Consider the following 57,671-nt stretch of genomic DNA (forward strand, 5'->3'; position numbering starts at 1 on the left):
GATCACGATTGGCATTGCCCTGGCCTGTGTTGGTATTGGTGCGGCCATTGTCCAGGGCCTGCTGATCCGGGTGCTCATTCCGCGAATTGGCGAACGAAATGCGGTAATTATCGGGGCTGTGAGCATGGCTATCAGCACCGTTTTCTACGTGATCGCGGGGCCCGGTCAGGGATGGATGATATTTGTCGCCATTCCGATCGGGGCTTTGCAAGGACTATTCCAGCCTTCGATTAACGGCCTGATGAGTCAGGCAGTCTCTGACGATACGCAAGGCGAATTGCAGGGAGCCGTATCCAGTCTGCAAAGCATCGCATCGGTGATTGGGCCGCCATTGTTTACGGCGGTGTTTGCTGCATTCACGATACCCGGCGCCCTCGCCTACTTGCCGGGCGCGCCATTTGGCCTAGCAGGAATTATCGCGGCCATAGCTTTGGTCGTGTTCTTGCGCGGCTATGCCATGCATTGTCACAGCGATGATGTACCACCTCCTGCCGCTGAGCCGGTCGTTCCCTAAACAGCGCTATACCAGGCAGTACCGTCCTTGATCTCATGGACAGCCCGGCCGGTATATTCCAGATGGCGCAAAGTTGCCATCGCCTCTCCGGAGGCCATCCCGATCACATCTTCGCCAATCGGGCGGGAAAACAGCAATGGGAAACTGTCGACCACGCGCATCGGTTTTTGCGCCAGCGCTTCTGCCAGATCATCCAGCGCCTCATTATGCCGCGCCGCCAATGTGTCGAGCCGCTGATGCGCCCCTTTAAAGGGTCGTCCATGCGCCGGCAGAATGAGGAGATTGGGATCAATTTCTGCCCGGAACCGGTCAATGCTCTCCAGCCATTCTCCCAGAGGATCCGCTTCCGGCTCGCTTAGCATCACGGATATGTTGGACGTGATCCTGGGCAAAATCTGATCGCCTGAAATCATCACATGATTGGCGTCGTCGATCAGGCAGGCATGTTCCGGTGTATGGCCACGACCGATCATGATCCGCCAGTCATTGTCACCGATGCGTAGCTGATCATCTTCATCCATACGGATGTGGCCAATCGGCAGCCGGGACACTGCACTCGCAAACCGGCCCCAGCCTTTCTTTGCAAAATTGTCGATCAATCGGTCTTCCCAGCCCGCAAAGCGCCATTGATCAAGAGCTTCCTGGGGGACTTCCTCGCCATTGTCTGCCGTGAGCATCCGTGCCAGCAGCCATTCCGTGCGGTTCATGTGCACCGGAGCCTTGAAACGGTTCGCAAGCCAGCCTGCGCAACCGACATGGTCGGGATGATAGTGGGTAACAACGATTTTCGTCGCGGTCTTCCCGTTCAATCCGTTTTCAAACAGATGTTTCCAGGAATCGATAACAGCCGGCATGAACAGGCCGGTATCGACAATGGCAAAGCCGGGCTCGCCATTCTCGTGAACATCGTCGAGTACCCAGTTATTGATATGGCCCAATGGTCCGGGAACCGGCGTCCGCGTCCAGCCTATGCCGGGCATCAGCTCAAAATATTCGCCATATTTGGGTTCATAGTCGCCGAGCGGATAGGTCAGCCCCTCCGCTTCGATCGGATCGAAGCCATGATCAGCCAGCGTTGCATCATATGCCGGGGGTTTGCGCGGTGCGTCCATGACCTGACTCTAACCCGATCCGGCGCACAGGCGCAACTGAATTTAATCGACTGATTAAAAAGACAGTCGAGTGTTCGTTATCAAAATTGACGACGGCTTTTACAAACGCCGGAACCTGGCCGCTTAGCTGTCCTTGAACAGGTTATCTGCGGTCAATTCTTCCGTCGGAATTTCCCCTTCGCCTGCTTCGGCAGCCAAAGCAGCTTCTGCATCGCGTTCCGCTTGCGCCCGCTCTTCCTGCAATTCGGCGATCAGAGCTTCCTTGTCTCCGCCCAATTTCTTGTCTTCGGGAATTTCTGGCTCGATGCCGGCCTTTTTGGCAGCCTTGGCCACAACCGCATCCAGTTCGCGCTGTGAGCACAACCCCAAAGTCACGGGATCTTTCGGCACAATATTGGCAATGTTCCAGTGTTCGCGTTCGCGAATGGCGTTGATCGTCGTCCGGGTGGTACCGATCAGCTTGCCAACCTGAGCATCGGAAATTTCGGGATGATTGCGCAGCAGCCATGCGATACCATCTGGCTTGTCCTGACGCTTGGAGACCGGTGTGTAGCGCGGCCCCTTGGTCCGGCGTACCTGATCCGGGCCTTTTTGCAATACCATGCGATATTCCGGATCCGCCTCAGCCTTGGCAATTTCCTCGTTGGTCAGTTCATGCGCCTGAACAGGATCACGACCAGTATATTTCGAACCCGCCAGATCATCCGCCATCGCGTTGACTTCCAAAATGTGAATACCGCAGAACTCGGCAATCTGGTCAAAGCTCAATGCGGTGTTGTCAACCAGCCAGCTTGCGGTTGCATGCTGCATGAGCGGGGTGGAATTTTCGTTTGATGTTGCTGCGGCCACGGCCATTTCTCCATAAAATAAGGGCCGCCCCCTTGCGGAGACGGCCTTCGTATATGCTTATGTAAGCGATCTCTGGGCAATCGGCAAGATATTCATTGCGGCTGCTTACCGAAAATCGTGGCTTTCTGTTTCCATCCAGATCTGCACTCGCTGTTTCAAATGCGGCACGGCTTCTTCGCTCGCAACAAATTCTGACACAGGCATCAGGCTCCAGTGCTGCCCTTCATCGCCAAAATCGATAGCCTCCACCTGGGCGCTCGAAAGTGCGCCGACATAAAACAGGGCACCGGCTCCCGAACCGCGCCAGTTTTCATATTCTTCTGCAAGCTTCAGCGCGCCCGGCTCGAGGGTGATGCCAAACTCTTCGCGGGTTTCACGGATGACGCATTCCGTCCCGCTTTCACCGTTTTCTCTTCCGCCGCCGGGCAGATCAATCATGTTGGGAAACGGTATTTCCGGAATGTCATCGCGCCGGTAGACCAGCAAATCATCATCCGCGAAAAGGGCGACTTTGGCACCGTGAAAGTCGGTCAGCTTATCCATCAGCTATCGACAGTCAGAATGATCTTTCCAATATGGTCGCCAGATTCCATGTGGGCATGTGCTTTCGCAGCATCCGCCAGCGGAAAACTTTCGTCCATTACCGGCTTCAGACGCCCCGCTTCGACGTCCGGCCAGACATATCGATAAATTTCATCGCAGAGCAGCGCTTTACGTTCGGCAGACTGAGGCCGCAGGGTCGTACCGGTCAGGGTCAGGCGCTTCATCATGACCTGTGCCATGTTGATTTCCGCTTTCAGACCGCCTTGCACTGCAATGGTCACATGCCGGCCATCTTCCTTGAGACAATCTAGATTGCGCTGGACATAATCCCCGGCGACCATGTCGAGTATAATTTCAACCCCCTGCCCACCGGTGATCTTCTTGATTTCCTCAACAAAATCCTGCGTTTTATAGTTGATCGCATGATCGGCCCCGATCGTCTTTGCAGCCGTACATTTTTGATCGCTCCCGCACGTAACAATCACATTCAGGCCGACCAGCTTGCCGAGCATGATCGCCATGGTACCAATGCCGCTGGTGCCCCCATGGACAAGGACGGTCTCGTCTTCGCGCGCAAAGCCGCGGTTAAAAAGATTTCCCCACACCGTAAAAATAGTCTCGGGCAGCGCAGCCGCTTCTGCCATGGTCAGGCTGTCCGGTACGCTCAGGCACTGAGTTGCCGGAGCCACACAAAATTCCGCATAGCCCCCGCCATTGGTCAGCGCACAGACCTTGCGCCCCATCCATTCCGGCTCAACGCCCTGTCCCAGTGCAACCACAGTTCCCGATACTTCCAGTCCCGGTAGCGGTGATGCTCCTGGCGGAACAGGGTAGAAACCCATGCGCTGAATGACATCGGGTCGATTAACCCCAGCGGCCGCAACCTTGATCAAAACTTCTCCCGCTGCAGGTTCGGGTAAGGCCATAGTCTGTGGTTGGAGCACGTCCGGTCCGCCCGGTTCCGTAATCGCGATTGCGGTCATTTCAGATTGCAATACTTCAGATACCGTCATTTCATGCTCCCTCAACACTTGCGACCGTGTTGCTGCCATATTGACAGCATAAGCCAGTCGGTCAACATTGCATTCTCACGACTGACACAGCGAACAGGGAGAAACTGCATGGATATTGACGACGATTTGCCGAGAAGCGCCAATGATCCCTTGTCGGCGCTCGTAAAACAGGATCTCGATCCTTTTTCGGTGGATGAGCTGGAATCCCGTATTTCTCTGCTCAGAATTGAAATAGACCGCTGTGAAGCAAAGAAAAAGTTCGCCGTATCGCATCGTGCAAGTGCGGATGACCTGTTTAAAAAATGATATTGCTGGCAATCTGGTAAGGATTTGTTAACCCTGTTTCTTAATAGTCTGTTCCGATCTGACCCGAACCAGACCATTCAGGAGACGAGACACATCACTAAAGATAAACTTGGCCCGATCCTTGCTAATCCATCCCTTCCGGCCCTTGATGTTCACAACAAGGCGCATAAATAGAAGAGGAACAGATATGAAACACACGGTTCAGGCCGAAACGCCCGACAGCAACACGGCAAGATCAACGGGACACACAATCGTCCCAACAAGGAGTTAAATGCATGCCATCATTCGCAGAATCGCTGGAAAAGACCCTGCATCAGGCACTGAAGCATGCTGCCGACCGGTCCCATGAATATGCCACATTGGAGCATCTCCTCCTCGCTTTGATCGAAGATGGCGATGCATCTCAGGTGATGAACGCCTGCGGTGTCGATATTGGCGAACTGGAAGACGCGGTTGTCATCTATCTCGACAGCGAACTGGACTCTCTCAAGGTAGAAAAGTCCATCGATCCCTCTCCTACTTCCGGGTTTCAGCGCGTGGTTCAGCGCGCGATCCTTCATGTGCAATCTTCCGGCAAGGATGAAGTCACCGGCGCAAACGTTCTCGTCGCCCTGTTCTCGGAACGCGAAAGTTATGCGGTCTACTTCCTCCAGCAGCAGGACATGAGCCGTCTTGATGCCGTCAGCTTTATCAGTCACGGCGTCGGCAAGGGCGGACAGGCTGTTGATCCTGCCGAACTCTCCGGCAATGAGGAAGCTGAAGACAAGAAAGACGCCAAGGCGAAGAAAGAAACCGCACTGGACCAGTTCACGGTCAATCTCAATGAAAAGGCCAAGGATGGCCGCATTGATCCGCTAATTGGTCGTCAGGCCGAGGTCGATCGCACGGTTCAGATCCTTTGTCGCCGTTCCAAGAACAACCCGCTCTATGTCGGCGAACCTGGCGTGGGCAAAACCGCAATCGCGGAAGGCCTCGCGCTGCGCATAGTTGAAGAAACGGTACCTGACGTCTTGAAGCCAGCCATTATTTATTCACTCGACATGGGCTCGCTGCTGGCGGGCACCCGTTATCGCGGTGATTTTGAGGAACGCCTGAAACAGGTTGTTTCCGAACTGGAAAAAATGCCGGACGCCATCCTTTTCATCGATGAAATCCATACGGTCATCGGTGCCGGCGCCACCAGCGGCGGTGCGATGGATGCTTCGAACCTGCTAAAACCGGCTTTGTCGGGCGGTATCATTCGCTGCATCGGGTCAACAACTTACAAGGAATTCCGCAACCATTTCGAGAAAGACCGCGCCTTGCTGCGACGTTTTCAAAAAATTGATGTCAACGAGCCAAGTGTCGAAGACACCATCAAAATTCTCGCCGGTCTGCGTGGCGCATTCGAAGAACATCACAAGGTACGCTATGCACCCGACGCACTGAAATCCGCAGTTGAATTATCCACACGCTACATAAATGATCGCAAGTTACCGGACAAAGCCATTGATGTAATTGACGAAGTTGGGGCCATGCAGATGCTGCTGCCACCGTCACGTCGCAAAAAGATGATCACCACCAAGGATATTGAAGCGGTGATTGCAACCATGGCACGGATCCCGCCTAAATCGGTTTCGAAAGACGACAAGAAGACTCTTGAAAGTCTCGACAAGGACCTCAAGCGCGTTGTGTTCGGCCAGAATGCTGCAATCGAAAAGCTGTCCAGCGCGATCAAGCTTTCGCGTGCCGGGCTTCGCGAACCCAACAAGCCGATTGGCAATTATCTTTTCTCCGGGCCGACGGGTGTTGGTAAAACGGAGGTTGCTCGTCAACTGTCTTCGATCATGGGCATTCCGCTCAAACGGTTCGATATGTCGGAATATATGGAGCGTCACAGCGTTTCCCGCCTGATTGGCGCGCCTCCCGGCTATGTCGGCTATGATCAGGGCGGCCTGCTGACCGATGCCGTCGACCAGAACCCGCATTGCGTGTTGCTGCTCGACGAAATCGAGAAAGCCCACCCCGACCTGTTCAACATCCTGTTGCAGGTGATGGACAACGGAAAATTGACCGATCATCACGGAAAAACAGTGGATTTCCGCAATGTCATCCTGATCATGACGACCAATGCCGGTGCATCGGACATGGCGAAAGAAGGCATTGGTTTTGGCGATGTTTCCAAGGAAGATGCCAGCGACGAGGCAGTGAAAAGAATGTTCACTCCCGAGTTCCGCAACCGTCTGGACGCCATCGTGCCCTTCGCCTACCTGCCGCCAGAAGTCGTGGCGCGGGTTGTCGAGAAGTTCATTCTTGAACTGGAACTGCAACTTGCAGATCAAAATGTACACATCACGCTGGATGACGATGCCCAGGCATGGCTCACCGAACGCGGCTATGACAAACTCTATGGCGCCCGCCCGATGGGCCGCCTCATTCAAGAGAAAATCAAGCAGCCACTGGCGGAAGAATTGCTGTTTGGCAAACTGGTCAATGGCGGCGAGGTCAAAGTCCGTCTGAAGGACAAGGAGCTTACGTTCGAAGTGTCTCCCGCGGCGCCAAAGGCGAAGAAGAAAAAATCCCCGCCCAAAAAGAAAGCACCGTCCAAGACAAAGTAATTTTACCCTGAAGGTTTAGCGACCCTCGAAAAATCAAGCGGCGTGACTGGTCTCACGCCGCTTTTTTTGTGCTATGACCGCCTCAAAGAGGAGAGAGGATATGAGTTATGTTGACGGATTTGTGCTGGCGTGCCCGAAGGCGAACAAGGAGGCTTTTATCGAACATGCCAAGCTGATCGATCCGATGTTTCTGGAGTTTGGAGCAACCCGGGTCATGGAATGCTGGCAGGATGATTTATCAAAAGGCGAAACCACCGATTTCTACAGAGCGGTGCAGGCAAAGGACGATGAAGCCGTCTGCTTTTCCTGGATCGAATGGCCTGACAAACAGACCCGGGACACCGGCATGGCAAAACTGGAAGAAGTCATGGCCACAGATCCTCGCATGGATGCAGAGAAGAACCCCATGCCGTTTGACGGCAAAAGGATGATTTATGGCAGCTTCACTTCTGTCTTTTCTGCGGAACGCTAAGCTGTCACGCTTTCCTTCAGCCAATCCATCGCTTCGTCCTCTTCATCAAGGTCAAACGTGCGCATTTCAAACCGGAACAGGCCGCTGAGCGTTTCTGCGATATTTTCAATCCAGTCCGGCGCGCCGACCATGGCATAGCGATCCAGATGGTCCATTGCCTGGCGCTTGGCCTTGATCATTTCGCGATCTGCCATCAGCGCCATTTCAAAGCCCTGAAACTTTGTGAACTTTGCCATCAGACAGCGCGGCGGGTTGTCGTCGACAAACTTGCTCATGATCTGCCGGGCGACATCAAGATCGTCCTTGCGCATTTTTCCGCAAAGCTCAAAGGCCACGACATTGGGGTCATCCGTTTTCAATTCTTGCAATGACAGACCGTGGCGATCCTGCGTTTCTCCCTTGACCCAGGCGAAGGCATGGTCTGCTTCGCTCTCGTCATAAACCTGCATCTCCAGATCGTCCCTGCCAAAAAGCAGATCTTCCAGTTTCGCGATCCCCCGAATCCAGCTGACGTTTGACACGAACGCAACCCGCTCGAACTGTTTCAGCTTGCCCAATATTTCGTGAGCGCGTGTCAGGTCTCGCTTTATCGCATCGGTTTCCACCTTGAGCTCGTCACGAAGCTCAAAATAGGCACTGATCTGCTCACCGCTCTTCAGCTTTTCTTCAATTAAGTCATAGCTTTGGTCCACTTCTTCTGCAGTTATTCGACCTTCAAAAGACATTGCGATGACGTCGTCTTGCACGGGAATGATTTTCAACATGGGTGACACTCCTTTTGTCTCAAGCGCTCTGAATTGAACGCCTTTGATCAACGTTGTCCCAAACGATCACGCTGTCATTGACATGGATCATGTTGCTGGCATTTTTCAATCACTCCTGACAATATGCTGTCAGTAGGCCTGTGCCATAGCGAACTTGTCCCCAACAAAGAGAAGGAGCAAGTACATGACCGAAGCCAAACATAATCGTCTCGTATGGACCGAAATTCCGGCCACGGATTTACAGCGGGCGTCGCAGTTTTACGAAGCATTGCTGGAAGCACCGCTTGTCAAGAATGATGCCGGCCCCCAAACCATCATGATGCTGCCCTATGAAGGTGACACGTCCTCTTCCGGACATTTGTATGAAGGAAAACCGGCGACACAAGGAGATGGAATCACGGCCCATCTGGCTGTTGATGGTTATCTCGACGACGCCATGAAACGGGTGACAAATGCCGGTGGTGAAGTGGTGTCGGACGTGATCCAGATTCCGGCTGGTTCATTCTTCTACGCCAAGGATACCGAGGGCAATTCGCTCGGTATTTTCAAAAACTGACATGCGCAGAGCCGACCGCCTTTTCCAGATTGTGCAATATCTGCGGGGCGGTCGGCTTGTCACAGCGGCGATGCTGGCCGAACGGCTGGAAGTTTCGGAACGCACAATCTACCGCGACATTGCGGACCTCCAGTCCACCGGCGTACCGATTGATGGCGAAGCCGGCATTGGTTACATCATGCGCTCCGGATTTGACTTGCCCCCCTTGATGTTCAATCGCGAAGAAATCGTCGCACTGGTCACCGGCGCACGCATGGTGCGTGCCTGGGGCGGAACATCCATGAGTGCAGCTGCCGAGGAAGCGCTGGTCAAGATTGAAACAGTTCTTCCTGACAAAGAACGCAGTCAAGTCGGTGGAACCCGCATATTTGCTCCTGAAATGGGCTTGCCCCGGGCAACACGGAATCTGATCGACCGATGCGAGACCGCGGCCGAAGACAGGCATATCCTGACATTTTCCTATATCGACAAGGGCGAGATCAAAACCGATAGACGTGTGCAGCCACTCGGACTGTGGTTCTGGGGCAAGGTCTGGACGCTGGTGGCATGGTGCGAACTGCGCAATGACTTTCGCATGTTTCGCATTGATCGCATGGAAGATGTCACGGATAGCGGGCAGGTCTTTACCCATGTCCCAGAACGATCCCTCGCAGAATGCCTGCGCCAGCTCGAAGAAAAATACGGTCCCCAATAGGATCGGGCAACATGCTATTCTGCGAAAGTGGAATCCATTCGGAGCGACCGGGTCGCGTCGCTGATCAGAAAATTTGCTTCATCCGCTCGGATCTCGGCGATGATCGCGGGATCTGAAACCGCATCTCGAAACGCATCATATTCCGACTGTCCGGCAAAGTGTATTTCGGTGATGACATCAAAGCCGGGTTCCACCTGTCCGGATTCCAACTCACTATTGTCCCGATCGACATAATGGCGCTGATAATGGGCAAACATTGGCAGCAGCCGCTTGATCAACGGTGCATGACGGGTTTCGTAATAGTCGCGAAACGCGTTCGGACTGATATCCGGCTTTTTGGAAATGAGGAAAAAGTGTCTGATCATCGATCGAGCGTCCAGTCTGTCCAGTGGAGCTGACGAATGTAACCATTGCCGGGAACAAACCGAACTAACAAATATCACCTTGAAAGGCATATTCTGATGTTACTGCGCCTGTTGCTTGCTTTTGTCACCCTGACCGTATCGTCCAGTGCCTCGGCTGCGCATGACCATAGCGGCTGGGACAATTTGCTGAAACGCAATGTGGTCTCAGTTGGAGGCGGGTCATCAACGGCCGTCAATTACGGCAAGTTTCAAAAGGATCGGACCCGGCTAAAAACCTATCTGAATTCCCTGTCGTCGGTTACCCGAGCGCAGTTTAACGGCTGGTCCAGAGACGACCAACTCGCCTTTCTCATCAATGCATATAACGCCTGGACCGTGGAACTTGTCCTGACAAAATATCCTGATCTCAAGTCGATCAAGGACCTTGGATCGATCATTCGTTCACCCTGGAAAAAGTCATTCATTCCGCTATTTGGCAAAACTGTGTCACTCGACAATATCGAGCATGACATGATCCGGGGCAGCGGTAAATATAACGAGCCGCGCATTCACTTTGCCGTCAATTGCGCGAGCATTGGCTGCCCTGCCCTGGCCCGCTCCGCCTATCGTGGCGACAAGCTTTCAGCACAGTTGAACACTGCCACAAAATCTTTCTTGAGGGACCGTAGCCGCAACCGTTTGCGCGGCGGCCGGCTTGAGGTTTCGAGTATCTTTAAATGGTATCGCGGTGATTTTGGAAAAGGATGGCGCGGCGCGAACAATCTCAATCAGTTCCTCGCCATCTACGCCAATGCGCTGGGTTTGAACAAAGGACAGCAGGCGCAACTGAAGCAAGGGAAAATCAAAGTCAGCTTTCTCAGCTATGACTGGAAGCTCAATCGCACATGACACATGGAGCAACCCGGCACAAATTTTTGACTCTTGCAATAACGGGTATGTTCGCTGCCTTTCCCGCTGAAGCACAAACGGGCGCTATCCAGCGGATCAGCAATTTCGAAACCGGTACTGCGGGATGGCGCAGCATCCGGATTGACAAGAAAGTTCCCGCGACAACATTCCGCATCAGGCAGATTGAAGGTGTGACAAGCGTCGAAGCCCGCGCCAGAAACAGCATGGCGTTGTTCACTCGGCGTGTCATGGTGGATCTCAACAGGACACCGATCTTGTGTTGGCGCTGGCGGGTGAGCGATGTGGTGCGAACAGCCGACATATCGAAAAAGTCCGGCGATGATCAGGCCGCCCGTATATATATCGGACTGGACCTGCCCAATAGCAGTATTTCCCTGGGGACGCGTGCAAAACTGGCCATAGCCCGGGCACGCGGCGGCAATGATATTCCCGATGGTGCCATAAACTATGTCTGGGACAACCGATATCCGGTCGGAACTGCACGCAACAATGTCTACACCCGTCAGGCAAAGATCATCGTGGCGCAATCGGGCAGCAGCCAGGCACAGCAATGGATCACCGAACGACATGATCTGGCATCCGATATCCGAAAACAGTTTCGAACCAGAAAAGCCAAGGTCACGTCCGTCGCGATTTCCAGCGACACGGACAACAGCGGTGAAACCGTTCGTGCGGCCTTTGCGGACATCCATGCGGTTTCTGCAAGCGCCCCCTGTCGCTTCTGATCCGTTTCCGCCAAGAGCCCTGTCTCGCTCCATTGACAGCTCAAATTGTTCCCATTATGTTCTCATCCTTAAAGTGGATAGAGGGACTCAATCATGGCTTTGACTTTTTACACCAATCCAATGTCTCGCGGTCAGATTGTCCGCTGGGCCCTCCACGAAGCCGGAGCCGAATATGATCAGGTATTGCTGGATTACGATACTGAAATGAAAAGTGATGATTATCTAAAGATCAACCCGATGGGAAAGGTTCCGGCCATTGTGCATGACGGCAAGGTTGTGACAGAATGCGCGGCGATATCCGCCTATCTTGCAGACGCGTTTCCCGAAGCGAATCTGTCCCCCACAGCAGACGAGCGGGCCGATTACTATCGATGGCTTTTCTTCGCGTCCGGACCGGTCGAACAGGCCATCACGGATCGTAATCTGGGATTGACTCCGACAAAAGATCAGGAACGCTCGGCTGGCTACGGCAATTACGACAGAGTCATGGACGTGCTCGATGGCGTGTTGCAGGAACGCGAATATATATGCGGAGATCGCTTTACCATGGCTGATGTCTATGTCGGTTCACAGGTGGATTGGGGCTTGCTGTTTCAGACCTTTCCCGAGCGAGAAAGTTTTACGGCTTACGCAGAAAGACTCCGGGCCCGGGAAAACTATCAGGCATCCAAAGCCATCGACGCTGCGTTGATGCCCGAAAATCCGGGCGGATAGCGCTTTCAACAGCAAGAAAACCTGTCAGTAAGGCGCGATTGAACGACTTGCTCGATAATTTTATCTGCCCACTGTAACCAGAACCAACTTTCCTTCGAAGCTGCTTATGAGATCAGCAAGGTTCGCTAGCTGAACAGAAGGAAGGACGAAATCATGAAAAACCGGATTGCAACGACGGCCTCAATATTCAGCGCAACTGTGATGATGCTGACTGCATCCCCTGCGATTGCAGATGATTCTGCGGTGGACACGGAGAGCATGACTGAAGCCATGGCACCATCAGTTCCGGTCGCAGTTGACCTTCCTATTGCTGGTTTTGATCTGAAAGCTGTATCGGGTTCGCAAAATTTTGATTTCATGGCGACAGCAGCTAAGAAAAATCAACCGGGATACCGAATTGATAACCAGCCATCCCCTGCAATTACGCAGCCAACTTCAGGCCTGACCAGCTTGCTGGTACCGGAAGAATATTCCTATCGGTCTTCGGAACAGGACAGCGGCGTGTATCCCGTGATACCGGGCCGGTTTCTCTCCAGCTCCATCCGCGCTGACTATCTGACCGACACAGGACCTGCTGCGCGCGACAAGTCGTCCGTCGGCCTCCGCCTGCCCTTCTAGAAATACCCCCTCTCTTTCAGCACTCCCTCATCCTCAAATGCTGAAAGAAAAGGCCAGATGGTGCGAACCATCTGGCCTTTTTACATTCGGGTAGAAACACGCAGACTGTGACTAGTTCTGTCCTGTCGGCGTTGCCCCGCTATACTGCACGCGCCACGCTTCGAGATCTTTCTCATATTGCTCATATGCTGCGTAAAAGTCTGTAAATGGTCCTTCCAGCTGAGGCAGGGCTGATGCTGCAAAATCATTCAAACCAGTCGAAGGAGTAACGATGGCGCGCTGGCTAACTTCAACTGCCTGGTCACAAAAAGGCCGACGCAAGGGAGAGAAGGACCAGTAATTATACAGACTGGTTTGATGCCGGTCATGCGCAGATTTGTAGCCGCTTCCGATATCCCTGCGAAATTTCTGGATAATCGCATTGTTGGCTTTCCGTAGATGGCTTTTGTTGTTGGTGATGAACGCATTATAATCATCGACAAGACGCGCATATTGCGGAGCCGTACAACTGAGCGCAGCGACATTCAGCGCCGCACGAACATGCCAAAGGGTTTCCAGCGGGCCAAGATCACGGTTGATGGTCTGGCGCAAGCCATCCGCCCGAAGGGTAGGTACAATTGTGTTCGTGCTTGCACCAAAAGGAGTAGTCGGCGCACGCGGTGTATATTGAGGCTGGACAACAGGGGCTGCAGGCGGTGGCGGCGGTGCAACCTGCTGACAGGCAGCCAGAACAGCGACCGAGCCAGCGGCTACGGTCAGCCGCAATTTACGGAAACGGGGCAACATATACTTCTCCCAAAACAACATGATTATTTCCTATGAGTCAGGAATCCCGTTGTCCAGCGATTACAAGGCCGAAACGATCAAGCGGACAAAAGAAAAGCCCGGTGGTTTCCCGCCGGGCTTTTCCGAAACTTGTCAGAATGCCGTTTCCGGCGATATGAGCCTATTCTTGGCTGCCCATGAAGGTCAGCAGGAACTGGAACATGTTGATAAAGTCCAGATACAGGCTCAGTGCGCTCAGCACCACGGTCTTGCCGACCATGTCCGTCCCGGCGACATAAGCGTACATGCTCTTGATCCGCTGTGTATCGTATGCTGTCAGTCCCGCAAAAACCAGGACACCGATGGCACTGATAACAAGATGCATCATGGAAGACTTAAGGAAGATGTTGATCACCATCGCGACCAGTAGTCCGATCACACCCATTATCAGGAAGCTGCCCCAACCGGACAAATCCTTCTTGGTGGTGTAGCCGTACAGGCTAAGGCCCAGGAAAGCCGCTGAAGTTGCAAAGAATGTCTGCGCGATCGAAGTCCCGGTATAGACCAGAAAAATCGTCGACATTGACAGTCCCATCAATGTTGCAAAGCCCCAGAACATCGCCTGCAATGCTGGAGTCGAGAATTTGTTTTGTCCGAAACTCATCATCAATACGATCGCGAGAGGCGACAAAATAATCAGCCATTTCAGCGGTCCGCCGCCAAACATGATTTCCGCTGCCATGCCGGAACTTGCAAACAACATTGCAACAATACCGGTGAGCAATACACCGCTTGCCATGTAGTTATAGACTTTGAGCATGTAGGAACGCAGGCCTGCGTCATAGGCAACATCGGATTGTGATGCGGTGCCAACAGGCGTGCCTTGCATTGTGGTTCGTGGGTCTGGCCAGTTAGCCATAACAGTCATACTCCTCAGTTGATCGGCCGATACCCGGCCCGGTTAGCTATAATATCGGTTGATTTCGTGCAAAATTCAAGGGAAACCGCACCAGATTGAAAGAAAATCTCATCCGCACTTGATAGATGTGGTCTATCAACTTTTACAGAAATCATTTGTTAACCAGCTTGGAACTCCGAATGCCTGCACCAGCGCCCAGCATCACACTCTACGAATATGGCCCTTCCCGCTCCGCGCGCTGTCGCTGGACGTTACTGGAAGCCGGCTTGCAATTTACCTCGATTGACGAAGGTCCCGCGCTAGTCGGCAGTGACCGGCTCAAGCCCTTTCACCCGCTGAAGAAAGTTCCGGCTGCAGAAATTAATGGCAGACCGCTATTCGAATCTGCGGCCATTTGTACGGCTGTCGCAGATCTGGTACCGGATCAGCAGCTCGTCGGGCCTTCGGGTAGCTGGCAGCGCGCCGAGCATGATCAGTGGGTCAGTTTTACACTTTCCGAGATGGAATGCTGGATCTGGAACACTGACATGAACACGCGCGTTTTACCTGAGGAAAAGCGTATCAGCGCCCATTTACGCCAAAATGGCGCGCTTTTCCGCCGCGGTGCGCGGGCTATGAACACTTATCTTGAAACGTCCGACTATCTTGTCGACAACCGGTTTTCCGTGACCGACATCATTGCCAGCTTCACCGTGCAATGGGGACGCAGCCAGGGCCTGATTGATGATTTCGGGAGTCTGCACGCATATCTGGACCGTCTATCTGGACGTCCGCACAGCACGTTAAAAGCGGTCGGACAAATTTGAACGACTGTCGGTCAGAGAATCAAGTCGAGAATTTCCGAACCAGAGTCCGTGCCGCAGCCGTTACTTGCAGCCACGTTTCATCGAAAGACGCGTCATTGCCATAATAGGGATCCGCCACATCCTGACCCGTCTGCCCCTCGACATGATCCAGTAGCAACGACAGTTGCGCAGTTGCGTCTTTGGGTTGAACCTTGCGCAAATCCTGCAAGTTCTGCTGGTCGAGGGCAATAATATGATCAAAATCGCGAAAATCCGCAGCCCGGACCTGTCGTGCTCTCAAATGGCCTGCTTCGACTCCGTTTCTTGCGGCTACTGCCACTGTCCGATCATCCGGTGCATTTCCGGCATGCCAGTCCGCCGTTCCAGCAGAATCGACGATACACGACACGTCGGCCTGCGCACATTCGTGACGCAGAGCCGCTTCGGCCAGTGGAGATCGACATATATTGCCGAGACAAACGAAAAGAACTGAAATGGTCATATACTGAAACTAACTCAACTAAGCTTTTTGACGCCTATTGGGCGGATTTGTAATTTTGCAGCGAGAACACACCGCAGGCAATCCGGCCACCGCTGTCTCCGGAAGGATCGGTCTTCAAGTCATCCGGACCGGCGTGGACAACAAATGCAGCGCCATCTTCATCCAGCAATGCGCTGCGTTCGCCATTCAGAGATGCGCCGGCGATCACATTTTCAAGAGATCCCTTGCCGTCAGCTCCAATGTCCAGATTAAAAAAGTCACCTTTGTGCGCGCCATTGGGATTGTCAAAACCATGTTCACGACCATCTGGATTCCAGTGACCACCTGCGGATTTAAAGTCAGGTCCTTCGCATTTGCCTACAGCATGAATGTGCACGCCGCGTGGACCAGGAGTCATGCCCTCGGCATCAATTCTGACGATCAGTCCGCCATCGCCCTGGGCGACAATAACTTCGCCATAGGCGGTATTGTCCGTCCCGGTCAGAGATGCGCGCGCGATGCTGTCCGCACCAACCGTTTCGGGCTCATCAGCCGTCCCGCAGGAAACGAGGCCCGCAGACACAAATGCCAAAATTGGCAACAATATCGGCAGATTTCCGTTTCGAATGACCATTGCGTGTCTCCCCGGTTCCCCTGTTACAGCCTTCATGATACCAGTGAAGCCTTCAGCTTCAAACAGTTAGTTAAAACAGTGTCAAAATCAAACAATCAGGCTCAGAAGCATTGACGACGTCCCGATATGTCATCGCGCTGGGTTCCAATCAGCGGCACATGCACTTTGGTGCGCCTCGCACTGTCATTGGCGCTGCCATTGACAGACTGGCACAATCAGAAATTTCACTCGTCGCCTGTTCCGGCATCGTCGATTCTCGTCCGATAGGCCCTTCCCGGCGGCAATATGCCAATGCCGCGATCGCTGTTGATACGCCCCTGGTACCGCCAGATGTTCTCATTCTGCTCAAAACAATCGAAGCGGAATTCGGACCACGCCGCGGCCAGGCCTGGTCTTCCCGGGTGCTTGATATGGACATTATCCTGTGGAGCGGCGGTACATTTGTTGAGGACCACCCTGCCCTCGCGATTCCGCACGTCATGATGCGTGAAAGGCCTTTTGTGTTGGGCCCCGCAAGCGAGATTGCAGGCCAATGGCGTGATCCGTTGACCGGGTTGAAGCTGATCCAGTTGTGGCACCGGCTGAAACGGTTTCGGAACCATGACAACAAAGACTCCTGAAATCGCGGAAAGCCGCTTGACCGCAGGACAATGCGCCACTAGGGAGACGCTCTCGCAGACATGATGCGTTTGTGGGCCCTTAGCTCAGTCGGTAGAGCAACTGACTTTTAATCAGTAGGTCGCTGGTTCGAACCCAGCAGGGCTCACCATTATTTCAAACGCTTATGGAATATGTGTGAAGCGCGAAATGCGCCGGGGTATCCGTGGGGTATCAGATTGTGTTCCAGAGACGCCCACAATGAGGTGAATATCCGAAATTTCGAAAAACAGACCTTCTTATTGATGCAGATACCCGCCATATTCCGAACGCGGAAATTGGGATTACTTCGCAAACTGAGGAAAAGTGCAGCTATCCTCTAATATGCAATCTATTGGTTGCGTAATAAGCTGAATATGCTATTGCGCAACCTGGAGGTTGCCTAATGGAAAATTCTATCGAACGAACCATCATCCTGTCTGCACCAATCGAGCGTGTTTGGCGGGCGATCAGCGATCATCTGGAATTTGGTACATGGTTCAGAGCCGTGATTTCCGAACCCTTTGCCCCAGGTGCGGTCATTGCGTGCCAAAGTACCTATCCCGGACACGAACATTTGACCTGGTCCATGACAATTGTCGACATGGAACCGAACAGACGGATCTCGTTTACCTGGCCAGCATATTACGGTGAAGATATTGATCGGGATGCAAGTCAGGATCACCATCTGAAGGCCACTTTTCTTGTCGAACCATGCGAAGGCGGAACGAAGTTAACATTGAAAGAAACTGGTTTTAGCAAGCTCCCGCCTGACTATGCTCCGACCGCTTTTCGGATGAATGAAAATGGCTGGGATGAGCAAATGAACAACATCACGTCCCATGTCACTGATTGAATCTCAGGTCTTTGCAGCGTTGGGTGACCCAACCCGCTTGAAGATCATATCTCGTCTGAGTGATGGCGAGGCGCGACCTATTGGGAAGCTCACAGCCATGACGGCAATCTCGCGGCAAGGCGTCACAAAGCACCTTAAAATGCTAGAGCATGCAGGTTTGGTCATAAACCACCGCGTCGGCCGCGAAAGCAGATTTAGCCTGAACCCGGATGGCTTTCGACATGCCCAAAGCTATCTACAAACGATTGAAAGGCAATGGGATAATGCGCTCGACAGGCTTCGCTTGCATATTGAAGATGGATGACTGACCTGCTCCCGATGATGAAACAATCACCAAATCCAGCACCGGGCCAGCTGGCGGATGTTTTGTACCAGACTCCCCTGCTCTATTGCCCACAAAATCGCATGCAGTGTTCCTGGAATTTTTGCTCCAATCCCGTCTATTCAAAAGAATTTGCTCAATCATCGTCAAATGACACCCGCTTCTCCGCCTCAATTCCCCTCATTTTTCACGCGACCGGCCTGCCAAGGTACGATTGCGTGCCTGAGGGAGGTTGTTCTAAACGGTTTGCCGCGCGATCCGCTCGGATTATCCTCAGAACGGGTGGTGATGACGGTTATGTTCATCCATCAGAAAGGATGACCTGATCAATCAGGGCAACCATTTGTTCATGTGCGGCATGTATGTCGCCCTGCATTGTATTGCGAGTTGAGGGGAAACATAACAAACTGACCACCCTTTTAGGGTTCGGTCCGGTTAACCGCAGAAACACGCGGAATCAGAGTTTAATGTTTGAAGGAGACCAAGAATGAGTGACATTTCAAAACGTCCAAAACTAACAGTCATGCTGGCCACACTTGCGGTGTTGGTGCCGAGCAGCGTATCTGCGCAGCAGGAAGCGTTAGAAACCCAGAATGAGATTACGGTAAACGGTTTGCCCCCGGCTGACCTGTCGGGCCTCGAAGAAGGGCCTGATATCAAAGGCTTTATTTCAGCACGCGATGCGGACAGAATGCGCGTGATGAGCGAAAATGGGGTCGGTACAACCATCACCATTGCTGAAGCCACTAAAATCAGGGCCAGCAAAGGGCTGTTCGGCATTAATCGCGGCACGCTTGCAGCAGACTCTCTGTTGAATGGCCTGCCGGTTACCGTCAAAACAGTCGTTTGGGGCGGCGGCCTCGTGGCAAGCCGGATCAATTTGCGTAACAACGACCTGAAAACGGCAAATATGATCCGCAATGGCACGGCACAAGGCTTTGCAGATCAGACAGCGGCCACCGAGGCCCTGCGCGGTCGGGTGAGTGATATTGATGAGTATAATATCAAAGGCACGACAAACGTAAACTTCGACACCGGCAAGGCCGTACTGTCTGCACAAGGCAAAGCCGATCTGTGCAACACAGCGGCCCAGGCAGAGGGAATGAAAAACTCCCTGCTTTTGGTCGTTGGTTATACGGACTCCACCGGAGATTATGAGTTTAACCAGCAGTTGAGTGAAAAACGCGCCAGTCGCGTGGTCAACTACATGCAACAAGCCTGCGGCTGGAAACCATATCGCATGCTGACCCCAACCGGGATGGCCAAAGCGGATCCAATCGCGAGCAATGATACCCCCGAAGGCAAGGCACAGAATCGCCGTGTTGCGGTGAACATCATGGTCAGCAAAGGCCTTGACGGACTATAATGTAAGCGGAGTGGGCATCGCCCACTCCGTATTTTTCTGACGGTGCGCGACGATCTTTATGGAGAGCGAAATCCGAAGGTTCTGAGGGCCAAGAGTCAGAAGTTGACGCTTTCTCCGCAGTTGATTCTTCCTAACGCTGAACCCTGCCGGAACCATCGCCATCCATCAGCTTTTCAACTTCGCTCACGGATACCCGATTAAAGTCACCCAAAATGCTGTGTTTCAAACAGCTTCCTGCCACCGCAAACTCGAGTGACTTCTGGCGATCTTCATATTTGTTCAGTCCGCAGATTAGGGCGGAAGCGAAACTGTCCCCACCACCGACGCGGTCGATAATGTCGGTAATCTCATAGCGCCGCGACAGTTTGAAATCGCCGCCGCGTTCCCGCAGACAGGCAGACCAGCCATTGCGGTCGGCGCTATGGCTTTCGCGCAAGGTGATGGCGATGGTCGACATGTCTGGATAAAGTTCCAATACTTTTCTCGACAAAGCCTCATATTTCTTTGTGTCCAGCTCTCCAGCTTCAACATCCACATCCACACTAATACCCAAGGATTTCTGGCAATCCTCTTCATTGGCTATTCCAACGTCAACATATCTGACAAGCTCGCACATGACTTCGGGAGCGGTCTTGCCATATTTCCATAACTTGCCGCGATAGTTGAAATCACAGGACACGGTGACACCTGCCTTTTTTGCTTCGATAAGACATTCGAGACTGAGGTCAGCTGCTGATTGGCTCAACGCGGGCGTTATGCCCGTAATGTGCAGCCATTTGGCGCCGTCAAAAATAGCTGGCCAATCAAAATCACCCGGAGCGCATTCGCAAATCGACGAAGCAGCACGGTCATAGACAACTTTGGACGGGCGCTGATTTGCACCAGATTCCAGATAATAGATACCGACGCGGTCACCGCTGCGGCGGATCATGGACGTATCCACGCCAAACCGACGCACTTCATTGATCGCATGCTGGCCGATGTCATTATCCGGCAGTGCCGTGACAAACGCAGATGACAGGCCATAGTTGCTGAGCGCAACCGCCACATTTGCTTCGCCGCCGCCGAATGTGGCCTCGAATTCCGGTGACTGGAAAAATCGCTCATGTCCGGGCGTCTTCAGACGCAACATGATTTCTCCAAATGACAAAAAGTCTGCCATAAATCTATCCTTTTGGTCTTGCGGCGCTGGCAATGTTTACCGCCTCGCGCGCGAGGTTCGTTATTGGTTCAAAATTGCCGGCATCAATTTCAGCAGCCGGCGTAAGCCAGCTGCCACCACATGCCACAACCGATGGTACCGCCAGAAAATCTCCCAGATTGCTGGCCGTAACGCCGCCCGTTGGCATGAATTTCATATGGCGAAAAACAGATGAAAGCGCTTTCAGCATTGGAACTCCGCCGGCCAGCGATGCCGGAAAAAACTTCACTGTGCGCAGGCCCAACGCATAGGCGCGCTGAACTTCACCGGCCGTCATCGTACCTGCAAACAAAGGCACCGATCGCTCCAGGCAATATTCAGCGACTTCATCCACCAGTCCCGGCGAAACAACGAACTGCGCACCGCGCGCGATCACCTCTTCCGCCTGCCCGACCGTCAATACGGTTCCGGCACCAACAATGAGACCGGAAGTCTGTTTTGCAATTGCTTCCATGCAGTCCACGGCTTCATCAGTCCGAAGCACAACTTCAATAATACCGAGTCCGCCTGCATGAAGTGCAATTGCCGTTTCCACCGCTATTGCGGGATCACTCCCGCCAACGAGTGGCACCACTGGCGCCTTCGCCAGCCGTTCTTCCAATTGCTGTTCCATATCCATCTTCGTTCACCCTGTTGCTGCTCATCAAGAGAAGAACAGACCGCCATTAATGTCAATGTTGGTACCGGTAATGAAAGACGCTTCGTCGGATGCGAGATATACAGTCGCATCCGCTGTTTCCTCCGCACGGCCCTGACGACGCAGAGGTGTAGAATTGGCAACATTTTCACGCACTGCATCGGCCGTAAAAGTATCATGGAAACTGGTTGCAATCATTCCGGGGCACAGTGAATTGCAGCGAATGCCCTTGGGCCCGAGATCTTTCGCCATCGCCCGTGTGAACGTCATGACTGCGCCTTTTGAAGTGGCATAAGCCGCCGCACCGGGACCGCCGCCATCGCGGCCAGCTAATGATGCGAAATTCACGATTGACGCACCTTCCTTCATGTGCGGAACAACTGCCTGTGTCGCCAGAAACGTGGATGTCACGTTGAGACGCATGACATATTCGAAAAATTCGGCGTCCATTTCGGCAAGCCCTTTGCGTTCAACCAGACCACCCACGACGTTGACAAGAATATCGATCTGATCCCCGAAAGCCGCTTGAGCGGCAGCCACCATCGCAGAGACATCTTCGGCCTTCGTCATATCTCCTTTGACCAGAACTGCAGTTCCGCCAGCCGCTTCGATTTCCGACAACGTTTCATTGGCCTGATCTTCATTGTTGCAATAGTTGACCACAACCTTTGCGCCTTCACTGGCAAGTTTGACCGAAACCGCTCGACCGATATCGCGGCTACCACCGGTGACGATTGCGACTTTTCCATTGAGTTTGGTCATAATTTTTCCTGTTTATTTGAAGTTTGAGTTTAAAAGTTTCCGGGAGGATTCAGGTTGATTTCGGCTTTAAGGGTTTGATGTCCGGACAAAGGATCAGAACCGACACGACGGTCATGATCGCGAGACCAGCACCAACGATAAAGGCCGGCACATAGCTGTTCACAGTGATTATCGGGATCAGGAAGTTCAGTCCGACTACGGCCAGTTTCGCCGCTGTGCCCGCAAAACCTGCAAGTGATCCAACGGATTTCCCGCTGTAAAAATCACTGGGCAACGTCTGAATATTACCAACAGCGGTCTGGAAACCAAACAAGATCGCAGCCATTAACATCACGGCAACAAACGGGGTTGCCGCTTGCGTTGTGAGCAGCAGGAAGACCAGCATGATCAATCCGCCCAATGTGATCACGGACTTGCGTGTCTTGTTGACGGTCCAGCCCGCCTTGATGCGGTTTTGCGCAAGAAGACCGCCAAACCAGGCACCAAACATCGCGCCCACATAGGGTATCCAGGCATAGATAGCGATTTCCTCGACACCGAAGCCATAGGTCTCGTTTAAGTATAATGGCAACCAGCCGATGAAGAGCCACCAGATTGGATCAAGGAAGAACGAAGCCATGATGACCCCCCAACTTTCCTTGCGCGAAAGAATTTCCTTCGAGTCCGGTGCATAGGTCGCGACTTCGTTTGTGTCTTGATTGCGCTGACCCGTGATGATGTACTGGCGTTCTTCCTCGGAAAGCCATGGGTGCGTGTCAGGACCTGATTTATACACCAGGAGCCATGGAACCAACCAAAGGAAACCCAGCAGACCGATGGCGATGAACGTGGCTTGCCAGCTGCCCAAAAATACAAACAGGATACCAATGATTGGCGCGGAAACGATACCGCCAATGGCCGCGCCCGAATTGAAGATACCTTGCGCCAAAGCGCGCTCGTTGATCGGGAACCATTCCGCGTTGGCCTTGGTTGCGCCGGGCCAGTTACCTGCTTCCGACACACCCAGTATTGCACGAAAGACAGCAAAGCTTGCGAGGCCCGTGGCCACCGCGTGCAGCACGGTCGCCAATGACCAAACACCGATCGCCAGGACGAAACCCAACCGCGTTCCGATCCAGTCAAAAATCTTTCCAAACAATGTCTGTCCGAATGCATAGGCAAAAGTGAAGACATTCAGGATGATTGCATAGTCGGTTTTCGTCAGACCCAGATCATCCGAAATTTCGGGCCAAAGAAAACCAAGTGCGCCGCGATCAATATAATTGATGATGGTTGCCAGTGCGACAAGACTGACAATAGCCCAGCGAAATTTTCCGACTTTTGCAATGCTGCTCATTATTGTTCCCCTGATCCCAGAAAGTCCTGACGTACGGGACTGAATGAATCGATTAAGCTGCCCGCTTCAATGCACGTTACGCCGTGACGTGAGTTCGGTTGAATATAGACACTGTCTCCTGGTCCGATCTCGCGTTCTTCACCATCAATATGGGCGCGAAAACGGCCACTCTCGATGTAGGTTGTCTGACTATGAATATGGTCGTGAATGTCGCCGGCTGAACCACTTTCAAACCAGAGTCGGCAATTCATGATATCCGGGCCATAGCTCAGAATTTGCCGGGTAATCCCGTTTCCAAGATCTTCGACTTCAATTTCAGACGCCCGGACAAACGCTTTGCTCTGTCCCGATTTTTCATCAGTCGCATTCATTTCGTCGCCCTCCCCAGTTTGACGTGGGCCGCATAGCCGGTCCAATTGATCTGCTCGCCGCCAATTAACGCCCGGTGCGTTTTCATCGGATCGGCATCATAGGAAATCGCAAGAACGGATTTCTCTCCGGACAGCGCTTCAATCATCAACAGATCAGCTGATCCGGCTTGTTGATGCCTGATGGATTTAATCTGGCTATCGCTGGCGACGGTTCTCTCTTCTGCACCGTCATAGCTGCCATGTGCCTCCAGAATACTGGCAAACACGGCATCCTTGCTGTCAGTCGCACGCTGGATAATTACGGGTTCGCGGCGCAGATTAAACTGAGGATCGTTCGCGCCGCTTTCGGCCAGAATGGCTTCACCTGTCACCTGCGGAATCCAGCGCGCGGTGTAAAACCGGTCATCCAGTATCCAGGTAACAAACGCATTTTGCGCATTATCCGGCTTGCCCGTCGCATCGACCCAAAGATGTTGATAGCCATTGGCCGTACCCAGAACCGGACGTGCATCGACGCTGGATTTCAGATCAAAGCCAACCCGGGTAATATGCCCGGAATAGTGCATGGGCAGATCATATTTGTGGGCGGTTTCAGACTTTACCCGGAGCACATCTGCAACCAAGGGCTGGCCCAGACCTTCGACGTTGAGAAGCGCTAATGTGCGCGTAAAATTCACTCCGGGATAGGCCCCCGTCATCGTTGCACTACTTATCTGGCTACCGGGCTTGGCAGAGAAAAACCGCTGCTGCGGAGATAGCTTGTCACCTGCTTTGGCATCCCCGTCGAAATGACTTTTTTCGTCCACAACCAGACTGTTGTGCGCGATTGTCTGCTTTGCCCAGGTTTCATTTTCCGGCAGATATCGACCACCAAATTTGGATTCAACGTTCAGGAACCGTGCAGCACCATAATCGGTGACAATTTCGTTGCCATTGTCATAATATTGCCAGTTGAGCTTGTCGAAATGACCATGGCCCATTCCCTGAGAACTGTTTTTCGCAACGAGCGCCTGACCGCTGGTACTGTCACCTTGACGCAAAACCGCAACTGCGCCCTTGTTTCCTTCCGGTCCGTCCGAGAACAGCAGTGATTTAAACGGAAACGGCCGGGCTTTGCCTGCCGCGAGATCATTGGCAAGCAACAGGCCATCATCGGTCAGGATTGTCCGTCCCTGCCACTCGGCAATCGACAGCAATCCAGGATCGCGCGTCTTGCTATAGGCAATAGCAACGCCGTTATAGAGTTCATTGGTCTTGAGGCTTTTGTCCCTGATCGCATCATTGAACGGCAGGAAATACCCGTCATAGGTCAATTGAATGGTCGAGCGCAGTGCCTTCAGCAATATGCCATCCCGGTGTTCGTAAATTTTCCGCGATGGGTCATTTTTTTCAATCGCGCCGGCAAAAATCATGAAAGGCTTGAGCGCGAAACGCTGATAATATGGCCCTTCCGTATAATAACCATCCGGAGAAAACAGCAGATCGGTCTGACGCAAGAAACCGGTCTTTCCACTTTTATCAAGACCCAGCAATGCGATATCGACCAGTTCCTTGTCGCCCAGTACATAGCCGGTCATGCCAACGCCAGCGGTCGCCCAGGTGGCATGGTTGTGAATTTTACTGAACGTCACGGGCGAACCAGTAGACAGGAAAGCCGCCGCCTTGCGGAAGACATTATCATCAATATTTTTGCGATCCGCCTCGGAAAGGCTTTCGCGAACAGCTTCATAACCCTGGATGCTGTCCACCATCCACATTGCGTCATTTAGAACCTGCCAGAAAATCCTTCCGGAACCCTGGCTGTTTTTGCGTGCCGGATGCTCGCCCAATGTCGGATAAAGCTCGGCATATGCCAGAAGCACATCCCTGACATAGTCAGAATATTGCTGCTCGCCAGTGTTGCGATAAAGTTGTCCGGCAAGATTGATTGCCTTGAAATTCTGTTTGTGCTGTTCGTGGGTGTATCCGCCACCGGGGTCTTTGGGCACTGGAACGACCACACCCGCTTCCATCATGCGGTCGACAAAGACCGAAGCACGCTGCATTTCATTTGCGAAAAGAGGTGCCGGATTTGCAGTCGCTGCAGCCGGCTCTGCCTGGGAGGACAGATCAGAACCGGCAACAGCGACGGAAGACGTAGCGCCCCATAATGCGACCCATAAAAACTTCGGGATCATGGCTTTGCTACGCCTTCAAACTGGTTATTCGACAATATCGCGCGGTGAGCACCTTCGTAGTTCAGCTCTTCGAGGATCGGCGCTGGCATGTCGACGGATCGATTATCCGCAATGCGCGTTTGCGGTCGGCCAACCGTGTGCACGATCTTGATCGGAGCGGAGTCCAGGAAATTGTTGTTGCTGATATCACTATGTTGCGCACCATGGAGCAACATCGATGCTCCGGTCGTGTTGTTGCCGCTTTTGCCCACATTCATGAAGTTGGAACCGGTCAGTGAAAAATGTGGCCCAAACGTACTTTCATCACGGCCACCCCGATAAATATTGAACGTCTCTGCCCCGATATCTTTGAAGTTTGAATTCGAAATCTCGATATACTCTGCGTTATACTGGCCGTAATCCTCTGTCTCTGCAGCAGCCTGCAGGACTGAGCCAGAGATGTTCAGAAAATTGCTGTTCTTGATACTGATCCGATCTGCGAAGGAACTTTTTCCCAGCGCCATCACATGGAACGATCTGTTCACATCGAGATTGATCACTGACACATGATCAAGTTCGATCAGGAAATTGGATTGTATGGGAAAGCTTGTGGTTCGGATCACCGCATTGCCCACGGAATCCGGAGCCATTACACCATCTATCGTGAGGTTGGATAGCCGCAGGCTTCCCCCTTGCTTGATCTCCACCAGCGACGGACGTGCAAAACTGATACTCGCAACAGCATCTTTTGATCCTTCAACTGAAATCACCTTGTCCAGTGGCAGGATCTTGTTCACCAGATACTCGCCTGCGCCCAAAATCAGGCGATCCCCATCAGATGCCGAAGCAAAGGCCTTGGTCAGGCTGTCTTCGCCTGGAGACACCGAAATCACCTTCCCCGTGCCAAACCGATCGCCAGCGGCTGGCTTGGGATACCAGCTCACACCGACCTGATCGCGCGTAACCGGCTTCAAATCACGTGACGCTCCAACGCGTACATCTTCAGGATAAAGCAGCCCGTTATCTGCTCGAACCAAACCAGTTGTTTGTTCCGAGATGCCATCGACCGGTTGTTCGATCGTGCCGTTAGTCAGAACATTTCCCGTGAACGCGATCCCGCTGATATCATCCTGGATCTTGACGAACATGCCGCTGGCGACACCGCCAAGCATGTTGTTTAGAAATTTGCTGTTTACCGGCGCAGCAGAGCGTTCCGTATCGGCCCCCGCGTTGAAAGTAATGCGCGTGCTATCGACAACGCTGTTATTCTCCACAACAGCATTATTGACCTGTACGTAACGATTTACCGGCGAATTCGGTACACCGTTCATCACTGTCAGCGCGCTGGCGAACCCAGTTCCCCGCAGACCTTCCATATAGTTGTTCCGAATTGTCTGATCCTGATTGATCACCCGGATGCCCCCCGTATGATCCTTGCCATTGCCAAAGAAAACGTTGTTCTCGACCAGATTTCCATCGCCATGGCGAAGCGTCAGCGTACCGCTTGATTCAAAGAAAACATTGCCCCTAAATATGTTCTTCCCGGCTTTCGAAGAAATGATCTCAACTTCGCCGTCACAGCGATCAAAATAGTTATTCTCCACCACGCTGCTGGAATCAAACATCGAATATTTGCTGGTACCTATGCGAAGCGTTTCTCCGCCATTGGAACCAAGAACCGGACGCGGTCCGAAATAATTATGATCGATGCGATGGTGATTATCCTGGCTTGCCTTGGAATCGAGCCGAACTGCGAACGTGACCCCCTTGTTGGTCTTGCCCACGAGATGATTGTGATCAAACCGGTTTTTCTTGCCATACATGCCCACCCAGTAGTCGCTTTCGTAGCGGTCGGGCTTGCTGAAATGGTCAATCACGACTTCTGTTACGCGGCTATAGGATGCCAGGTCTGCCTTGGATCGCCGAAACGAGATTACTTCGCCGGTCGGGCTGTAGCCATTTTTGAATACCAGCCCTGTAACCAGCATGTGTTCCCCGCCGATCCGCAAATTGGACTGACCGGAGATAATGACCTTACCAGGTTCTTCGGAAATCAGCGTTATCGGCTTTTTTCGGGTACCCTTGCCCGAAAACTTGATTTCGAAATCACGCCAGATGCCGTTGGCCAATATGATGATGTCGCCCGCAACCAGCTTTTTCTCGGCAGCAAAATATTCGGATTGTGTTTTGACAAAATAATGTTCGGCGGAAGCCGGAAAAGCGACTGCTACGCACGTCAACAAAAACAGGCAAAACCTGAACACCATCCCCAAATATCCTTTCCTCTTGACGATAAGGCTATCAGCGAGTCTATTTGGTGTCAACCAATTATCAATACCAAAATGTTATACCAATTATGGTCAGCCCATTCTTGCGGTTTGCAAGAAACGTTCCCGGCTTTCACTTGCACGCTGCTGCACTTCACGCAGTGCTTCCTGTTCGGTAGCGTCCAGCATGGAGCCTATCAGCCGAAGGAAATGCTCACGCATTGCGCGGCGCGCAGCTTCCGGATTTCGGGCCTTAAGCGCATCGAGGATATCCATGTGCTCTTTCGCGCGAATCTTCGTGTCTTCCTCACACACAGCATCGTAGCTATGCTTTACTTCAGGCAGTTCTTCCCGCATCCGCCACAGCGTTTCAATCGTATGGACCATCGCACCATTTCCAGATGCCTTTGCGATAGTTGCGTGAAATTCCCGATCAGCCGCAAGCGAGACTTCTTCGTCCTTACTGGCCATTGCGACGATAAGATCATCCAGCTCTTGCAGGTTCTCGTCCGATATCACCTTGGCCGCCAGTGCAGCTGCCTCCGCCTCGATCAACGATCGGGCTTCGGTTAGCTCAAAAGCACTTACGTCAGGAAGATGGTCTGGATTTTTTGGCTGCTCTTCGCACACATATACGCCAGACCCGGTTTTTATCTCGATCCGTCCGATCGCCTGCAGCGCAATTTCAGCTTCGCGAATTGTCACCCTGCTGACCTCGAAACGCTCCGCCAATTCTCTTTCGCCGGGAAGTCGGGTACCAGGCGGAAAGACGCCCTCTTCAATCAGATCGCTAATCTGCTCTGCAACACTGTGAAAAAGTCTTTGCTCCGCCATTTGCTCGCCAATTCCCTCTATAACATCAAGGCTTTTTAAGCTCTTACCTCAACTTAGCGCAGACCCATACCAATTGTCGACCAATTTGAATTCCACTACAGACCCCAAAATGGCGCGGCAGGTTCAACCTCCCGCCGCGCCTCCCCGTTTGAGAGTTAGAATTTGAACTTCACACCGGCAAAATAGCGAGGGCCATAGACATTGACCTCCGAGATATTTTCCAGGGTCGGATTAAATTGGTTCCGCGGTTCATTAAACAAGTTAATCCCTTCAAGCGTAAATTTGATATTGTCCGTCAGCTTGTAAGAAATGCGTGCTTCAAAAACACCAGTGTTTCCTATGTAACGCAGGTTACCGGGAGTAGAGATGAACTGCTGGAAATAATTGCTGCGATATTTGTACACACCCTGCAGATCAAGACCACCAATCTGGTAATAGACCTGCGCCGACAATACGTGTTTGGACAGACCGAAAATCTCTGCCGGAGGCACGATCCCGATCCGGTCAACAAGTGTTCCATTGGTGCCGAACACTTGTGATGCACCAAATTGAGCATCTTCAAATTCAAAATTTGAACTCGCATAATTGTAACTCAATTTGAAACCCAGTCCGTCAAGTGGTTTCGGCAAGTAGCTCAGACGATGGGAAGCCGTAACCTCAAAGCCATAAATTGTGCTCGAATCACCAACTGTATTCTGCGTCGTTACCGCTGTCTCCAGTGGTTGACCGTCTACCAGAAATACTTCCGTCTGAGTGGTATTCTCGAATCCGCCGTTGAAGCGTTTGTAGTAGACGCCTGCAGCGAGAATCGTGTCCGCGTTCGGATACCATTCGACTGCTGCGTCAAAATTCCAGGATAGAAGCGGCTCGGTAAATGGGTTACCGCTTGCTGTCGCATTGCCGATTGCATCGGCCAGAGATGTGGCATCATCATCTTGCAAGCCGCCAAAGCTGCGCCCAAACCCCAAATCGGAAGGATCGGGACGAGAAAGAGCGCGATAAATTGCCGCACGCGCCTGAACATCGGGAGTAACTTCAGCAACAAAATTCACACTAGGCAGATATTCGGTATAGCTTCCTCCGCCAACCACTTGGTCGAACCCAGTCGCAGCCGGATCTGGGATAACGTCGATCGTACCATCTGGGTTGTTCTGGGTAACCAATGCGGTTCTGAAACCGATGGAGCGCACCTTGGTGTTTATCACCCGCAGGCCGATATTTCCTCGCACCGGAACACTACCCCAATCCGCGTTGAAGTTTGCCTGCAAATAGCCTGCCCAAGTCTTCTCTGACACATCAACATTTGAAATCGCTACGCCTGGACCAGGGATCACTGGCCGACCATTGTCATCGAAAACAATACCCTGAGGGTCCGCATTGTTTAGTTCTCGTACCAAACAAAGGGGATCAAACGTTGCAAAACTATTCCCAGTTCCAGCTGCGATTGTCGCGCCCGTTGCATCGACATTTGTGACCAACGCATTGCCGCCGCTGATCGATGACAGGAAGTTATTTTCAGGAAACACATTATCACGGCAAGCCTGATTGGCGATGGTCAGTGCAGCGTCAGAAAAAGTAAACTGATCCCTCGCACGCGGCACAGCATCGTATTTTAATTCGGAATAGCGGACACCACCCTGAACACTGGACAAGAAACCATCAAATTCATATTCAAAGTCACCACGAATGCCCAAAATACTGTTATTCCGGAATTGATTTAGATCAACACGTGTTCGCGCATCATCGGCAAACAAATCATGATTTGTTACGTCAAAATTCTGGACTATGAAGTTATATCCCTGCGACCCATTCTGACCAATAAATGTAGCCGTTTCAACACGGTCACGCTGAACTCCGCCGGTACCCCGCTCCAGTGCGCTATTGGTGCCCAGGACAAAATTCCCAAAAATATCTTCGCGGTCCGATTGCAAGCGCGTTTGAATAATATCCTCACGACGACTTGTTTCCGAGTAAGACGAATCAAACGAAAGCTTCAAGCGGTCAGTCGCCTGGACATCAATTGACAGACCGCCGCCATAATATTCTTCTCTGCGCTCCTGAAATTGACTATTGGTTTCTATGCGCTGCTCATTGGTAAACTGCTGCAAAGATCCAGCCGGTGTTACAATCAAATCAAAATCAAGTCGCCGCGAAAGAGGTACATCCGGAGCATCAACCCGACGGTTTTCTGCAAATACAAGATCATTGCGAATTTCTGTAAAATCGCGATTTGAATATTGAAAATCAAAATTGATATCAACGTCTGGAGTTGGCTTTAACTGGACTGCGGCAAAAAAGGAATCACGCTCATCCTCCGTTATATTCTGGCGAAATGATCGCGAACTTGCCGTGAACAGGAAGGGCGTATTTGCATCCGGAGCGGTACCCGTTACCGGATCGATCTCAAGAATCAAATCGCCGTCGTCAGAACCTCCGTCATCGCAGTTATCATCTTCAAAGATACCTTCATTGAACGTGTTTGGTGCGGACGCAATACCAGCCAGTCGACAATCACGAAAACCGCTGCTCGAACGGACTTCTTGCTCGGGATTTGTAGTCACGTTACGCGAATAACCGAGCGAGATACCCACCTCGCCATCGCCAACGTTGAACTGATCAATATAGCTGAATGTGCCGCGATAGCCCAAATTGCGCTCACGAATATTCAGATCTGTATTATCCGGGTTGTAGTTTAGCTTGAAATCACCCTGAAAACGGCGCTTGCCGTAATCAATTGGACGCACCGTTTCCAACGCAATTTGACCCGATACGCCGCCTTCAATGAAGCGCGCTTCCTGCGTCTTGTAAATCGCAACTTTATTGAACAGCTCCGAAGGAAACTGACTGAAGTTTACCGAACGGTCGCCGCTACCATTTGATGCCTCACGGCCGTTCAATACCGTAGAACCGAGAAAAGGCCCCAAACCACGAATAGAAATTTCTGTCGCACCGCCTTGCTCGCGATGCGATGCTGCGCCAGTCAGTGTCTCAAGGGCCTCACCGATGGATAGAGCAGGCAGATCACCAATTTCTTCGGAAGACAGAGCATCAACAATTGTCACTGCCTCTTTCTTGGTTGAAATTGAATCCTGGATCGTTGCGCGGATGCCGGTGACCACAATGGCGTTTTCGTTGTCAGCTGCTGCACCATCTTGTGCACGAGCCGGACTGGCAACCATTGCCATGGCAGTACTGGCCAGCAAAACTGCCGTTACGTTCGATTTACCTGTTTTAGAACCACCGAAAGCTCCGTTCCGAAACATCCCTATTCTCCCTGCACATTTATTTTTATAACCTTCAGTCGAAAAAATGCCGCGACAAAACCAATTTGTCAACCATTTCTTACTACCAATTTTGCATACCTATGTTTCTACGCTTGCACTTGCCTACACTCGGCAACCCAAAACCACTATTGGCACTGGCCGAATTTGGTAGGCCATCCCACAATCAACCTGCCCCGACATTCCGAAAGATCCAGAAAGTTGGCACACAAAAAATAATGGCGCGGCAGGTTCAACCTCCTGCCACGCCATCCCCTTTTGGAGCTCAATAAAACTGATTGCCCCATATTCGATCACTCAAAGCCGCTTGAACCGATTTTCAACAAACCGCGGGTAAAGGGACCGGGCTAGTTAAACGGCTCAAGAGCTCCGAGTGTTCGATGCCCCGACTAGAAGCGAACGGTGACACCAAACTGGACTATCCGATCCGGCAGACCTCGGAAGGAACAAGTAACGGGCCGCCGGACGGTTAATCCAAATCTTTGAGGCAAAGATTAGCCAATTCTATTTTTCGCGTCAGATCGGCAGCTTGCGCCGCCGATCTGAACGATGTTTCCTCTAATAGGTGAAGCTAAAACCGAATTGAATTCTGCGATCCGTGATACCTTCGTAGCACAACAACGCACCATCGTTCACACAAGATATATTCTGGCTAGATTTGGTCAGGTTAGTGCCCTCTACACCAATGTTTAACTGGTCAGTAACTGCATAGTTTACACTAGCGTTCAGCTGCCCTCTAGGTTCAACTGCGCCCCGGAAGCCAAGCGGCTCAAACACGTTACCCGTGCCAGGTAGATCGTTCGTTCTAAACGTGTCACGCCATGTATAACGTACCCGCGCTGATATTCCGAACTTCTCGTAGAATGCTGTCAGGTTATAAGCGTGCTTAGACAGGTTCAGCAAAGTAGCAGTTTCACGCTGCACAGGATTTACTGCAGGATCAAAACCTTGTTGTGCAAAGATTGCCTGAGCCCGGCCGCCAGAAATGTCGGTAAAACCAGTATCATTGCTTTCCGTTTGGTATGTGTAATTGGCCACAAAACCAAGACCGGAGAGAAATCCGAAGCTGCCAAGCCTGTCTTCCCAATCGTTTAAGTTATATTGGAAAGCGACCTCAATACCTTGTTGAGTGGTTGTCCCATTCGAGTTGAACGGGGTTTGAAGTCCAACACAGACACCTGTCTCGCCGTTACCGAAGATACCTGCTTCTGTGCCTGGAGAGAAAGTCCCGCCGCCTTCGCAAACCGGACCGACAGTGTCGCGTGTGTTAGGCGCAATAACGCCTGGAGCACCCGCATTACCCGGCTCATCAACGACAACTCCAAATAGCCCGTCGCGCTCCTTGCGGAAATAGCCGACGCTAAAGACGGCTTCAGGGGCAAAATACCAACTTGCCGACACATCATAAGAGGTAATCTCTTCCGGTCGCACGTTGGGGTCACCAGCTACAGCGTTACTGTTGACGCCACGTGAATTCGGGAGTGTTATCGCAGATGATATGTTCGTAAAGCTAGGTCGATTGATTTCGTGGGAGTAAGACGCCCGCAAGACAATGTCATCTGTTACGTCAAAGGCGAGGTTCACGCGCGGCAAGAAATGATCGTAGCTGCTTTCATTCGTGGCCAGGAATGGAGTACCAGTACTCAACACGTTGGCGGTTTCTGCTATCGAGGTGTTAACCCAGCGCACACCGACATTTCCGCGGAACCTATCATCTTCAGTTCCAAAATTAATCTGACCGTACAGAGCATGCGTCTCTTCCGTAATATCAAAGAAGGCATTTGCACGCGAGACTAACCCTGAGGTGAAGATCGGTCCGAGACCCTGAGCCGCAGCGGCCGCATTGATCGCCGCTACTGCATCTTCCGGATTGCCGACAATGCCAGGATCAACTTGCAATACACCGGAAACGAACAAATCGCTACCCGTGCCATCCCCAAAATTATCAGGAATCGGCGTGAGGAGGTTCGCAATACCACCCGCATTCAAACTGTTACCCAATGTGCCTGAACCGCTAGCAGACGCCTGCCTGTTGTCTCTAAGGGTCTCGCGACGACTATAACGATAGCCAGCATCGATTGACTTTATAAAGCCTACCGAGCCAGTGAAATCGTAAGAGGTATCAAAGCGAAATGCGAGTTCCTCATTTTCCTGAACATTGGCGGAATATGTAGGGGTACCATCAAACACATAGTTATTTCCATCCAGCAACTGGGCAGTTGTTGGCGCAAATGGGTCGGCAAAATTGATACCGAAGGAGATGCCGTCCCTGAAGTCAAATATGACCGGAATACCATTTTCGTCCCGGAAACTGGTACCAGCAGTGTTGTTTGGGGCAATATCCGAGTTCGGATTGATAAAGTTAAGGGTCGTTGCCAAGTTTGGATTGACCGTGTCTGATGAGACCCTGGAGAATTCGGTAGCTATGCTCAGTCGATCATGCTGCCAATCAAGCCCGGCTATAAAAACATCACTTTGAGTTTCGCGTGAACCATTATCACTGGCCACCCGGAGGAATGGCGCACCGCGCGCGTTCCTAAAGTCATCGTCGGTAGCAAAATCTGCTCTCTGATGCGGCGTAAAAGTACCTGCTGTGACGCCTAATATGCTGCCAAGATCTTGACCAGTCGAGTCTAGTCCTAAATTGAAAGTATCAAAGTCTGTGAAGTTGATATTGCCGCCGTTGGTTCTATCACCTGCACCATTCAACCGGCTAACGTTAGAAAACTGGACTCTTGAACCTGCCAAATTTCGCGTCTGATCTGTATAAATGTAATCCGCATAAAGCCTCAGATTATCGGTCGGCTTAACTTCAAACGAGGCCGCTATGTTAATTGTTTCATAATTCTGATTCTCTTGAACCTGGTTCAAGAACTGAACGCCGAGAAATCCTGGCGCCCCAGCTGGGCACGAGGTCGGCGGAGTGGCACCCGTACAGTCTGTCAGATTATCACGATCAAGACGTGGGCGGAATGCGGTGTTGTTTGATTCGGTGTAACTACCGCTCAAAACAAACCCAAATTCTGCTCCGGAAGAACTTTCCCATGTTGTACCAAACGCGCCTGAAACTCTTGGATTTAGACCACCAGATGAAAGGCTGCTATCTTCAAGTTGCCCACGGACGCTTATGAGAGTCTCAGATAAATCAAGCGGGCGAATGGTTCTCAGGTTAATCGTACCACCGACAGAACCTTCAATCGTGCTCGCTTCAGGCGCCTTGATAACTTCGACTCCCGCGATGATAGATGGATTTAAATCTTCAAAGTTGATGCCGACGCGTCCATTACCCGCGCCGACGGTTGATACACCATTAACTTCGAGCCGGTTACTCCCCGTACCCCGGATTTGAACACCGGTACCAACGCCGTTTTGGCGTGTTATCAGAACACCGGTGATGTTTTCGAGAACCTCCGCAAGGTTCTGATCAGGAAGCTTACCGATATCTTCCGCCAAGATAACTTCAGTGAGGCTGTCTGCCGCTCGCGTTTCTGCAAGCGCATTCGCCAGCGAAGAGCGAATGCCGGAAACGATGATGACGTCGTCATTTGCGTCTTCAGCAACATCTTGGGCATCGGCATCTTGCGCATGCGCTGGAGCCGCCAGCATCATGATTGCCGTGCTGCCCAACAGGGCTGCCGCCACTTTGGATTTGCGTCCCCTCAACCCGTCGCAATTACCACTTCGAAACATCCTTATTCTCCCTGCATTTATTTATTTCTATCTATTTGCAGCAAAACTGGTCTCGAAAAATCAATTTGTCAACCTTTTATGCATACCTAATAGAATATTTCTCTATACCAATTAAATATACCTATATTTTCGTTAAGTTAGAGATGTTTAGAATATTCCCGACGACAACCAGGCCGATTTTCTGGCGAAACAATGTTCAGCAAACTGTGTTCTATTTGCATCATATGGAAAGAAATATCGCGATGGCTCGAAACAATCCGCGAAACAAGGCCCTGGAAGCATGAATCACCCCCTGCCCCGTCAGAAGGTGACCGAGCTGGTGTCTTCTGACTCGGAATGAAGCTCGGCCAATCGCGACGGTCAACATTTCAGGGCGGCCGAAAAGGTGTTTGAGTACCTACAATTTCGAATGCTGTCTTGTTGGCAAGAGCTTTTAAACAAGCTACTGGTGCTAGAAGAGGACTCGATTTTTTCTTCCATAGCATTGATAAGTAAGGATTACTCGATAAAGCGGAACCATGTAGTCCCAAAAAAGGCTCTCAGGTACTGTACTCTAGAAATAGACTCTGGAACCTGCACACCTGCTTGCCGATGAGCTTTAAGCTGCCACCTTGTCGTCTGCCATGTTAATTATCCTGATCGCGTCAAAGACAAAGTAAGGTTGAAGTAAATACCGCAAATTCGGTCGAAATCAAAAATCACCAACATCACATTGCAGGCAGGTGATGCCATTGCGCCTCCACATGTCGACCACCTGCTGACGATCATCAACAACGAATGCAATCTCTCTGCCGGAAGCTAGGAAACCATTTAGTATTTCCTGCTTGATAATATGATCGGCCCGATTGTCTCTGTCCGCGCGCATATACATTTCGCTGAACGGAATTTCATTCCATGTGAGCCATTGTTCTGTGACTTTGCGTGACGCTTCGTTGCGACCGGTGACCAGAATGATGTCATATTCGTCGCTCGCCCAAAGCGATTTGTATAGCGCGACGACCGGCATGTTGGGCGTGTCATCGCCCATTTCCGAATTGAATGAGTTCCAGTCAGGTTTGTCTTGATCCAGAAACTTCCGGCGATGCTCTATATTTGCCAGCGTTCCATCAATATCAAAAAGGACCGTCTGTTTCATTGTCACGATTTTCATTTCGATACCAATTGCCAATTGAGATCAAAACGCGCGAGATATTTTTTTAAGCGATCGGCATCATTGGAACTCTTCCGGCGCTTGCGGGATGACGCGAATAATGTCCGCCCGGCCTCCGACATATTCTTACTCTCCCCGCAGACGCGGATGACCTCATTCAACTGGACGCGGTCAAACGGATCAAGGGCGTTTAAGGTTTCATAATCTAACAGCTTTGCCAAGCCGTCGGCGTCAGCGATTGCGCCGTTATCCCAAAGTCGGTTTAGCTTCCCGATTTCCATATCGGCTGTAGACCGGTCAATACGGCCTTCCGGTGAAAGGGTGGCCATACGCGTAACGCTGGCAGCGAGATCACGGAAGTTACCGGGCCATTTTGCAAGGGAAGAAGTAGCGTAGTTCAAATACCGATCTCGAGCCTCTTTGTTGAAGGTGACACGGCTTCCTTCTCGCTCAGCATAGCGGTCTAGCTCATAATCGAGATTGGGCTCAATATCCTCTTTGCGCTCGGCAAGACCTGGTAAGGCAAATGTCCAAAGGTTCAGGCGTGCGAGCAGATCATCCCGGAAGAGACCGTTGCTCACAGCCTCGGACAGGTCTTTATTGGTCCCCGCGATTAATTGAAAATCGGATTCTACTTCGCTGTCTGCACCGACTGGTAGAAACCGCTTTTCTTCGATCGCACGTAATATCATGGCTTGCTCATCCGCACCCAGTTCACCGATTTCATCAAGAAACAGCATGCCGTTGTCCGCGGTGCGCAACAATCCTGCACGTTCCGACGCAGCGCCTGTAAACGCCCCCTTGGTATGGCCGAATAGAGCCGACATGGCACTGTCGCCGCGCAACGTCGCGCAGTTCACCTCGACGAAGCGACCTGAAACCTGATGCTTCAGTTTTTTGAGTTCATAAATCCGCCGCGCCAATTGGCTTTTGCCGGCGCCGGTTGGACCGGTTAACAAGATCGGCGCTTTAGATCGTCCGGCGACCTGCTCAATTTCGTCGATAAGTGTGTTAAAGGCGTGGTTCTTCGTTTCGATACCGGACTTAAGGAAGGAAGAATCCTCTGCCGTTTGGATCGAAAAGCGCGACGCGATGCTGTCGTAACGGGAAAGGTCCAAGTCTATCATGCTGACACGGCCAAGAACATTGCCCTTCACACTCCCGCCTGGTTGTGTCTGCAGCAAACGACCAGGCAAATAGCGCGCTTCGGTTAACAGGAAGAGACAAATTTGTGCCACGTGCGTGCCAGTGGTAATGTGTATCAGATAATCTTCTTTGTCAGGGTCAAATGGATAGTCCCGCGCAAAGTCGAGAAGCTTGCCATAGACTTCCTCAAATTCCCACGGATCGTCAAATTCCAAAAACTTTTGATCAACCGTGGTCTCGGGTGAGACTGATTCAATATCTTCCGCAATTTGATCGGCCAGTCGACTATGTAGCTTTCCATGTAAAAGGACGAAGCGGTCAATGCGCAAATCTTCTTGCATGGCTATCGACAGGGATGGCCGCCATTTATTCCACCGTGACGGCCCAAACTTTGCTGCATCGAGCGTGGAGCCCAAAAATCCAATGACGACGAGAGGTTTCATTATTATCTTATAGGATAAAATATTATCTAATGATATATATAAATTTGAAACGCTATGCAAATTGCAGGAATGAGAGATATCCAAAATATCTAATTTATCTCATTTAATTCAACAGCTTAAAAATATTCCTCATTGAAAAACGTAAAACTGGCACAGTCACTGCAATGTTATGGCTGTCCGATTGATTGAGCAAACATGGTCAAGCGGATGAGGCGGAAACCGGAGCGGCTGGAATGGGCCAGCCGCTCCCGAGGGTTCCCCAAGAAGTTTGAGCACCAGGATGTAGTTCAATTGGTAGAGCGTGTGCTTTGGAAGCATGATGTTGTTGGTTCAAGTCCAGCCGTCCTGACCAGAATTTGAAAGAAGGGAAGATGCACATGGCTAACAAAAGTCTTTTTGCTTCCGTATTCGGAAAATATTCACCAGGCACGGACGCGACGAACCGTGAAGGCGCGGTCGCCTATGCCTATGAACCAAAGCACCAACTGGCGCAGCTTGCTGCGACGGGAACGCTCAATGATGCCTTTTATGCTTCAGCCGAGACGCAGCTTGCTGATGTCCTGGCTGTTGCTCAAAAAGTAGATCCTGTTTTTCTAGCAAAGGCGGCACTTTATGCCCGCAAACGCGGCGCGATGAAGGACATGCCCGCGCTGCTTACTGCTTATCTGACGGTTGCCGATTCCGACCTTGCCGTATCCGTGTTTAACCGCACGATCGACAATGGCCGGATGCTCCGTAACTTTGTGCAAATCATGCGTTCCGGAGCTGTTGGCCGTAAATCATTGGGCTCACGCCCAAAACGACTGGTCAAACAATGGCTGGAAAATGCAACGATTGAACAATTGATCCGGGCTTCAACCGGTAATGACCCCTCGTTGGCGGATATCGTCAAGATGGTGCATCCGAAACCCGCTTCATCTGAACGTCAGGCATTTTATGCCTGGCTGATTGGACGCCCTTATGATGTCGAAGCACTGCCGACGCAGCTAAAGGAGTTCGAGTTGTGGAAAAGCGATATCGGACGGCAACTTCCGGACGTTCCATTCCAATGGCTTACGTCGTATGATCTGACAGCCAAACGCTGGGTCCTTTTAGCCGAGCGCATGGGCTGGCAGGCGTTGCGGATGAATCTGAACACTTTGGCCCGCAATGGCGCCTTCGGTGTGAAGGGTGCAACGGATATGGTCGCGGCTCGTTTGGAAGATGCAGATGCTATCAAGCGCGCCCGTATCATGCCATATCAGCTCCTTATGGCGTTGAATGCGGCTGGTGATGGTGTTCCGCTGAAAGTGCAAGCTGCATTGGAAATAGCGCTTGAGAAATCTCTGGCTAACGTGCCCGTGATGGAAGGTAATGTGGTTGTCGCGCCTGATGTATCGTGGTCCATGCAATCAGCGGTAACCGGTCACCGTATTGGTGCAACGACAGCAGTAAAATGCGTCGATGTCGCAGCTTTGGTCGGAGCGGCGGTGTTGCGCCGGAATCCTTCGGCAACATTAATGCCTTTTGAAGAGCGGGTTGTTTCGGTTGACCTTGATCCGTTTGCACGGGTTGCAGTGAACGCCAAACGGCTTAGCGACCTTGGCGGCGGCGGAACAAATGTTTCAGCGCCATTGAAGTTGCTAAACAAACGTCAGGCAGATGTTGATCTCGTGATCATTGTCTCTGACAATGAAAGCTGGATTGATGACACTCGCTACGGATCGACGGAAACCATGAAGCAATGGCAGAAGCTGAAAAGCCGAAATCCCAAAGCCAAACTGGTTTGCATCGACTTGCAGCCATACGGAACGACCCAAGCGAAGGAACGTAAAGACATTTTGAATGTCGGCGGGTTTTCCGATGCCGTGTTTGACACCATCGCGCGATTTGCAAGCGATGAGGAAAAACATGATTGGGTTACTGAAATTGAAGAATTGGAGGTTTAAATATGGGATCGTGACGAATGCTGGTGTGACTACATCCACCCGTAAAAGTCCGACGAGTAATGCGCCCGAACCAGTTTTGGGAGATGCGGTTCGAATCCGCCAAACGGTAAACGTAGCATAAGGACGCCTGTCTCACCGAAACTTGTCGTCACGGTCCACACGTTATTTTACGGCGAATGCCGAAGGGATTACATCGAATGCAAATCGCCAGGTCGCGGGTTCGAGTCCCGTCAGGTCCATCATTTGGGGGCCTGTAGCTCAGGAGGTAGAGCGGGAAACAATCTCTTCAAATCCTTGTCGCCGTGACTTCTGGTTTTAGATCTGGATATCGAAATTAAATGAAATAGCTGGCGAATGCCGGTGGGACTACATGGTATCAAAGGAGGTTCGAACCCTCCCCGGCGATCAGCGTCGATCCAGCAATGGATCGGATTGATGGCTGAGAATGTCTCATCACCACCTTGTCGCCACACCGCTATCAAGCGTATGAAAATAAAAAGGAGACCTGCGATGGTCGATATGAAATATGAATTTGTGGACGTTGAAGGCGGCCATCCGATAAAAATGTGGACACGCGGTGTTCCGGTCGATGATGGCGCACGGGTCCAGCTTTCGAAAGCGGCACAGATGCCGTTTATCTTCAAGCATATGGCTGCGATGCCTGACGTCCATGTTGGTATTGGCGCGACCATTGGTTCGGTTATTCCGACCAAGGGTGCTGTTATTCCTGCCGCCGTGGGTGTTGATATTGGCTGCGGCATGATGGCCGCTCAAACATCGCTGATGGCGAGTGACCTTCCGGATAACCTGGAGGGCATTCGGAGCGCTATCGAAGCCGCAGTGCCGCATGGCCGGTCGGTCGGGCGCGGGAAGCGGGACAAAGGTTCATGGGGTGATCCGCAAAGCGAGATTACTGATGCGTGGGCGCCGCTATCTGAACGCTTTGACCGGATTACCGACAAATATCCGCGGTTCAAGAACACCAACAACATCAAGCATCTCGGCACGCTCGGTACAGGCAACCACTTTATTGAAATTTGCCTCGATACCGAAGACCGGGTCTGGGTGATGCTGCATAGTGGTTCTCGGGGCGTGGGTAACGCCATCGGCTCGCAGTTTATTGAACTGGCCAAGAAAGATATGCGCAAATGGCATATCAATCTGCCGGATCAGAACCTCGCCTATTTCCCGGAAGGGACCGACCATTTCGATGACTATGTCGAAGCGGTTGGATGGGCACAGGATTTTGCGGCAGCAAACCGTCAGATGATGATGAAAAACGTTATCAAGGCACTGCGTAGCCAGATTGCAAAACCGTTTGATGCGGCGATGGAGGCGATTAACTGTCACCATAACTATGTCAATCGGGAGCGGCATTTTGGCGAAGATGTGCTTGTCACCCGGAAGGGTGCCGTGCGTGCTTCGAAAGGCATGATGGGTATTATCCCAGGATCAATGGGCGCGAAATCGTTCATCGTCCGGGGTCTCGGTAACCGGGAATCCTTTGAAAGCTGCAGCCATGGTGCCGGACGGGTCATGTCTCGGACCGAAGCCAAGAAAGCGGTTAGTATCGAAGAGCATATCGAAGATACCAAAGGCGTAGAATGCCGGAAGGATATCGGCGTACTCGATGAAACGCCCAAGGCTTACAAGCCTATCGAAGCGGTCATGGCCGCACAGGATGATCTCGTGGAGATTGTCCATACGCTGAAACAGGTTGTGTGTGTGAAGGGGTAACTCTTCACACACCGGCTTTTGGGAGGGTGTCATGTCGCGAATTGAAACTGATGGAATTCCAGCAAACGTCCAATCGGAGATTGAAAGCCGACTGGCAAGAATCGAAGCGGAAGACGATGTACGTATTTTGATGGCGATCGAGTCAGGATCGCGCGCATGGGGATTTCCTTCGCCCGATAGCGACTATGATGTGCGGTTCGTCTTTGTCCGGAAACGCGATTGGTATTTGTCTCTCAGCCCCGGACGCGATGTGATTGAACAACCGATTGTTGATGAAATTGATCTCAACGGCTGGGACATTCGCAAAGCGCTTGGCCTGCTGTTGAAATCCAACGCTGTGATCAGTGAATGGATTGAATCGCCCATCCGTTATCGCAAGGATCACTCCGTCATCGCGGCATTGGGAAGCCTAGCTGATGGCGTTCTGGATGGCCGGACTTTGGCACATCACTACGCCAATCTGGGACGCAATAATGCTAATCGTTGGATAGCAAAGGATCAGGATGTCCCCGTGAAGAAATATTTCTATTCTTTGCGGCCTGCATTGGCAATCCGTTTTCTGCGAAAAAATCCCGGACAGCGGCCGCCAATGGATCTGCAAGCGTTGATTGACGCCAGCAACATATCAAGGGATTTGGTTGCGGATATTGACGAGCTGGTTGAGGCAAAGAAGGTTACGAACGAAAAAAGCAATGGAATGCGAAAGCCAGCAATTGACCTGTTCATAAATGATGAATTGGGGCGTGCCTCGGAAGTCGTCGGTCGATCCGACAACGATGACAGATTTAACGCGCGCGCAGAGAAAATATTTTTGGAATTGGTGAACTCATGATTAAAATTAACGGCTCAGAAGGTGAAGGCGGCGGTCAGGTTCTTAGAACCTCGGCATCGCTTTCGCTTGTCACTGGACAGTCTTTTCAAATTACAGATATTCGCGGTAAGCGCGAGAAGCCGGGAATGATGCGGCAGCATGTTACCTCTATCGAGGCTGCCTGCGCAATCAGCGAGTCGACCTGCGAAGGCCTTGATATCGGGACATCGGAAATCACTTTCCGTCCCGGCGCGGTAAAGGCTGGCAACTATAACTTTGCTGTTGGCACCGCTGGTAGCACCAATCTGGTTCTCCAAACGGTACTGCCGCCATTGCTATTTGCAGACGGTCCTTCGCATATCACGCTGGAAGGCGGCACGCACAACATGATGGCACCACCTTACGATTTCATCGAACGATCTTTCCTGCCGATCATCAACCGCATGGGACCAACGGTCTCCGCGCGGCTGGTGCGCCATGGTTTCTATCCGCGCGGTGGCGGCAAGATCGAAATTGATATCACACCATCTCCACTCACGCGGATCGAGAGTTTAGATCGCGGCGCGCTGCGTTCGGTCAAAGGGACTGCCATGTTTGCCGGACTACCGTTTGAGATAGCGGAGCGTGAGGTTAAGGCTGCGCGCAAGGTTCTCGGCTGGGATGAAGATGCGATTGGCGTGCGGGAACTTCCTGAAGATCAGGGGCCGGGCAATATCCTGCTCCTCGAGGCCGAGTATGACCAGGTCACAGAGATTGTGAGCGGCTTTGGCAAGCTGGGTTTGAAGGCTGAACGTCTGGCTAAAACCGCTGCCAACAGGATGAAGGGCTATATGGAGAGTGAAGCTTTTGCCGGTCCTTATCTCGCGGATCAACTGCTGGTGCCATTTGCTCTTGCCGGAGGCGGTTCGTTCACGACAGTGAAACCGAGCCAACATGCGCGAACTGGAGCGGATATTATCGAGCGTTTCACGGGACGGAAGTTCGAATTTGATCAGCAGGAAAGCGGCGTATTTGTTGTCCGTTCCTCGACTTAACTGGTTACGTTTGAAATTATTTTCTTGATTTTCAAATGATAATGGCTAACTAGTCCGTCGTTCGCATCACTTGTGTGGACATATTTTGGAGAAATGCATTGCTGGAAAAATTCGCAAATTGGGGCTCACGGCCCAGCGATTTCCGGTCTCTGCCCTAGCATATCCCATATGCTGCGGCTGGGCCTGAAACCCAAAGCCGCACCCCTTAAAAACTAAATAGTTTGATCGAACCCGGTCCATGCGCATTTTGCGTGTGGTTCTGTGTTCGTTGGAAATTGGGATATTATGAACGAGTTTCAAATCGCCCGCAGCATGCTGCTGCATATGGGCAAAAACGCGGCGGCGGAAGCGCCGATTGCAAAAGCGCTTCTGGAGTGGTCGCTCAATAACATGGGCTGGTTGGACCTGGGCGTTCGCAAAAAGAAAATGAAGAATTGGGCGGCCTTGATGGAGGCAATCCGGCACTGGCGGCTGCCCGAAACACCGACTCCTTACGTCATGCAATTGGCAGACGGATTGGCGGATATTTTGGCGCTCAATGAGCAGGATCATGTGCTCCTTGCGCTGCTAATCGCTTGCGATCGGCTGCCACGCATTAACGCTCTTGTCGGTATTGCATCAAGCAGCGGGCTCGATCTTCCGATCTTGCTGGGAGAATTGTCCGGTGCCGAATGCCATGACGCCATTCGGTTCGTGCGCCGCAGCCCGGTTATGCGATTAGGCCTGGTCGGTTTTCAAGCAGATAGATATGGCGAAACACGAATTGAAGTCCAATGGGCGCTCGAAAAACTACTCGATCGCGCTCCAGCGTTAGGAGAAAACCTCGTCGACGCGCTGGTAGGTCCTAGGCAATCAACAGCTCTTGAATTCGTTGATTTTGAGCACGTCGATGACGCGCCGTTTATGCGCGATTTGATCGCTGGCACAGCAAAGGAACAAGCGCGAGGTATCAACATACTCATCCACGGTCCGCCGGGAACCGGAAAAACTGAATTGGCCCGCGTTCTTGCAACAGCGGCGAATGTCCGACTGCATGCTGTTGGTGAAGTAGATGAAGATGGCGAAGAACCTGATCGCTATGATCGCGTGAATGCGCTGACGTTGGCGCAACGGGTATTGGACGGCAAAAGCGACGTCATGTTGCTGTTTGATGAGATGGAAGATTTTATCGGTAACGCTCGTCCCGGAGGCGGAGACTGGATGGCCCAGCGCGATGGCAGCAAAGTGTTTGTCAATCGATTGTTGGAAACCAACGCAATTCCTATCATCTGGACAACCAATGCGATCGGGAACGTTGATGACGCGATCATCCGGCGGATGAGCTATGTCCTGAAACTGGATTATCCTTCCCGAAAAACCAGCACCCGAATATATGCGCGAGTTGCGCGCGATGAAGAAGTTGCTGTTTCCCCGGCCGTACAGAGGCTTGTTGAAACGGCCCCTGAAACAGCAACCGTTTTGCGAACAGCAGCACGAGCGACGCGTTTGGCCGGCGCAAAATCGGAAAGCAGCCAGTCGGCAACATCACTGGTAAAGGCTCTGCGACGTGGAGAGCTACCGATTGCACATAACTCGCCGATTGACATGACCCTCTATCAGTCAGACCCACCTTTGGCCCCGCTTATCGAGCAGATTGCGAATGGGCAATTTCTAGATGTGTCGTTGCTGTTATCTGGCCCACCGGGTACCGGAAAAACTGCGCTTGCTCATCATTTTGCTCGTAAAATGGATAAACCGCTTTTGGAGAAGCGCGCATCTGATCTGCTATCCAAATGGGTGGGAGAAACGGAAGCAAATATTGCTAACGCGTTTATGGATGCGCACAAAAATCAGGGGATATTGTTCTTTGATGAAGCCGATTCTCTCATGTTCGATCGCGCTTCGGCAAATGCCAATTGGGAGGTCGGACAGGTTAATGAACTGCTGTCCTGGCTCGACAGGCACGACTTTCCGGTTTTAGCGGCGACAAATAATGCTGCGCGATTGGACCCTGCGACTTTGCGGCGTTTTGATTTCAAAGTAGAACTCAAACCCTTGGGTGGGATATTGCTGGAGAGGGCTTTCCGGAAGTTCTTCGACATCAATCCGCCCTCAGATCTATCGGACATACGGAACCTGACGCCTGGAGATTTTGCCGTTGTGAAAAGGCAGTTGCGCCATCAACCAAAGCAAGATGGCAATGCCATTTTGACCGCTTTACAGCATGAATCCGAGTTGAAACCAGAAAGCAGCCAAAGAATTGGATTTTGATGGTGAGTAAAGATGTTCATATCATTGCATCCAGCGAAAGTTGGATCGATCAACAGGCGATTGACCAATTGAACCAGACGGCAAGCTTGGAAGGGATTGAACGGGCTGTTGGTCTTCCCGACCTGCATGCAGGGCGAGGCATACCCATTGGCGCAGCCTTTTGGTCGCGCAGCTATGTCTATCCGCACCTTGTGGGGAACGACATTGGTTGCGGGATGGCGTTTTGGCAAACAGACCTGCCAGAAAGAAAATTCAAACTGGATAAGGTAGTGAAGCAATTGACCGATCTGGAAGCGCCGTGGGGCGGCGATCATCACTCCAGACTTGCTGATGCAAATCTACCAACCGAGTTGGATGGAGAAACACTGGGAACTATTGGCGGAGGAAATCATTTTGCAGAATTCCAACGTGTCGATAGCATTCTCAATGAAGCCGTTTTTCGCGATCATGGATTTGATCATCAGCGGATATTGCTGCTCGTTCACAGTGGCTCTCGGGGGCTCGGTCAGGCGATTTTGCAAGAGCATATCCGCCAGTTCAACACCCAAGGTTTAGACGTGCAAAGCGGCGCGTTCCATGCCTATCGCGGCAAACATGATCAGGCAATGCGTTGGGCCGAGTTGAACCGCAATATCATTGCGGAACGGTTCCTTGGCCGACTGGGTTCAGAGGCTGATCGAAAACTTGATATCTTCCACAATAGTGTGACCCCGCACGAAGGCGGCTGGTTGCACCGGAAAGGAGCCGCTCCCTCTGATAAAGGATTGGTTGTCATTCCCGGGTCGCGTGGAACCATGACCTATCTGGTATCTCCAAAAACCGAGGGAGCGGACTTGGCTCTCTATTCGCTGGCCCATGGAGCTGGCCGGAAATGGACGCGGGGAGATGCGAAAGCCAAGCTCGGCAAACGATTCAAGCTATCTGAATTGGAACGCACGGACTTGGGTGGCCGCGTGATTTGCGAAGACAGGAACCTGATTTTTGAAGAAGCTCCGCAAGCCTATAAAAATATAGAAAGGGTGATTGATGATCTGGCGCAAGCTGGATTGATAGAGGTCGTCGCGATTTTGCGACCTATTGTTACTTATAAAACGAGGCGCAGATGAATAATATCATCCTGCATATAACGGCGGGACAAGGACCAAAAGAATGTCAATGGGTTGTGTTCCGGCTGGCAGAAGCATTCCGGAAAGAAGCCAGTGCCTTGAGGCTCTCTTGTGAAATTATTCATGATGCTAAAGAGGCGTCCGCATCACTACTTCTGTCGGTAACTGGAAAAGGCTGTGAGACATTCGCGGCGGAAAGAACGGGCACTATCCGATGGATTGGAGAAAGCCCATTTCGGTCCAGACACAAACGCAAAAACTGGTATGTCGGAGTAAAACGGGCACCAGATTTTGATGACATCCCAAAATTGCAAGATGGCGATATCAAGTACCAAGCCATCCGTGCCTCCGGTCCCGGCGGGCAGCATGTTAACAAAACCGACAGCGCAGTGCGTGCCACTCATATTCCAACGGGAGTATCTTCGATATCGCAGGATCAGCGATCTCAATTTGCCAACAAGAAAATAGCTCGCATGAAACTGGCTCTGATATTTGAAGAGCAGAAAGAAATGGAATTGAGCAGATCTAAGCAGGGTTTATGGCAACAAAGTAGAGAGCTCGAGAAAGGAAACGAAGTACGTTGCTATGAAGGCCATAAATTCAAGTTGAAGTGATCAGACATATTCTTAATCTTTATCGGGATTCAGGGACGTTGAAGATGCAACGGCAGATACAAATTGTACAATTTGTCCATTCAAAGAAGGGCATTTGGATTCCTTCATTGGGAATCACATTGTTAGTTTTCCACCTGTTTCCGCCTGCGTTTTTAATGCAGAAGGGGACTCGACTACAGATATTAAGCCACTGAATTTAATAGAATTCAAAAATTTTACTTCTGAAGTGGCCCCCAATATATCGCGATTGTACGCAAACACCGGCGGACACTGACGGTCCATGATATGTCTATTTATTGCAGATTTTTGCAAGCTTTGACGAACACTTGCGAACATATATCTGGTGCCCAGAAGAGGACTCGAACCTCCACATCCTTGCGAATACTAGCACCTGAAGCTAGCGCGTCTACCAATTCCGCCATCTGGGCACGGGATAGAAGCGGGGCCTTAAGCCAGACCGTTTGATCTTGTCAACAGGATAGCACCCCCATTCCGGTCCGTTCGTCGATTTATGTCAGGGGGCTTTTCGAAGATAACTCTTCGAAGGTGTCGATAGCGGACAGGTAGGTTCTGTCTGATCAGTATCACAATTGTCACGTTGCACCGCGACCGCGTTACTGTAAGCTGGGGTTCGATCATCATAAAGATGGCGCAGGAGAATGATTTGACGGCCCCGAAAGAACGCTCTGTGACGGGCTCTGCAAACACTCAGGCGGTCGAGGATGTACCCGGCCGCAAATTTTATGGCTGGTACAATACCACCCTGCTTTTCCTGATATATTTTGCAGCTTCGGGCTTTGTCTACTTCGCCTACGCGGCGATTTTCCCTGCGATGGTGGAAACGATGGACTGGAACCGCGGATCAGCCTCTGTTGCGCACAGCTTGAGCTTCATCATGCTCGGCCTCTGCTATCCGCTGACCGCCTGGATGATCGGCAAATGGGGTGTTCGCAATACGCTGACTGCCGGTCTTCTGTTGATGTTAACTGGCCTGTTTCTTGTCATTTTTCTGGTAACCGAAGTCTGGCAATGGACGTTGATCTGGGGCTTTGTGATCGGCCTGTCTCTAGCTTTGACGGGCCCGATTTGCGGGCATACTCTGGCGATCAGCTGGTTCAACGTCCGCAGGGCAACCGTGCTGGGGATCGTCGTCACCGGCAGCGCCGCCGGCGGTTTTGTTGCCCAGCCGGTTCTGGCGGGCGTGATGGAAACGTTCGGAACGTGGCAATCGGGATGGATGACGAGTTTCGCAGTTCTTGTCATCGCTCTGGTGCTCGCCAGATTTCTGGTCAACGAGCCAAGTGATATCGGGCAATATCCGGACAATATTGATCCTGCGCAGGCGTGGTCCCCCAATGACAAAGCTCCCGCCAAGCCGCGAACCTATCGCAGCGCGCATCACTGGACCCTGCGCCAGGTATTCAGCTCGCGCACTGTATATCTTATGATGATCATCAACATCACCTATTTGGGAACGGGGACCTTTATCCTTACCCATGGCGCGCTTTACCTGTCGGATATTGGTGTTTCGGCGCTGCAGATTGGTTCGCTGCTGGGGATATTCATTCTGGGCAGCGGATCTGGACGCATCCCGGCGGGCTGGATCGGAGACCGGTTTGAACTGCGCTGGGTCATGGCGTTCATCATGGTCACCATGTTGTTCAGCTTCTTCCTGTTTGGGAGCATCACCAGCTTTCCGGGACTGGCTATTGCAGGTTTTGCATTCGGCGCCTGCTATGGGGGAATGTTTACACTGACCCCTGCCCTGACCAGCAATTTCTTTGGCGAAAAAAGCTTTGCAAAAATCAATTCGGTCTTTGCGCCATTGCTGCTCCCGTTTGTCGCCACCGTGCCTGCTGGAGCGGGCTATATTTTTGAAGCCACCGGCAATTACGATCTGGCGTTTCTGATCGGAACTGCGCTGCTTGGCGCATCGCTGGTTGCGGCCATATTGCTCACCCCGCCCGATTATGTTGAACCATCAGAAGTCTAGACATTTCCATCGCTGCTGAGCAGAGCCGCGATGGGCTTTGTCCCCTTGCGACCTGCGAGAATGATCATCAGGATCGTTGTGAACGGCACGGCGAGAATGGCGCCAGGGATGCCCCATAATGCACTCCACACAGAAAGAGCGACAAGAACCACCATCGGGCTGAGATTGACGGATCGGCTGAGCATCCTCGGCTCAACCAGGTTTCCAATAATGACTTGGGCACCGGCCATCAGTCCGGTGGCGATCAATGGTATGGTCAGTGAACCAAATTGCGCCACTGCGAACATGGCCGGAAAAGCGACGCCGACGATGGACCCGATATACGGAATATAATTGAGCAGGCCGATGATGATTGCCCAAAGGGCCGCATATTCTACGCCCATTACCACCAATATGACCCAACAAATGACGCCCAATATTACATTGATCAGCGTTTTGGTTGCCAGATAGCTACCGATATCATGGTTGATCCGCGCGATCATGTTGAGTGTATCCTTGGACTGGCTGTCACTGCCGAATGCCCGACGCACCTTGGCGGGAAAGCCGGTAATCTCGCTCAGCATGAAGGATGCATATAATATCGTAATGAACACGAAACCGCCAAAACTGGTCAGCGAGGACAGCACCGATTGCGCGATTGCGGCAATATCAATCTCGGTCAGCACGTTGTTGGCAAACTCGCTGACGGCCTTGACGACCGCTTCGCTTCCGCGATCAATCATCAGCGAGGGCGATGTCATCATTTCAGCCATTTCCGGTTGCGGACTATCCGGTTCGGCCGGTCCGGGGAACCAGGCCGCGAACAGACTTTCCAGATTGCCCTGATAGCGAGGCAATGAAGGTACCAACGTCTGCAAGCTGGCGACCAGCATCCGGGTCAGTGCAAATAGCAGCAGCAAAACGCCGAACAAAGCCAGCGTCGCGCGCAACCACATCGGCGTTCGCCCAAGACCGGGAATCCGCGCCACGGCTGCACTGGCTGCATAAAGGATTTGCAGCAATATAATGGCGGTCACGATCGGCAAGATGATATCTTTTCCGACGTAGAACAACCAGCCGATCATGATCGTTATGCCGACCGAAAAAAATATCGTGCTGACGCGGCCCTGCATCATAATTCTGTCCCCCATCCTTGCATCTGACGGAAACCGTTGAAACAGACTGATAAACACAAATAGGCATACTGTCATCACATCATCTGTTCGGGCGGAGACACAACGATCTTGACGTCGCGCACTCTTCTCGGCCAATAGCCGCTATGGCCGACGATATTTCTTCGATTCCCCAGGATCAACTGACCCGCAGAGGTCTGCTTTTTGTTCTTTCATCCCCTTCTGGCGCGGGCAAATCTACTCTGGCGCGCATGCTGCTTGAGGCGGACGATCAAATCGCCATGTCGGTGTCCGTGACGACGCGTCCGAAACGGCCTGGCGAAGAGGATGGCAAGGATTATCATTTCGTCGAGGGCGATGAATTCGAAGAAATGGTGGCCGATCAGGCCTTCCTGGAATATGCCACCGTTTTCGGCAACCGATATGCAACGCCAGCCGCCCCGGTGCAAAAGAGCCTCGAGGACGGGCGAGATGTCCTTTTTGATATCGACTGGCAGGGCACACAACAACTTTATCAGCGCGCTGGACAGGATGTCGTGCGTGTATTCATTCTCCCCCCATCCCTGGCCGAGCTTCGGGAGCGGCTGGAAAGTCGGGCTACCGACAGCAATGAAATTATCGATAGCCGCATGCAACGTGCAGCGGGAGAAATCAGCCATTGGGATGGTTATGACTACGTCTTGATCAACGACAATCTGGATCAGTGTTTTGAAAGAATTCAGACGATTTTAGCCACTGAACGCATGCGGCGTGCGCGTCAGACGGGATTGATCGGATTTGTCAGAGACTTGATGACCGGCTAGCGAAATTGCCAGATGATTGACTCGGTTAATCAGGATTGGACGAAACATATCGTCCGTCAAATACGTCGGACCACGTCTTTCCGCCATCGCTCGATGTTTCCCAATTCTGCCGCACACTGCCATCGTCATTTGGAGACCAGGTCACCCGGTTGATCGGCGTGCCAGGCACATAACCCGGCCAGTTGGCGTTACTCAGCACCATTTCACCAGCCGCATTCAATCCACCTTCAATATGTAGAGGCGTTCCATCCGCCCCCATCCAGGTCTGGTGCCAGACTTTGCGAGGGGCATCGTAAAAACTCAGGCTCATTCCTGTATAACCACCTCCGGTGCGATATTGTTCCAGCACAACACATCTTCCATGCTGCGCGGTAATACGGCTGGTTGCGGTCGGACTGGTATTTCCTGCTGCCGTAACTTCCCATTCGCCGATCCAGAAATCAAAGGCCCGATACTCGGCAGAAGAACAGGGTGCAGCATTCGGTGGCGGAGTGGATGTTGCCGGAGTCGCAGTCTGAGAAAAAGCGGGAGATGGAGATGTCAGCATCATCACGGCCGAAGCCGCCGCCAAATGCTTGCGGGTGAAGGAGCTGGCCCATGCGGCAGGCCGGATCGTCCCAAAACCTTGGCGAAACAACAACATCATCCATCCCCCTATACGAAACACGCATCGAGATTCCGGCACGGTTTAACAACCAGATCCCGATACGTGATCATTAAAATCATGCCTACGATGTCGCTTCCATCGGCGAACGTGAATTTCGATGAAAAACACCGGCGTTTCGATAAATGGCACTCGTTATCTCCCCTATTCGCTGACTGATCCGGTCCATGAGACCGTCGTGCCCTATCAAAAAGAGTGGCGTTGAAGGGATGGATTGCACCTGTTTTACTCGACTGCTGATCTTTTGGTCAGTTGAGTGTGCCGTAGCGTCATCTAGAATTGGCTTGAGAATAGGGGTGGATCAACCGCCCGATTTCAGGAGCGGCGTTTGCAAAAAACGCAGCTCACACATTGAGGGAGAGAAACAATGAACCTTTCATCACAGGGTAACGATTCGTTCAAAAGGCCATCGGCAATTCGAACTGGGCTGATGACATCCGCTGCATTGATTGGAGCATGCGGAGTATCAGCGCCAGCATTCGCTCAAGAGGCGGAAGACGCCGATGAGAGTAGAGTGATCGTTGTAACAGCTAGAGCTCAGGCTGAATCTCTTCAAGAAACGCCAGTCAATATTACGTCGGTCAGCAGAGCGACGCTCGATACATATCAAGTGAATGAGATCGCTGACGTCCAGGGTCGAATTCCAACTTTGAACGTTCAAATTGGTGGCTCGGGTGCTGGTGCCCAGATAAGTTTGCGCGGCCTGGGTTCAAGCAATATTTCCTCGGCATTTGATTCTGCGGTGGGTATCGATATTGATGGCGTTCAAGTCAGCACCCAACGTCTGTTGCAAACAGCGTTTTTCGATGTGGAGCAAATCGACGTTCTAAAAGGGCCGCAATCGCTTTACTTCGGGAAAAGCGCGTCCGCGGGTGTATTTTCTTTGCGTTCAGCCAATCCAACAGCGGATTGGGAAATCGGTGGTAAGGGATCTTACGAATTTGAAGAAGAAGGCTACACGTTCGGCGGATATATCTCTGGTCCCGTAAGTGATACATTAGGAATTCGTATCGCGGCGCAGTACCAAGATATCGAAAAATATGTTGAACTGGAACCGCAAGTTGCTGCGCGTGACAAGAATAAGGGCATATCAAACTTCATTGGACGGATAACCTTGCAATGGGATCCAACGGATAATTTCAATGCAAATTTGAAAGTAAACTACAATAAGCAAGATAGCGAAACAATCCTTGGTCATTCAGATTTAAGCTGCGCCAATGCAACTCCAAATCCTACCTCATCGGTTTTCGGTGGATCCTACGCATCCAGCCATAGCTGTAATTTTCAAGATGGACTCTACCCATTTGCCGATGGTGATGCGCGTTTAAATACCGTCCAAGCGGGAACCACCGGCGATGGTCGTGATCTTTCTCAGCCGTACAACGAAACTGACATTCTCTTTGCCCGTCTGGCCATGGATTTAGACCTAACTGAAACATTAAAACTGACATCAGTGTCAGGCTATGTCGACCTTTTCAATGAGTATAATGGCAATTTTACCTATACTGGAAACGTGAATGGAGTCCCGTCTGGCCTGATGGCACCGTTCCGGAACGAGTTGAAGCAATTCACTCAAGAGTTTCGTTTGATCAGTGATTTTGATGGCTCATTCAATTTCATGCTGGGTGCATTTTGGGAAGATCGCTCCGTACCATATGGCACGTCGCAAAATGCATTCGCCGCCGGGATTGCCGGTCCGTCGATTCCAGGTGGAGAAACCTTCGATTGGTACGCAGAACGGAATTCCAAGGCAGAAGCGTTGTCGTTCTTTGGTAGCGCGACTATAGACATTACGGATCAGCTCGAATTGTCTGGCGGTTTGCGTTGGACTGACGAGAGCAAATCCACGACAATTGCCTTCCCGTTTGTTCACAGCACGGTCACTGCGGTGTTTGGCTTTGTGTCTTCAGGATTTTTCGCCGGACCAGTCCGGTTTTCTGATAGCAATCTGTCCCCGGAAGTCTCCTTGAAGTATCAGCTGTCGGAAGATGTCAACATCTACGCAGCCTATAAGACAGGCTTTAAATCTGGCGGAGTAGATAACAACGCATTGCCATCAGGCGGTCTGTCAGCGCTGAACAGCCCTGATCCAGCAATAAACGGCCCGGCAGCAGATGCTTTACGGTTCGATTCTGAAACATCTCAGGGCGGTGAAATCGGTATAAAATCACAATTTGCTGATCGCACCATTACGCTCAATGCTGTGGCGTATCATTATGCGTTCGACAATCTGCAGGTGCAGGAATTTGATATCGCAATCTTTAACTTCCAAACGTTCAATGCGAGTAAAGTAACCACTCAGGGCATCGATATTGATTGGGTATGGCAGACGCCGGCTGAAGGACTGACATTGTCTGGTGCGGCCTCGTATCTCGACACCAAGTACAAGGAAGATATCGTTAGGCCTGATGGCACGATAGCGCTTGTGAACGGTCGCGCTACCGCTCGCGCGCCCAAATTCTCAGGCAATATCGCGTTCGATTGGAAAATGCCAATGAGTGATACACTGGAGTTTGGATTGAGCGGCAATGCCACTTACACCGACTCATATCTAACCAATCCAACTGACACTGTTTACACACAACCATCCTATGTAGCGTTTGACGGTTCCATTTCGGTCGGCGATCCTGATGGAAAATGGAAACTGTCATTAATTGGCCTAAACCTGACTGATGAAATCTGGACAAATACCAATGGCAATGCTCCATTCACCGGCGGTGACAGAACCCACACACAAAACCGCGGGCGTCAGATCTTTGTTGAGGCTGGTTTTAAGTTCTGATCAACCCTCCCGTTGATCATACTGAGCCGGGACAGCCCTGACTGCCCCGGCTTTTTCTGTTTGCGACAGTCTAAGCTTGCCCCGGGCAATGCGATTTGCTCATATCAAACCAGATTCGATATTTGGCAGCAGGAAACATAGAAATGACCAATCTTGTAATACGCGACGACAGGAACGGACTTGCGTTACTTACCCTGAACCGGCCGGATAAATTGAACTCATTGACGGTCGGCATGTTCCGTGAATTGCGCGTTCATATCGCCGAAATTGCAAAAAGCGCTGAAATTGGGTGTGTCATTTTACGGGGTGCCGGCAAGTGTTTCTCTGCAGGACATGATCTGGCAGATATTTCTAAGGGAGAAGAGGTCCCTTCGCGCGGCTGGCATAGCGAAACGTTGCGCCTGATGGAAAAACTTCCACAGCCGGTTGTCGCAGCGGTGCACGGACACTGCTATACCGGCGCTCTGGAAGTCGCCTTGGCTGCTGATTTTATAGTCGCATCGGATAATGCACGGTTCGGAGATACGCACGCAAAATGGGCGTTAACGCCAGTCTGGGGCATGAGCCAGCGCTTGCCAAGGCGGGTAGGTATTGCCACCGCTAAACGATTGATGTTCACGGCTGACATGATTGACGCGCAGGAAGCTGTTCGTATCGGGCTTGCAGAATATTCTGTCCCGCATGAAAATTTTGATGCAGAAATTGAATCTCTCGCCCAGAAAATTTTGACGAATTCCACTTTCTCACATGCGGCCAACAAGCGCCTGCTGGATGCCACAGACGCGAGTCCACTGGATGCAGGCCTGCAGTGGGAAGTCATGGAATCTGAAGGTGTCGGTCCGGACATGCAGGATCGCATCGCCGCCTTCGCGAAAAAAGGCAAATGAGGCGCAGTATCTGATGTCTGATCAATCCACATCCCGGCTCGAAAATGGCTTCCTGATCACCCTTGTCGTTCTGGTCTCGTTTGCCTTTGCCTACCTGATCGAGCCTTTTTTCGGGGCGGTGATATGGTCCGTTGTCATGGCGGTATTGTTTCTGCCGATTTACGATCGATTTGTTCGTTTAATGCGGGGCCGCACCAGCAGCGCTGCACTACTTACGCTGCTGCTGATCGTGTCACTCGTCATCATCCCCGCAATCGTATTGGGTATCGTGCTGCTCGGAGAGGCGTCCGACATTTATACGCGCATCCAAAGCGGCGAGATTGATTTCGGCCTGGCGTTTCGTGCGTTCGAAGGAACTCTGCCGCTCTGGGCACAGGAACAGATGGAAAACTATGGAATCGGGAATTTCAGCGCGGTTCGTGCCAAGGTTGAGGCGTTTATCGCAAGTAGTTTTGAATCCGTTATCGGGCAACTCATCAATATTGGGCAAAGCGCGTTTTCATTTTTCCTCGCCCTGGGCGTGATGCTGTATCTCACATTCTTCTTGCTTCGCGACGGAAGAACACTGGTCCAGCATGTCAATCGCGCAATCCCGCTGCCAGAAGCACAACGCCAGATCCTGTTTGAGAAATTTGTGACTGTGATCCAGGCCACGATAAAGGGAAGCCTGATCGTCGCGATCCTGCAGGGCGCTATCGGTGGCGCAATTTTCTGGTTGCTCGATATACGCGGAGCATTGTTGTGGGGGGTCTCGATGGGCATATTGTCCTTGCTTCCGGCAATCGGTACCGGACTCGTCTGGGTTCCTGTAGCAATTTACCTGATCGTAACCGGCGCGATCTGGCAGGGTGTGACGCTGGTTCTTTGCGGACTTTTCATAATTGGCATGGTGGACAATATTCTTCGACCGATACTAGTCGGTCGCGATACCCGCATTCCGGACTACATCATCCTCATTTCCACGTTTGGCGGCATTCAGCTGCTCGGTTTCAATGGGATCGTCATCGGCCCCCTACTGGCAGCCCTGTTTCTCGCATTGTGGAGTATTTTCGCTCAATCCCGAGGGGAGCGATCAATCAAACCCGCGCAATGATGACAAATCAAGGCGATGTGAACGCTGCTGTTTGACCTGTTCAAATATTGGTTCCCGGATTCGATTGC

51 protein-coding genes and 3 tRNA genes (1 of these 54 only partly in view) are annotated in these 57,671 nt (G+C 51.8%); 29 read left to right on the plus strand and 25 right to left on the minus strand.

What is annotated here, in order from left to right; genetic code table 11:
• Positions 1–514, plus strand: the end of a protein-coding gene (locus ABJI30_RS15710) for a TCR/Tet family MFS transporter (RefSeq protein ID WP_348017630.1). 773 nt of this gene lie to the left of the window's left edge; only the last 514 of its 1,287 coding nucleotides appear in the window; its start codon lies beyond the left edge, outside the window; it ends in the stop codon at positions 512–514.
• Here ABJI30_RS15710 and ABJI30_RS15715 read toward each other — a convergent pair.
• The 4 genes from ABJI30_RS15715 to ABJI30_RS15730 all read right to left on the minus strand — a co-directional run bounded on the left by ABJI30_RS15715 (position 511) and on the right by ABJI30_RS15730 (position 4,031).
• Entirely contained in the window at positions 511–1,626 is a 1,116-nt protein-coding gene (locus ABJI30_RS15715) for an MBL fold metallo-hydrolase (protein ID WP_348017631.1), read from the minus strand. The genes ABJI30_RS15710 and ABJI30_RS15715 overlap by 4 nt on opposite strands.
• Positions 1,627–1,749: 123 nt before the next feature.
• Positions 1,750–2,436 carry a DUF1013 domain-containing protein gene (locus ABJI30_RS15720; protein ID WP_348017844.1) on the minus strand — a complete coding sequence of 229 codons (687 nt, stop codon included), beginning with the start codon at positions 2,434–2,436 and terminating at the stop codon, positions 1,750–1,752.
• A gap of 144 nt (positions 2,437–2,580) precedes the next feature.
• Positions 2,581–3,018: an NUDIX hydrolase gene (locus tag ABJI30_RS15725; protein ID WP_348017632.1), complete on the minus strand. Its 438-nt coding sequence runs from the start codon at positions 3,016–3,018 to the stop codon at positions 2,581–2,583.
• Complete coding sequence (locus tag ABJI30_RS15730) at positions 3,018–4,031, minus strand: NAD(P)H-quinone oxidoreductase (protein ID WP_348017633.1); 1,014 nt, start codon at positions 4,029–4,031, stop codon at positions 3,018–3,020. The genes ABJI30_RS15725 and ABJI30_RS15730 overlap by 1 nt, the downstream gene beginning before the upstream one ends.
• Before the next feature lie 108 nt (positions 4,032–4,139).
• Here ABJI30_RS15730 and ABJI30_RS15735 point away from each other — a divergent pair, with 108 nt between their 5' ends.
• The 3 genes from ABJI30_RS15735 (at position 4,140) to ABJI30_RS15745 (ending at position 7,406) form a co-directional block, all read left to right on the plus strand.
• A complete protein-coding gene (locus ABJI30_RS15735; RefSeq protein ID WP_348017634.1) occupies positions 4,140–4,337 on the plus strand; it encodes a DUF1192 domain-containing protein in 198 nt (65 codons plus the stop codon).
• 275 nt (positions 4,338–4,612) lie between these two features.
• Positions 4,613–6,934: an ATP-dependent Clp protease ATP-binding subunit ClpA gene (gene clpA / locus ABJI30_RS15740; RefSeq protein ID WP_348017635.1), complete on the plus strand. Its 2,322-nt coding sequence runs from the start codon at positions 4,613–4,615 to the stop codon at positions 6,932–6,934.
• Positions 6,935–7,034: 100 nt separating this feature from the next.
• Positions 7,035–7,406: a DUF1428 domain-containing protein gene (locus ABJI30_RS15745; RefSeq protein WP_348017636.1), complete on the plus strand. Its 372-nt coding sequence runs from the start codon at positions 7,035–7,037 to the stop codon at positions 7,404–7,406.
• Here the strand turns inward: ABJI30_RS15745 and ABJI30_RS15750 are convergent.
• Positions 7,403–8,170, minus strand: coding sequence for an STAS/SEC14 domain-containing protein (locus ABJI30_RS15750; RefSeq protein ID WP_348017637.1), 768 nt, complete (start codon positions 8,168–8,170; stop codon positions 7,403–7,405). The two genes, ABJI30_RS15745 and ABJI30_RS15750, sit on opposite strands and share 4 nt — an antisense overlap.
• Before the next feature lie 184 nt (positions 8,171–8,354).
• Between ABJI30_RS15750 and ABJI30_RS15755 the strand changes: the two genes are divergently transcribed.
• Together ABJI30_RS15755 and ABJI30_RS15760 are read left to right on the plus strand one after the other, a co-directional pair.
• Positions 8,355–8,726 (plus strand): VOC family protein, encoded by a 372-nt coding sequence (locus ABJI30_RS15755; protein ID WP_348017638.1) that lies wholly within the window; start codon positions 8,355–8,357, stop codon positions 8,724–8,726.
• A 1-nt stretch (position 8,727) separates the two neighbouring features.
• A complete protein-coding gene (locus tag ABJI30_RS15760) occupies positions 8,728–9,420 on the plus strand; it encodes a YafY family protein (protein WP_348017639.1) in 693 nt (230 codons plus the stop codon).
• A gap of 14 nt (positions 9,421–9,434) precedes the next feature.
• Here the strand turns inward: ABJI30_RS15760 and ABJI30_RS15765 are convergent, their stop codons facing one another.
• Positions 9,435–9,785: an EthD domain-containing protein gene (locus tag ABJI30_RS15765; RefSeq protein WP_348017640.1), complete on the minus strand. Its 351-nt coding sequence runs from the start codon at positions 9,783–9,785 to the stop codon at positions 9,435–9,437.
• 96 nt (positions 9,786–9,881) lie between these two features.
• Between ABJI30_RS15765 and ABJI30_RS15770 the strand changes: the two genes are divergently transcribed.
• The 4 genes from ABJI30_RS15770 (at position 9,882) to ABJI30_RS15785 (ending at position 12,751) form a co-directional block, all read left to right on the plus strand.
• Positions 9,882–10,673, plus strand: a complete 792-nt coding sequence (locus ABJI30_RS15770; protein ID WP_348017641.1) for a DUF547 domain-containing protein — start codon at positions 9,882–9,884, stop codon at positions 10,671–10,673.
• Positions 10,670–11,419 (plus strand): DUF3047 domain-containing protein, encoded by a 750-nt coding sequence (locus tag ABJI30_RS15775; RefSeq protein WP_348017642.1) that lies wholly within the window; start codon positions 10,670–10,672, stop codon positions 11,417–11,419. Before ABJI30_RS15770 ends, ABJI30_RS15775 begins: the two co-directional genes overlap by 4 nt.
• Before the next feature lie 93 nt (positions 11,420–11,512).
• Complete coding sequence (locus ABJI30_RS15780) at positions 11,513–12,133, plus strand: glutathione S-transferase family protein (protein ID WP_348017643.1); 621 nt, start codon at positions 11,513–11,515, stop codon at positions 12,131–12,133.
• Positions 12,134–12,286: 153 nt separating this feature from the next.
• Complete coding sequence (locus tag ABJI30_RS15785; RefSeq protein WP_348017644.1) at positions 12,287–12,751, plus strand: hypothetical protein; 465 nt, start codon at positions 12,287–12,289, stop codon at positions 12,749–12,751.
• 111 nt (positions 12,752–12,862) lie between these two features.
• Here ABJI30_RS15785 and ABJI30_RS15790 read toward each other — a convergent pair whose 3' ends face one another.
• The gene (locus tag ABJI30_RS15790) at positions 12,863–13,537 is read right to left on the minus strand and encodes a hypothetical protein (protein WP_348017645.1); all 675 of its coding nucleotides are present in this window, start codon (positions 13,535–13,537) and stop codon (positions 12,863–12,865) included.
• A gap of 160 nt (positions 13,538–13,697) precedes the next feature.
• Entirely contained in the window at positions 13,698–14,435 is a 738-nt protein-coding gene (locus ABJI30_RS15795) for a Bax inhibitor-1/YccA family protein (RefSeq protein ID WP_348017646.1), read from the minus strand.
• A 179-nt stretch (positions 14,436–14,614) separates the two neighbouring features.
• Here ABJI30_RS15795 and ABJI30_RS15800 point away from each other — a divergent pair, with 179 nt between their 5' ends.
• On the plus strand, positions 14,615–15,241 hold the full coding sequence (locus ABJI30_RS15800; RefSeq protein WP_348017647.1) for a glutathione S-transferase family protein: 627 nt from the start codon (positions 14,615–14,617) through the stop codon (positions 15,239–15,241).
• Between the two features lie 19 nt (positions 15,242–15,260).
• Here ABJI30_RS15800 and ABJI30_RS15805 read toward each other — a convergent pair whose 3' ends face one another.
• Both ABJI30_RS15805 and ABJI30_RS15810 read right to left on the minus strand, forming a co-directional pair.
• Positions 15,261–15,722, minus strand: a complete 462-nt coding sequence (locus ABJI30_RS15805) for a low molecular weight protein-tyrosine-phosphatase (RefSeq protein WP_348017648.1) — start codon at positions 15,720–15,722, stop codon at positions 15,261–15,263.
• Between the two features lie 34 nt (positions 15,723–15,756).
• Positions 15,757–16,335 carry a superoxide dismutase family protein gene (locus ABJI30_RS15810; protein ID WP_348017649.1) on the minus strand — a complete coding sequence of 193 codons (579 nt, stop codon included), beginning with the start codon at positions 16,333–16,335 and terminating at the stop codon, positions 15,757–15,759.
• Between the two features lie 110 nt (positions 16,336–16,445).
• On the opposite strand from ABJI30_RS15810, the gene folK reads away from it, so the two are divergent.
• The 5 genes from folK (at position 16,446) to ABJI30_RS15835 (ending at position 19,515) form a co-directional block, all read left to right on the plus strand.
• Entirely contained in the window at positions 16,446–16,955 is a 510-nt protein-coding gene (gene folK, locus ABJI30_RS15815) for a 2-amino-4-hydroxy-6-hydroxymethyldihydropteridine diphosphokinase (RefSeq protein WP_348017650.1), read from the plus strand.
• Positions 16,956–17,028: 73 nt separating this feature from the next.
• Positions 17,029–17,104 (plus strand) — tRNA-Lys (locus tag ABJI30_RS15820).
• A gap of 273 nt (positions 17,105–17,377) precedes the next feature.
• Positions 17,378–17,827 carry an SRPBCC family protein gene (locus ABJI30_RS15825; RefSeq protein ID WP_348017651.1) on the plus strand — a complete coding sequence of 150 codons (450 nt, stop codon included), beginning with the start codon at positions 17,378–17,380 and terminating at the stop codon, positions 17,825–17,827.
• The gene (locus ABJI30_RS15830) at positions 17,814–18,131 is read left to right on the plus strand and encodes a metalloregulator ArsR/SmtB family transcription factor (RefSeq protein ID WP_348017652.1); all 318 of its coding nucleotides are present in this window, start codon (positions 17,814–17,816) and stop codon (positions 18,129–18,131) included. Before ABJI30_RS15825 ends, ABJI30_RS15830 begins: the two co-directional genes overlap by 14 nt.
• Positions 18,132–18,636: 505 nt before the next feature.
• Positions 18,637–19,515, plus strand: a complete 879-nt coding sequence (locus tag ABJI30_RS15835; protein WP_348017654.1) for an OmpA family protein — start codon at positions 18,637–18,639, stop codon at positions 19,513–19,515.
• Between the two features lie 130 nt (positions 19,516–19,645).
• On the opposite strand, the gene ABJI30_RS15840 is transcribed toward ABJI30_RS15835, so the two are convergent.
• The 12 genes from ABJI30_RS15840 to rtcR all read right to left on the minus strand — a co-directional run bounded on the left by ABJI30_RS15840 (position 19,646) and on the right by rtcR (position 38,873).
• Positions 19,646–20,677: a sugar kinase gene (locus tag ABJI30_RS15840; protein ID WP_348017655.1), complete on the minus strand. Its 1,032-nt coding sequence runs from the start codon at positions 20,675–20,677 to the stop codon at positions 19,646–19,648.
• Positions 20,678–20,681: 4 nt separating this feature from the next.
• Entirely contained in the window at positions 20,682–21,335 is a 654-nt protein-coding gene (gene eda / locus ABJI30_RS15845; protein ID WP_348033179.1) for a bifunctional 4-hydroxy-2-oxoglutarate aldolase/2-dehydro-3-deoxy-phosphogluconate aldolase, read from the minus strand.
• A gap of 24 nt (positions 21,336–21,359) precedes the next feature.
• Positions 21,360–22,115 (minus strand): glucose 1-dehydrogenase, encoded by a 756-nt coding sequence (locus ABJI30_RS15850; RefSeq protein WP_348017657.1) that lies wholly within the window; start codon positions 22,113–22,115, stop codon positions 21,360–21,362.
• 49 nt (positions 22,116–22,164) lie between these two features.
• On the minus strand, positions 22,165–23,451 hold the full coding sequence (locus ABJI30_RS15855) for an MFS transporter (RefSeq protein WP_348017658.1): 1,287 nt from the start codon (positions 23,449–23,451) through the stop codon (positions 22,165–22,167).
• Positions 23,451–23,822 (minus strand): cupin domain-containing protein, encoded by a 372-nt coding sequence (locus ABJI30_RS15860; protein WP_348017659.1) that lies wholly within the window; start codon positions 23,820–23,822, stop codon positions 23,451–23,453. Before ABJI30_RS15860 ends, ABJI30_RS15855 begins: the two co-directional genes overlap by 1 nt.
• Complete coding sequence (locus ABJI30_RS15865; RefSeq protein ID WP_348017660.1) at positions 23,819–25,999, minus strand: heparinase II/III family protein; 2,181 nt, start codon at positions 25,997–25,999, stop codon at positions 23,819–23,821. The genes ABJI30_RS15860 and ABJI30_RS15865 overlap by 4 nt, the downstream gene beginning before the upstream one ends.
• Entirely contained in the window at positions 25,996–28,245 is a 2,250-nt protein-coding gene (locus ABJI30_RS15870; protein ID WP_348025339.1) for a polysaccharide lyase 6 family protein, read from the minus strand. Before ABJI30_RS15870 ends, ABJI30_RS15865 begins: the two co-directional genes overlap by 4 nt.
• A gap of 93 nt (positions 28,246–28,338) precedes the next feature.
• Positions 28,339–29,079 (minus strand): FadR/GntR family transcriptional regulator, encoded by a 741-nt coding sequence (locus tag ABJI30_RS15875; protein ID WP_348017662.1) that lies wholly within the window; start codon positions 29,077–29,079, stop codon positions 28,339–28,341.
• 155 nt (positions 29,080–29,234) lie between these two features.
• Complete coding sequence (locus tag ABJI30_RS15880) at positions 29,235–32,342, minus strand: TonB-dependent receptor (protein ID WP_348017663.1); 3,108 nt, start codon at positions 32,340–32,342, stop codon at positions 29,235–29,237.
• Positions 32,343–32,918: 576 nt separating this feature from the next.
• Positions 32,919–36,002, minus strand: a complete 3,084-nt coding sequence (locus ABJI30_RS15885; protein ID WP_348017664.1) for a TonB-dependent receptor — start codon at positions 36,000–36,002, stop codon at positions 32,919–32,921.
• Positions 36,003–36,741: 739 nt separating this feature from the next.
• A complete protein-coding gene (locus ABJI30_RS15890) occupies positions 36,742–37,185 on the minus strand; it encodes an HAD family acid phosphatase (RefSeq protein WP_348025460.1) in 444 nt (147 codons plus the stop codon).
• Between the two features lie 11 nt (positions 37,186–37,196).
• Positions 37,197–38,873 (minus strand): RNA repair transcriptional activator RtcR, encoded by a 1,677-nt coding sequence (gene rtcR / locus ABJI30_RS15895; RefSeq protein WP_348025461.1) that lies wholly within the window; start codon positions 38,871–38,873, stop codon positions 37,197–37,199.
• Positions 38,874–39,065: 192 nt separating this feature from the next.
• On the opposite strand from rtcR, the gene ABJI30_RS15900 reads away from it, so the two are divergent.
• The 8 genes from ABJI30_RS15900 to prfH all read left to right on the plus strand — a co-directional run bounded on the left by ABJI30_RS15900 (position 39,066) and on the right by prfH (position 48,269).
• A tRNA-Pro gene (locus ABJI30_RS15900) sits at positions 39,066–39,141 on the plus strand.
• 25 nt (positions 39,142–39,166) lie between these two features.
• Positions 39,167–40,717, plus strand: a complete 1,551-nt coding sequence (locus tag ABJI30_RS15905; protein WP_348017667.1) for an RNA-binding protein — start codon at positions 39,167–39,169, stop codon at positions 40,715–40,717.
• 510 nt (positions 40,718–41,227) lie between these two features.
• A complete protein-coding gene (locus ABJI30_RS15910) occupies positions 41,228–42,454 on the plus strand; it encodes an RtcB family protein (protein ID WP_348017668.1) in 1,227 nt (408 codons plus the stop codon).
• Between the two features lie 31 nt (positions 42,455–42,485).
• Positions 42,486–43,286, plus strand: a complete 801-nt coding sequence (locus ABJI30_RS15915) for a nucleotidyltransferase domain-containing protein (RefSeq protein WP_348017669.1) — start codon at positions 42,486–42,488, stop codon at positions 43,284–43,286.
• On the plus strand, positions 43,283–44,299 hold the full coding sequence (gene rtcA, locus ABJI30_RS15920; RefSeq protein ID WP_348017670.1) for an RNA 3'-terminal phosphate cyclase: 1,017 nt from the start codon (positions 43,283–43,285) through the stop codon (positions 44,297–44,299). The genes ABJI30_RS15915 and rtcA overlap by 4 nt, the downstream gene beginning before the upstream one ends.
• A gap of 285 nt (positions 44,300–44,584) precedes the next feature.
• Entirely contained in the window at positions 44,585–46,549 is a 1,965-nt protein-coding gene (locus ABJI30_RS15925; protein ID WP_348017671.1) for an AAA family ATPase, read from the plus strand.
• Entirely contained in the window at positions 46,549–47,655 is a 1,107-nt protein-coding gene (locus ABJI30_RS15930) for an RNA ligase RtcB family protein (RefSeq protein ID WP_348017672.1), read from the plus strand. Before ABJI30_RS15925 ends, ABJI30_RS15930 begins: the two co-directional genes overlap by 1 nt.
• Positions 47,652–48,269 (plus strand): peptide chain release factor H, encoded by a 618-nt coding sequence (gene prfH, locus ABJI30_RS15935; RefSeq protein ID WP_348017673.1) that lies wholly within the window; start codon positions 47,652–47,654, stop codon positions 48,267–48,269. The genes ABJI30_RS15930 and prfH overlap by 4 nt, the downstream gene beginning before the upstream one ends.
• 341 nt (positions 48,270–48,610) lie before the next feature.
• Here prfH and ABJI30_RS15940 read toward each other — a convergent pair.
• Positions 48,611–48,697, minus strand: a tRNA-Leu gene (locus ABJI30_RS15940).
• Positions 48,698–48,933: 236 nt separating this feature from the next.
• On the opposite strand from ABJI30_RS15940, the gene ABJI30_RS15945 reads away from it, so the two are divergent.
• Complete coding sequence (locus tag ABJI30_RS15945; protein WP_348017674.1) at positions 48,934–50,262, plus strand: MFS transporter; 1,329 nt, start codon at positions 48,934–48,936, stop codon at positions 50,260–50,262.
• Here ABJI30_RS15945 and ABJI30_RS15950 read toward each other — a convergent pair.
• Positions 50,259–51,377, minus strand: coding sequence for an AI-2E family transporter (locus ABJI30_RS15950; protein ID WP_348017675.1), 1,119 nt, complete (start codon positions 51,375–51,377; stop codon positions 50,259–50,261). The two genes, ABJI30_RS15945 and ABJI30_RS15950, sit on opposite strands and share 4 nt — an antisense overlap.
• A gap of 143 nt (positions 51,378–51,520) precedes the next feature.
• Between ABJI30_RS15950 and gmk the strand changes: the two genes are divergently transcribed.
• Complete coding sequence (gmk, locus tag ABJI30_RS15955) at positions 51,521–52,177, plus strand: guanylate kinase (RefSeq protein ID WP_348017676.1); 657 nt, start codon at positions 51,521–51,523, stop codon at positions 52,175–52,177.
• Between the two features lie 25 nt (positions 52,178–52,202).
• Here gmk and ABJI30_RS15960 read toward each other — a convergent pair whose 3' ends face one another.
• Complete coding sequence (locus tag ABJI30_RS15960; protein WP_348017677.1) at positions 52,203–52,823, minus strand: hypothetical protein; 621 nt, start codon at positions 52,821–52,823, stop codon at positions 52,203–52,205.
• A 385-nt stretch (positions 52,824–53,208) separates the two neighbouring features.
• On the opposite strand from ABJI30_RS15960, the gene ABJI30_RS15965 reads away from it, so the two are divergent.
• The 3 genes from ABJI30_RS15965 to ABJI30_RS15975 all read left to right on the plus strand — a co-directional run bounded on the left by ABJI30_RS15965 (position 53,209) and on the right by ABJI30_RS15975 (position 57,603).
• Positions 53,209–55,623 (plus strand): TonB-dependent receptor, encoded by a 2,415-nt coding sequence (locus ABJI30_RS15965; RefSeq protein ID WP_348017678.1) that lies wholly within the window; start codon positions 53,209–53,211, stop codon positions 55,621–55,623.
• A 143-nt stretch (positions 55,624–55,766) separates the two neighbouring features.
• Positions 55,767–56,510, plus strand: coding sequence for an enoyl-CoA hydratase/isomerase family protein (locus ABJI30_RS15970; RefSeq protein WP_348017679.1), 744 nt, complete (start codon positions 55,767–55,769; stop codon positions 56,508–56,510).
• Between the two features lie 13 nt (positions 56,511–56,523).
• A complete protein-coding gene (locus ABJI30_RS15975) occupies positions 56,524–57,603 on the plus strand; it encodes an AI-2E family transporter (protein ID WP_348017680.1) in 1,080 nt (359 codons plus the stop codon).
• The last annotated feature ends 68 nt before the right edge of the window (positions 57,604–57,671 follow it).

Source organism: Parasphingorhabdus sp. (assembly GCF_039968395.1).
Taxonomy (GTDB): domain Bacteria; phylum Pseudomonadota; class Alphaproteobacteria; order Sphingomonadales; family Sphingomonadaceae; genus Parasphingorhabdus.

Coding starts and splice junctions, on each gene's coding strand:
- ABJI30_RS15715 (WP_348017631.1), bottom strand. CDS start 1,626: ATGGACGCACCGCGCAAACCCCCGGCATATGATGCAACGCTGGCTGAT.
- ABJI30_RS15720 (WP_348017844.1), bottom strand. CDS start 2,436: ATGCAGCATGCAACCGCAAGCTGGCTGGTTGACAACACCGCATTGAGC.
- ABJI30_RS15725 (WP_348017632.1), bottom strand. CDS start 3,018: ATGGATAAGCTGACCGACTTTCACGGTGCCAAAGTCGCCCTTTTCGCG.
- ABJI30_RS15730 (WP_348017633.1), bottom strand. CDS start 4,031: ATGACGGTATCTGAAGTATTGCAATCTGAAATGACCGCAATCGCGATT.
- ABJI30_RS15735 (WP_348017634.1), top strand. CDS start 4,140: ATGGATATTGACGACGATTTGCCGAGAAGCGCCAATGATCCCTTGTCG.
- clpA (WP_348017635.1), top strand. CDS start 4,613: ATGCCATCATTCGCAGAATCGCTGGAAAAGACCCTGCATCAGGCACTG.
- ABJI30_RS15745 (WP_348017636.1), top strand. CDS start 7,035: ATGAGTTATGTTGACGGATTTGTGCTGGCGTGCCCGAAGGCGAACAAG.
- ABJI30_RS15750 (WP_348017637.1), bottom strand. CDS start 8,170: ATGTTGAAAATCATTCCCGTGCAAGACGACGTCATCGCAATGTCTTTT.
- ABJI30_RS15755 (WP_348017638.1), top strand. CDS start 8,355: ATGACCGAAGCCAAACATAATCGTCTCGTATGGACCGAAATTCCGGCC.
- ABJI30_RS15760 (WP_348017639.1), top strand. CDS start 8,728: ATGCGCAGAGCCGACCGCCTTTTCCAGATTGTGCAATATCTGCGGGGC.
- ABJI30_RS15765 (WP_348017640.1), bottom strand. CDS start 9,785: ATGATCAGACACTTTTTCCTCATTTCCAAAAAGCCGGATATCAGTCCG.
- ABJI30_RS15770 (WP_348017641.1), top strand. CDS start 9,882: ATGTTACTGCGCCTGTTGCTTGCTTTTGTCACCCTGACCGTATCGTCC.
- ABJI30_RS15775 (WP_348017642.1), top strand. CDS start 10,670: ATGACACATGGAGCAACCCGGCACAAATTTTTGACTCTTGCAATAACG.
- ABJI30_RS15780 (WP_348017643.1), top strand. CDS start 11,513: ATGGCTTTGACTTTTTACACCAATCCAATGTCTCGCGGTCAGATTGTC.
- ABJI30_RS15785 (WP_348017644.1), top strand. CDS start 12,287: ATGAAAAACCGGATTGCAACGACGGCCTCAATATTCAGCGCAACTGTG.
- ABJI30_RS15790 (WP_348017645.1), bottom strand. CDS start 13,537: ATGTTGCCCCGTTTCCGTAAATTGCGGCTGACCGTAGCCGCTGGCTCG.
- ABJI30_RS15795 (WP_348017646.1), bottom strand. CDS start 14,435: ATGGCTAACTGGCCAGACCCACGAACCACAATGCAAGGCACGCCTGTT.
- ABJI30_RS15800 (WP_348017647.1), top strand. CDS start 14,615: ATGCCTGCACCAGCGCCCAGCATCACACTCTACGAATATGGCCCTTCC.
- ABJI30_RS15805 (WP_348017648.1), bottom strand. CDS start 15,722: ATGACCATTTCAGTTCTTTTCGTTTGTCTCGGCAATATATGTCGATCT.
- ABJI30_RS15810 (WP_348017649.1), bottom strand. CDS start 16,335: ATGGTCATTCGAAACGGAAATCTGCCGATATTGTTGCCAATTTTGGCA.
- ABJI30_RS15825 (WP_348017651.1), top strand. CDS start 17,378: ATGGAAAATTCTATCGAACGAACCATCATCCTGTCTGCACCAATCGAG.
- ABJI30_RS15830 (WP_348017652.1), top strand. CDS start 17,814: ATGTCACTGATTGAATCTCAGGTCTTTGCAGCGTTGGGTGACCCAACC.
- ABJI30_RS15835 (WP_348017654.1), top strand. CDS start 18,637: ATGAGTGACATTTCAAAACGTCCAAAACTAACAGTCATGCTGGCCACA.
- ABJI30_RS15840 (WP_348017655.1), bottom strand. CDS start 20,677: ATGGCAGACTTTTTGTCATTTGGAGAAATCATGTTGCGTCTGAAGACG.
- eda (WP_348033179.1), bottom strand. CDS start 21,335: ATGGATATGGAACAGCAATTGGAAGAACGGCTGGCGAAGGCGCCAGTG.
- ABJI30_RS15850 (WP_348017657.1), bottom strand. CDS start 22,115: ATGACCAAACTCAATGGAAAAGTCGCAATCGTCACCGGTGGTAGCCGC.
- ABJI30_RS15855 (WP_348017658.1), bottom strand. CDS start 23,451: ATGAGCAGCATTGCAAAAGTCGGAAAATTTCGCTGGGCTATTGTCAGT.
- ABJI30_RS15860 (WP_348017659.1), bottom strand. CDS start 23,822: ATGAATGCGACTGATGAAAAATCGGGACAGAGCAAAGCGTTTGTCCGG.
- ABJI30_RS15865 (WP_348017660.1), bottom strand. CDS start 25,999: ATGATCCCGAAGTTTTTATGGGTCGCATTATGGGGCGCTACGTCTTCC.
- ABJI30_RS15870 (WP_348025339.1), bottom strand. CDS start 28,245: ATGGTGTTCAGGTTTTGCCTGTTTTTGTTGACGTGCGTAGCAGTCGCT.
- ABJI30_RS15875 (WP_348017662.1), bottom strand. CDS start 29,079: ATGGCGGAGCAAAGACTTTTTCACAGTGTTGCAGAGCAGATTAGCGAT.
- ABJI30_RS15880 (WP_348017663.1), bottom strand. CDS start 32,342: ATGTTTCGGAACGGAGCTTTCGGTGGTTCTAAAACAGGTAAATCGAAC.
- ABJI30_RS15890 (WP_348025460.1), bottom strand. CDS start 37,185: ATGAAACAGACGGTCCTTTTTGATATTGATGGAACGCTGGCAAATATA.
- ABJI30_RS15905 (WP_348017667.1), top strand. CDS start 39,167: ATGGCTAACAAAAGTCTTTTTGCTTCCGTATTCGGAAAATATTCACCA.
- ABJI30_RS15910 (WP_348017668.1), top strand. CDS start 41,228: ATGGTCGATATGAAATATGAATTTGTGGACGTTGAAGGCGGCCATCCG.
- ABJI30_RS15915 (WP_348017669.1), top strand. CDS start 42,486: ATGTCGCGAATTGAAACTGATGGAATTCCAGCAAACGTCCAATCGGAG.
- rtcA (WP_348017670.1), top strand. CDS start 43,283: ATGATTAAAATTAACGGCTCAGAAGGTGAAGGCGGCGGTCAGGTTCTT.
- ABJI30_RS15925 (WP_348017671.1), top strand. CDS start 44,585: ATGAACGAGTTTCAAATCGCCCGCAGCATGCTGCTGCATATGGGCAAA.
- ABJI30_RS15930 (WP_348017672.1), top strand. CDS start 46,549: ATGGTGAGTAAAGATGTTCATATCATTGCATCCAGCGAAAGTTGGATC.
- prfH (WP_348017673.1), top strand. CDS start 47,652: ATGAATAATATCATCCTGCATATAACGGCGGGACAAGGACCAAAAGAA.
- ABJI30_RS15950 (WP_348017675.1), bottom strand. CDS start 51,377: ATGATGCAGGGCCGCGTCAGCACGATATTTTTTTCGGTCGGCATAACG.
- gmk (WP_348017676.1), top strand. CDS start 51,521: ATGGCCGACGATATTTCTTCGATTCCCCAGGATCAACTGACCCGCAGA.
- ABJI30_RS15960 (WP_348017677.1), bottom strand. CDS start 52,823: ATGATGTTGTTGTTTCGCCAAGGTTTTGGGACGATCCGGCCTGCCGCA.
- ABJI30_RS15965 (WP_348017678.1), top strand. CDS start 53,209: ATGAACCTTTCATCACAGGGTAACGATTCGTTCAAAAGGCCATCGGCA.
- ABJI30_RS15970 (WP_348017679.1), top strand. CDS start 55,767: ATGACCAATCTTGTAATACGCGACGACAGGAACGGACTTGCGTTACTT.
- ABJI30_RS15975 (WP_348017680.1), top strand. CDS start 56,524: ATGTCTGATCAATCCACATCCCGGCTCGAAAATGGCTTCCTGATCACC.